Annotated in this window: 54 protein-coding genes (1 of these 54 only partly in view); 31 read left to right on the top strand and 23 right to left on the bottom strand. The window is 61.1% G+C overall.

What is annotated here, in order from left to right; translation table 11 throughout:
- The 3 genes from KGB07_RS24895 to KGB07_RS24905 form a co-directional block, all read left to right on the top strand.
- On the top strand, positions 1-438 hold the 3' portion of the coding sequence (locus KGB07_RS24895; protein ID WP_223466810.1) for an acyl-CoA dehydrogenase family protein. 1,218 nt of this gene lie to the left of the window's left edge; the window shows 438 of its 1,656 coding nt (coding positions 1,219-1,656); its start codon lies beyond the left edge, outside the window; it ends in the stop codon at positions 436-438.
- Between the two features lie 175 nt (positions 439-613).
- A complete protein-coding gene (gene amn / locus KGB07_RS24900; RefSeq protein ID WP_185754805.1) occupies positions 614-2,113 on the top strand; it encodes an AMP nucleosidase in 1,500 nt (499 codons plus the stop codon).
- Positions 2,114-2,184: 71 nt separating this feature from the next.
- Positions 2,185-2,820 (top strand): pseudouridine synthase, encoded by a 636-nt coding sequence (locus KGB07_RS24905; RefSeq protein WP_046041705.1) that lies wholly within the window; start codon positions 2,185-2,187, stop codon positions 2,818-2,820.
- On the opposite strand, the gene KGB07_RS24910 is transcribed toward KGB07_RS24905, so the two are convergent.
- Both KGB07_RS24910 and KGB07_RS24915 read right to left on the bottom strand, forming a co-directional pair.
- A complete protein-coding gene (locus KGB07_RS24910) occupies positions 2,815-3,024 on the bottom strand; it encodes a DUF2788 domain-containing protein (protein WP_007937369.1) in 210 nt (69 codons plus the stop codon). The two genes, KGB07_RS24905 and KGB07_RS24910, sit on opposite strands and share 6 nt — an antisense overlap.
- A 254-nt stretch (positions 3,025-3,278) precedes the next feature.
- Entirely contained in the window at positions 3,279-3,758 is a 480-nt protein-coding gene (locus KGB07_RS24915; RefSeq protein ID WP_007937367.1) for an Lrp/AsnC family transcriptional regulator, read from the bottom strand.
- Between the two features lie 437 nt (positions 3,759-4,195).
- Between KGB07_RS24915 and KGB07_RS24920 the strand changes: the two genes are divergently transcribed.
- A complete protein-coding gene (locus KGB07_RS24920; protein WP_046041707.1) occupies positions 4,196-5,242 on the top strand; it encodes a DUF6515 family protein in 1,047 nt (348 codons plus the stop codon).
- 60 nt (positions 5,243-5,302) lie between these two features.
- On the opposite strand, the gene KGB07_RS24925 is transcribed toward KGB07_RS24920, so the two are convergent.
- Positions 5,303-6,196 (bottom strand): cation diffusion facilitator family transporter, encoded by an 894-nt coding sequence (locus tag KGB07_RS24925; protein WP_046041708.1) that lies wholly within the window; start codon positions 6,194-6,196, stop codon positions 5,303-5,305.
- 41 nt (positions 6,197-6,237) lie between these two features.
- Complete coding sequence (locus tag KGB07_RS24930) at positions 6,238-6,657, bottom strand: hypothetical protein (RefSeq protein ID WP_046041709.1); 420 nt, start codon at positions 6,655-6,657, stop codon at positions 6,238-6,240.
- Between the two features lie 109 nt (positions 6,658-6,766).
- Here KGB07_RS24930 and hrpB point away from each other — a divergent pair, with 109 nt between their 5' ends.
- Positions 6,767-9,283, top strand: coding sequence for an ATP-dependent helicase HrpB (gene hrpB, locus KGB07_RS24935; RefSeq protein WP_223466812.1), 2,517 nt, complete (start codon positions 6,767-6,769; stop codon positions 9,281-9,283).
- Positions 9,284-9,415: 132 nt separating this feature from the next.
- On the opposite strand, the gene KGB07_RS24940 is transcribed toward hrpB, so the two are convergent.
- A complete protein-coding gene (locus KGB07_RS24940) occupies positions 9,416-10,336 on the bottom strand; it encodes a LysR family transcriptional regulator (protein ID WP_223466814.1) in 921 nt (306 codons plus the stop codon).
- A gap of 226 nt (positions 10,337-10,562) precedes the next feature.
- On the opposite strand from KGB07_RS24940, the gene KGB07_RS24945 reads away from it, so the two are divergent.
- The 5 genes from KGB07_RS24945 (at position 10,563) to KGB07_RS24965 (ending at position 16,460) form a co-directional block, all read left to right on the top strand.
- A complete protein-coding gene (locus tag KGB07_RS24945; protein WP_223466816.1) occupies positions 10,563-12,053 on the top strand; it encodes an aldehyde dehydrogenase in 1,491 nt (496 codons plus the stop codon).
- A 21-nt stretch (positions 12,054-12,074) separates the two neighbouring features.
- Positions 12,075-13,445 (top strand): aspartate aminotransferase family protein, encoded by a 1,371-nt coding sequence (locus KGB07_RS24950; protein WP_223466818.1) that lies wholly within the window; start codon positions 12,075-12,077, stop codon positions 13,443-13,445.
- 395 nt (positions 13,446-13,840) lie between these two features.
- Entirely contained in the window at positions 13,841-14,827 is a 987-nt protein-coding gene (locus KGB07_RS24955; protein WP_223466820.1) for an ABC transporter substrate-binding protein, read from the top strand.
- An 8-nt stretch (positions 14,828-14,835) separates the two neighbouring features.
- On the top strand, positions 14,836-15,639 hold the full coding sequence (locus tag KGB07_RS24960; protein WP_007990681.1) for an ABC transporter permease: 804 nt from the start codon (positions 14,836-14,838) through the stop codon (positions 15,637-15,639).
- Positions 15,627-16,460, top strand: a complete 834-nt coding sequence (locus KGB07_RS24965) for an ABC transporter ATP-binding protein (RefSeq protein ID WP_046041715.1) — start codon at positions 15,627-15,629, stop codon at positions 16,458-16,460. The genes KGB07_RS24960 and KGB07_RS24965 overlap by 13 nt, the downstream gene beginning before the upstream one ends.
- Positions 16,461-16,504: 44 nt before the next feature.
- On the opposite strand, the gene KGB07_RS24970 is transcribed toward KGB07_RS24965, so the two are convergent.
- Both KGB07_RS24970 and KGB07_RS24975 read right to left on the bottom strand, forming a co-directional pair.
- Positions 16,505-17,584, bottom strand: coding sequence for an endonuclease/exonuclease/phosphatase family protein (locus KGB07_RS24970; RefSeq protein WP_223466822.1), 1,080 nt, complete (start codon positions 17,582-17,584; stop codon positions 16,505-16,507).
- Positions 17,585-17,650: 66 nt separating this feature from the next.
- Positions 17,651-18,325: a YciC family protein gene (locus KGB07_RS24975; protein WP_046041717.1), complete on the bottom strand. Its 675-nt coding sequence runs from the start codon at positions 18,323-18,325 to the stop codon at positions 17,651-17,653.
- Positions 18,326-18,503: 178 nt separating this feature from the next.
- Here KGB07_RS24975 and KGB07_RS24980 point away from each other — a divergent pair, with 178 nt between their 5' ends.
- The 3 genes from KGB07_RS24980 (at position 18,504) to KGB07_RS24990 (ending at position 20,518) form a co-directional block, all read left to right on the top strand.
- Positions 18,504-19,286, top strand: a complete 783-nt coding sequence (locus tag KGB07_RS24980) for a DUF2076 domain-containing protein (protein ID WP_223466824.1) — start codon at positions 18,504-18,506, stop codon at positions 19,284-19,286.
- A gap of 124 nt (positions 19,287-19,410) precedes the next feature.
- Positions 19,411-19,890, top strand: coding sequence for an NYN domain-containing protein (locus KGB07_RS24985; protein ID WP_007990686.1), 480 nt, complete (start codon positions 19,411-19,413; stop codon positions 19,888-19,890).
- 22 nt (positions 19,891-19,912) lie between these two features.
- Positions 19,913-20,518 carry a PolC-type DNA polymerase III gene (locus KGB07_RS24990; RefSeq protein ID WP_046041719.1) on the top strand — a complete coding sequence of 202 codons (606 nt, stop codon included), beginning with the start codon at positions 19,913-19,915 and terminating at the stop codon, positions 20,516-20,518.
- Between the two features lie 133 nt (positions 20,519-20,651).
- On the opposite strand, the gene KGB07_RS24995 is transcribed toward KGB07_RS24990, so the two are convergent.
- Complete coding sequence (locus KGB07_RS24995) at positions 20,652-21,104, bottom strand: Lrp/AsnC family transcriptional regulator (protein ID WP_046041720.1); 453 nt, start codon at positions 21,102-21,104, stop codon at positions 20,652-20,654.
- Between the two features lie 164 nt (positions 21,105-21,268).
- Between KGB07_RS24995 and yedA the strand changes: the two genes are divergently transcribed.
- On the top strand, positions 21,269-22,201 hold the full coding sequence (yedA, locus tag KGB07_RS25000) for a drug/metabolite exporter YedA (protein ID WP_046041721.1): 933 nt from the start codon (positions 21,269-21,271) through the stop codon (positions 22,199-22,201).
- Between the two features lie 78 nt (positions 22,202-22,279).
- Positions 22,280-23,620, top strand: coding sequence for a DEAD/DEAH box helicase (locus KGB07_RS25005; RefSeq protein WP_046041722.1), 1,341 nt, complete (start codon positions 22,280-22,282; stop codon positions 23,618-23,620).
- Positions 23,621-23,737: 117 nt separating this feature from the next.
- Here the strand turns inward: KGB07_RS25005 and KGB07_RS25010 are convergent, their stop codons facing one another.
- Both KGB07_RS25010 and KGB07_RS25015 read right to left on the bottom strand, forming a co-directional pair.
- Entirely contained in the window at positions 23,738-24,979 is a 1,242-nt protein-coding gene (locus tag KGB07_RS25010) for a TIGR03862 family flavoprotein (RefSeq protein WP_223466825.1), read from the bottom strand.
- Between the two features lie 280 nt (positions 24,980-25,259).
- On the bottom strand, positions 25,260-26,180 hold the full coding sequence (locus KGB07_RS25015) for a histone deacetylase (RefSeq protein WP_223466826.1): 921 nt from the start codon (positions 26,178-26,180) through the stop codon (positions 25,260-25,262).
- 79 nt (positions 26,181-26,259) lie between these two features.
- On the opposite strand from KGB07_RS25015, the gene KGB07_RS25020 reads away from it, so the two are divergent.
- From KGB07_RS25020 to KGB07_RS25030, 3 genes are all read left to right on the top strand, one after another.
- Positions 26,260-26,829 carry a GNAT family N-acetyltransferase gene (locus KGB07_RS25020; RefSeq protein ID WP_046041725.1) on the top strand — a complete coding sequence of 190 codons (570 nt, stop codon included), beginning with the start codon at positions 26,260-26,262 and terminating at the stop codon, positions 26,827-26,829.
- 104 nt (positions 26,830-26,933) lie between these two features.
- Positions 26,934-27,803, top strand: a complete 870-nt coding sequence (tesB, locus tag KGB07_RS25025) for an acyl-CoA thioesterase II (RefSeq protein ID WP_046041726.1) — start codon at positions 26,934-26,936, stop codon at positions 27,801-27,803.
- Positions 27,800-28,393: an HAD family hydrolase gene (locus KGB07_RS25030; protein WP_046041727.1), complete on the top strand. Its 594-nt coding sequence runs from the start codon at positions 27,800-27,802 to the stop codon at positions 28,391-28,393. Before tesB ends, KGB07_RS25030 begins: the two co-directional genes overlap by 4 nt.
- 142 nt (positions 28,394-28,535) lie before the next feature.
- Here the strand turns inward: KGB07_RS25030 and KGB07_RS25035 are convergent, their stop codons facing one another.
- The 4 genes from KGB07_RS25035 to KGB07_RS25050 form a co-directional block, all read right to left on the bottom strand.
- Positions 28,536-29,495: an alpha/beta hydrolase gene (locus KGB07_RS25035; RefSeq protein WP_046041728.1), complete on the bottom strand. Its 960-nt coding sequence runs from the start codon at positions 29,493-29,495 to the stop codon at positions 28,536-28,538.
- Complete coding sequence (locus tag KGB07_RS25040) at positions 29,496-30,389, bottom strand: neutral zinc metallopeptidase (protein ID WP_223466827.1); 894 nt, start codon at positions 30,387-30,389, stop codon at positions 29,496-29,498.
- Between the two features lie 226 nt (positions 30,390-30,615).
- The gene (locus KGB07_RS25045; protein ID WP_223466829.1) at positions 30,616-31,449 is read right to left on the bottom strand and encodes an aldo/keto reductase; all 834 of its coding nucleotides are present in this window, start codon (positions 31,447-31,449) and stop codon (positions 30,616-30,618) included.
- Entirely contained in the window at positions 31,433-33,181 is a 1,749-nt protein-coding gene (locus KGB07_RS25050) for an FAD-dependent oxidoreductase (protein WP_046041731.1), read from the bottom strand. Before KGB07_RS25050 ends, KGB07_RS25045 begins: the two co-directional genes overlap by 17 nt.
- 175 nt (positions 33,182-33,356) lie before the next feature.
- On the opposite strand from KGB07_RS25050, the gene KGB07_RS25055 reads away from it, so the two are divergent.
- The 4 genes from KGB07_RS25055 (at position 33,357) to KGB07_RS25070 (ending at position 37,156) form a co-directional block, all read left to right on the top strand.
- Positions 33,357-34,133 carry an IclR family transcriptional regulator gene (locus tag KGB07_RS25055; protein ID WP_046041732.1) on the top strand — a complete coding sequence of 259 codons (777 nt, stop codon included), beginning with the start codon at positions 33,357-33,359 and terminating at the stop codon, positions 34,131-34,133.
- A gap of 161 nt (positions 34,134-34,294) precedes the next feature.
- Positions 34,295-35,350, top strand: a complete 1,056-nt coding sequence (locus tag KGB07_RS25060) for a Gfo/Idh/MocA family protein (RefSeq protein ID WP_223466830.1) — start codon at positions 34,295-34,297, stop codon at positions 35,348-35,350.
- 2 nt (positions 35,351-35,352) lie between these two features.
- Complete coding sequence (locus tag KGB07_RS25065; RefSeq protein WP_223466831.1) at positions 35,353-36,168, top strand: sugar phosphate isomerase/epimerase family protein; 816 nt, start codon at positions 35,353-35,355, stop codon at positions 36,166-36,168.
- 109 nt (positions 36,169-36,277) lie between these two features.
- Positions 36,278-37,156, top strand: coding sequence for a DMT family transporter (locus tag KGB07_RS25070; protein ID WP_046041735.1), 879 nt, complete (start codon positions 36,278-36,280; stop codon positions 37,154-37,156).
- A gap of 63 nt (positions 37,157-37,219) precedes the next feature.
- On the opposite strand, the gene KGB07_RS25075 is transcribed toward KGB07_RS25070, so the two are convergent.
- Positions 37,220-38,557 (bottom strand): MFS transporter, encoded by a 1,338-nt coding sequence (locus KGB07_RS25075; RefSeq protein ID WP_046041736.1) that lies wholly within the window; start codon positions 38,555-38,557, stop codon positions 37,220-37,222.
- Positions 38,558-38,827: 270 nt separating this feature from the next.
- On the opposite strand from KGB07_RS25075, the gene quiC reads away from it, so the two are divergent.
- Together quiC and KGB07_RS25085 are read left to right on the top strand one after the other, a co-directional pair.
- The gene (gene quiC, locus KGB07_RS25080; protein ID WP_223466833.1) at positions 38,828-40,729 is read left to right on the top strand and encodes a 3-dehydroshikimate dehydratase QuiC; all 1,902 of its coding nucleotides are present in this window, start codon (positions 38,828-38,830) and stop codon (positions 40,727-40,729) included.
- 102 nt (positions 40,730-40,831) lie between these two features.
- Positions 40,832-41,509, top strand: coding sequence for a TetR family transcriptional regulator (locus KGB07_RS25085; protein ID WP_046041738.1), 678 nt, complete (start codon positions 40,832-40,834; stop codon positions 41,507-41,509).
- Between the two features lie 36 nt (positions 41,510-41,545).
- Here the strand turns inward: KGB07_RS25085 and KGB07_RS25090 are convergent, their stop codons facing one another.
- From KGB07_RS25090 to KGB07_RS25100, 3 genes are all read right to left on the bottom strand, one after another.
- A complete protein-coding gene (locus KGB07_RS25090) occupies positions 41,546-42,400 on the bottom strand; it encodes a shikimate dehydrogenase (protein WP_046041835.1) in 855 nt (284 codons plus the stop codon).
- Positions 42,397-42,846 (bottom strand): type II 3-dehydroquinate dehydratase, encoded by a 450-nt coding sequence (gene aroQ / locus KGB07_RS25095; RefSeq protein ID WP_046041739.1) that lies wholly within the window; start codon positions 42,844-42,846, stop codon positions 42,397-42,399. The genes KGB07_RS25090 and aroQ overlap by 4 nt, the downstream gene beginning before the upstream one ends.
- A gap of 140 nt (positions 42,847-42,986) precedes the next feature.
- Complete coding sequence (locus KGB07_RS25100) at positions 42,987-43,898, bottom strand: LysR family transcriptional regulator (protein ID WP_046041740.1); 912 nt, start codon at positions 43,896-43,898, stop codon at positions 42,987-42,989.
- A gap of 226 nt (positions 43,899-44,124) precedes the next feature.
- Here KGB07_RS25100 and KGB07_RS25105 point away from each other — a divergent pair, with 226 nt between their 5' ends.
- Together KGB07_RS25105 and KGB07_RS25110 are read left to right on the top strand one after the other, a co-directional pair.
- The gene (locus KGB07_RS25105; RefSeq protein WP_046041741.1) at positions 44,125-44,553 is read left to right on the top strand and encodes a hypothetical protein; all 429 of its coding nucleotides are present in this window, start codon (positions 44,125-44,127) and stop codon (positions 44,551-44,553) included.
- Positions 44,550-44,996 (top strand): DUF2442 domain-containing protein, encoded by a 447-nt coding sequence (locus tag KGB07_RS25110; protein ID WP_046041742.1) that lies wholly within the window; start codon positions 44,550-44,552, stop codon positions 44,994-44,996. The genes KGB07_RS25105 and KGB07_RS25110 overlap by 4 nt, the downstream gene beginning before the upstream one ends.
- A 54-nt stretch (positions 44,997-45,050) precedes the next feature.
- Here the strand turns inward: KGB07_RS25110 and trmA are convergent, their stop codons facing one another.
- Complete coding sequence (gene trmA / locus KGB07_RS25115) at positions 45,051-46,130, bottom strand: tRNA (uridine(54)-C5)-methyltransferase TrmA (RefSeq protein WP_046041743.1); 1,080 nt, start codon at positions 46,128-46,130, stop codon at positions 45,051-45,053.
- Positions 46,127-47,422 carry an NCS2 family permease gene (locus KGB07_RS25120; protein ID WP_046041744.1) on the bottom strand — a complete coding sequence of 432 codons (1,296 nt, stop codon included), beginning with the start codon at positions 47,420-47,422 and terminating at the stop codon, positions 46,127-46,129. The genes trmA and KGB07_RS25120 overlap by 4 nt, the downstream gene beginning before the upstream one ends.
- A 222-nt stretch (positions 47,423-47,644) precedes the next feature.
- Here KGB07_RS25120 and KGB07_RS25125 point away from each other — a divergent pair, with 222 nt between their 5' ends.
- Both KGB07_RS25125 and KGB07_RS25130 read left to right on the top strand, forming a co-directional pair.
- Positions 47,645-48,091, top strand: a complete 447-nt coding sequence (locus tag KGB07_RS25125) for a DUF4879 domain-containing protein (protein ID WP_223466835.1) — start codon at positions 47,645-47,647, stop codon at positions 48,089-48,091.
- A 68-nt stretch (positions 48,092-48,159) separates the two neighbouring features.
- Positions 48,160-48,711, top strand: coding sequence for a DJ-1 family glyoxalase III (locus KGB07_RS25130; RefSeq protein ID WP_223466836.1), 552 nt, complete (start codon positions 48,160-48,162; stop codon positions 48,709-48,711).
- A gap of 12 nt (positions 48,712-48,723) precedes the next feature.
- Here KGB07_RS25130 and KGB07_RS25135 read toward each other — a convergent pair whose 3' ends face one another.
- Positions 48,724-49,974 (bottom strand): MFS transporter, encoded by a 1,251-nt coding sequence (locus tag KGB07_RS25135; protein ID WP_223466837.1) that lies wholly within the window; start codon positions 49,972-49,974, stop codon positions 48,724-48,726.
- A gap of 566 nt (positions 49,975-50,540) precedes the next feature.
- Between KGB07_RS25135 and KGB07_RS25140 the strand changes: the two genes are divergently transcribed.
- From KGB07_RS25140 to KGB07_RS25150, 3 genes are all read left to right on the top strand, one after another.
- A complete protein-coding gene (locus KGB07_RS25140) occupies positions 50,541-51,977 on the top strand; it encodes a cytochrome ubiquinol oxidase subunit I (protein ID WP_223466838.1) in 1,437 nt (478 codons plus the stop codon).
- Between the two features lie 3 nt (positions 51,978-51,980).
- On the top strand, positions 51,981-52,988 hold the full coding sequence (gene cydB, locus KGB07_RS25145; RefSeq protein ID WP_046041748.1) for a cytochrome d ubiquinol oxidase subunit II: 1,008 nt from the start codon (positions 51,981-51,983) through the stop codon (positions 52,986-52,988).
- Positions 52,989-53,076: 88 nt separating this feature from the next.
- A complete protein-coding gene (locus KGB07_RS25150; RefSeq protein ID WP_080925332.1) occupies positions 53,077-53,244 on the top strand; it encodes a DUF2474 domain-containing protein in 168 nt (55 codons plus the stop codon).
- A gap of 64 nt (positions 53,245-53,308) precedes the next feature.
- Here KGB07_RS25150 and KGB07_RS25155 read toward each other — a convergent pair whose 3' ends face one another.
- Positions 53,309-54,433, bottom strand: a complete 1,125-nt coding sequence (locus KGB07_RS25155) for a methyltransferase (protein WP_046041749.1) — start codon at positions 54,431-54,433, stop codon at positions 53,309-53,311.
- 175 nt (positions 54,434-54,608) lie between these two features.
- Positions 54,609-55,322 (bottom strand): helix-turn-helix transcriptional regulator, encoded by a 714-nt coding sequence (locus KGB07_RS25160; protein ID WP_046041750.1) that lies wholly within the window; start codon positions 55,320-55,322, stop codon positions 54,609-54,611.
- Positions 55,323-55,601: the final 279 nt, after the last annotated feature.

Below are 55,601 nucleotides of genomic sequence, written 5' to 3' on the forward strand. Positions count from 1 at the left end.
GGTGCGGGTTATGTCGAAGACAGCATCCTGCCGCGGCTTTACCGTGAGGCGCCGGTGAATTCTACGTGGGAAGGTTCCGGTAACGTGCAGTGCCTCGATGTGCTGCGTGCCCTGTCGAAAGAACCGGGTGTGCTCGATGCGCTGTTCAGCGAGTTGGGCGATGGCCATGGCCATGGCGACAAGCGTCTGGCGGCGCACATCAGCCAGTTACAGGCGGCCTTCAAGGACACCAGCGATATTCAGTATCGCGCGCGGCAATTGACCGAAGGCATTGCCCTGGGGTTGCAGGCGAAGTTGTTGCTGGAAGCCGGGAATGCGGTGGTCAGTGATGCGTTTATTGCCAGTCGTCTGGATGGCTGCGGCCGAGTGTACGGCGCATTGCCACGCGGCCTGGATGTGGAAGCGATTGTCGCCCGCTCGACTCCACAAGGCTTCTGATCACGAGTGACCCGGCACCGCAAACCCCTGTGGGAGCGAGCTTGCTCGCGATGACGGATTAACATTCAACAGTGATGTTGACTGATACGCCGCTATCGCGAGCAAGCTCGCTCCCACAGTTGTTCTCTGTACATAGTCAAAGCCACTGTTCCCGTGAAGCGACGATGCAGGCAAGATGAAGGTCTGCAAGTCAGAACACAGGATGCTGATCGTGACCGAAGCTTTTATTGTCGTTCAAACCGCCGAGCAAGCCGTGGATCGGCTTGCACTCTTGCACAATCGTGCAACCACCGCGCTGAGCCAGGCGCTCAAGCGTTACCTCAAGGATCGCGTCGAGCCCGATGCCGAACAGCGCGCGATGTTCCGCTATCCCGAATTGCGCCTGACCTACCGCTGCCAGGGCGAAGTCCCGCAGACCACTCGCGCTTACGCCAAGGTTCAGTTGCCGGGCACCTACAGTGTCACCGTTACCCATCCGTCGGCTTTCCGTAAATACCTGCTGGAACAGCTCGTTCCGTTGATGCACGACTTCACCGTGACCGTGGAAGTCGGTGTCAGCCAGCAGAACATCCCGTACCCGTATGTGGTCGAGCAGGGAGATGAGCTGGCGGGTTCCGGCGTCACCGCCGCGGTGCTGGCGCGGGTGTTCCCGAGCACTGACCTGTCGGCGGCGACCGACGGCATTGCCGACGGTTTGTACGATTGGGAAAACACCGATCCGCTGCCACTGGCGCTGTTCGATGCTGCCCGGGTGGATTTCTCCCTGCGCCGACTGGTGCATTACACCGGCAGCGACTGGCGACATGTGCAGCCGTGGATTCTGCTGACCAACTATCACCGCTACGTCGACCAGTTCATCGTCCATGGCCTGGAACAACTGCGCAAAGACCCGCGTTTCGTGCGCATGGTGCTGCCGGGCAATGTGATCATCGACAAGAGCATGGACCACGGCGAAGCCTCGGCGATTGCTGCCGGTGTGGTCTGGCACCGCTACCAGATGCCGGCCTATCACCTGATCGCCAGTGACGGCCACGGCGTGACTCTGGTCAACATCGGTGTCGGCCCGTCCAACGCCAAGAACATCACCGACCACTTGGCCGTGCTGCGTCCGCACTGCTGGCTGATGATCGGTCACTGCGGTGGCCTGCGTCAGTCGCAGACCATTGGCGATTACGTGCTGGCCCACGCCTACATGCGTCGCGACGGGATTCTCGACCGGGTGGTGCCGCCGAACATTCCGATTCCGGCGTTGGCCGAAGTGCAACTCGCGCTTCAGCAAGCGGCGGCCAACGTCACCGGCGAGAAGGGCGACGAACTGAAGAAACGCCTGCGTACCGGCACCGTGCTGACCTACGACGACCGTAACTGGGAGCTGCGTTGGGCGCAGGAACGGCCACTGATCAACCTGTCCCGTGCCGTGGCTGTGGACATGGAAAGCGGCACCATCGCCGCCCAGGGGTATCGCTTGCGGGTGCCGTACGGCACGTTGCTGTGCGTCTCGGACAAGCCGCTGCACAGCGAAATCAAGCTGCCGGGCTCGGCCAACGCTTTCTATGAGCGCGCGGTCAGCCAGCACCTGAAGATCGGTATCGAGGCGGTGGACCTATTGCGCACCGAACTCAACTCGTTGCACTCGCGCAAACTGCGCAGTTTCGACGAGCCGCCGTTCCGCTAACAGTTGTCATGGTCATTTGGCGGTCAGGGCACTAGCATTAGCAGCCCTGATCGCTAGATGCTCACGTCGCCATGTCCCGTCCTCAACGCCCCGTTTCCCGCCGCCCTGGCGCGAAACCCTCTCCTGCAGCCCCGCGTCGTGTCGCCAAGGCACCGCCGTCCGAGCCGAAACTGATCCTGTTCAACAAACCTTTCGATGTGCTGACGCAATTCAGCGACGGGGAAGGGCGTGCAACGCTCAAGGATTACATCGATGTACCGGGAATCTATCCGGCCGGACGGCTGGACCGCGACAGCGAAGGCTTGTTGCTGCTGACCAACGACGGTCAGCTTCAGGCGCGGATCGCCGACCCGAAACACAAGCTGGCCAAGACCTATTGGGTACAGGTCGAGGGCGAGCCGGACGCCGAGCAGTTGCAGCGCTTGCGTGATGGCGTCGAGTTGAATGACGGCATGACCTTGCCCGCCGAGGCGCGGCAACTGGACGAGCCCGAACTGTGGCCGCGCAATCCGCCGGTGCGCTTTCGCAAAAGCGTGCCGACCAGCTGGCTGGAGTTGGTGATTCGCGAAGGGCGCAACCGGCAGGTGCGACGCATGACCGCGGCGGTCGGGTTGCCGACCTTGCGTCTGGTGCGAGTCAGGATCGGTGACTGGACGATCGAAGGGCTCGATCAGGGCCAGTGGAAGGAAGTGCCGGCGCGCTTATAACGTGCCGGATTCGATCAGGCCGATCACCACGCTCTTGATCACGAACGCCGCCACGCCAAGGCCCAGCACGAAGAACAGAATGAATGAGCCAAAGCGCCCGGCCTTGGACTTCTTCGCCAGATCCCAGACGATGAAACCCATGAAAATGATCAGGATGCTGACCAGACCGGTCATCATCCACTCTTCGAAAACGGCAGGATCCATCGAACATCTCCAGCGCGGGCTTGGCTAAAAGGGCGCGGGGAGTATACGCCTGCGCGGGTTCGCGCTGTATTGACCTGCGTCGGTGTGTCGCACCTGTGGCGAGGGGGCTTGCCCCCGTTCGGCTGCGAAGCAGTCGCAAACGCAGAAAATACGGTGTGTCAGATACAACCTGCATGCTGATTTCAGGGCTGCTTCGCACCCCAACGGGGGCAAGCCCCCTCGCCACAAAAACAGTTGGTGCCCCGCAATCTCGATCAGCTACGCAGATGAGTCAACGGCAACTCAGTGCTGTTGAGCACCTGATTCAGCACAAAACTCGACCGTACGCTGGTCACGCCTTCAATCCGCGTCAGATGCCCCAGCAGCAGTTTCTGGTAGTGGTCCATGTCCGGCACCACGACCTTGAGTTGATAGTCGGCATCCATCCCGGTCACCAGGCTGCATTCGAGCACTTGGGGCAGGGTGCGGATGGCCGCTTCGAAATTCTCGAAACGCTCCGGCGTGTGGCGGTCCATGCCGATCAGCACGTAAGCGGTCAGGCTCAGGCCGAGCATCTTGCGGTCGAGCAGGGCGACTTGGCGGGAAATGTAGCCGTCGTCTTCCAGTTGCTTCACCCGCCGCGAGCACGGCGAAGGCGACAGGCCGATGCGCTCGGCCAGCTCCTGGTTGGAGATGCGTGCGTCGCGCTGCAGTTCCGCCAGAATACTCAGGTCGTAACGGTCGAGTTTGCTCATCAAACGGTCCTTTGTCGTAACTATTGCGAAGGATTATGTATCCGGGGTTAAAAATTGCGCAAGTGATGTTTAATTCGGCAATCTTCGCAATCCTCTGCCGGCGCTCCCGGCCTATTCTTATCACCAGAATCACTGCTCGGACAAACAGTCCAGTGCGGCTCGCCGAATCAGGCCCGCCGCGGTCGCCACCCCCACCGGGGATGTGCCGACCCCCGAGCTACACACTGTCCAGAAGACGGCGTGAGGTGAGCCGACGCCACAAGTGTCGAGCCAGGACGAAGTTCTCTAAGGGGAGGCCGACGGGTCTCCCCTTTTTCTTGTGCGGAATTTGCCCCCCGACCCTCAATAAATAAGTTGCGTGACTGATAACCTGTCGCAGAACCGGCCACTGCTTTCTCAGTCTTACGTACAGGCCCTTATCCGTAATGAGGAAAAGCATGAAATCGCGCATCTGGCGTTTGGCCGGTGTTGGTTTGCTGTGTGTCAGTGTCACTGCGCAAACGATGGCCGATGAGCCGCAAAACCGTGGTCATGATGGCGAGCAACACGGCCAGGGTGGGCATCAGGGCGATAACCAGGGCCATGGTGGCAGCAATCAGCCGCATCCGCAAAACGGCCAGCAGCAGAATCAGCCCCGGGCGCAGAGCAACGACAATCGCCAGTACGATCACAACGGCCAGAATCAGCATCAGGACAATGGCCAGTGGCAGAACCGTCCAGCGCCGGATTTCAACAGCCGGGTGCGCTCGCCGCCACCGCCGCCGCAGATGCCGGCCACTGACATGCCAATCCAGCCCCGGCCCGACACCGTGCGCCAGACCCAGCAGCCGCAGCGTGGCTACTATCAGGATCAGCCGCGTCGCAACGATTACAACCAGCACTGGAATGGCTACATAGGCGCACCGTCCTATGACAATCATGGGCAGGGGCGCCCGAATGGCCATGGTAGCGGCTGGGGGCCAGGCCCCAGGTATCGCCCCGGCCAGGTGATCGACCGCTTCCCCGAGCGCAACTTCCGCGTGCCTTACCGTGGCATGGATTACTACTATTCCGGTGGCTACTGGTATCGCCCGCTGGGCCCCCGTTATGAGGTGGTAGAGCCACCGCGCGGGATTCGCGTCAGATACCTGCCCGATTACGCCCAGCAAGTGTGGATCGGCGGGGCATTGCTGTTCCTCGCTGCCGGTTCGTATTACGCCTATCAGGAAAACACTCAGGACTACGTTGTGGTCGAGCCGCCGGTTGGCCAGTCGCAACCGCAACCACCCGCCGGCAGCAATGGTTATGACGTGGAGGCCTATCCAGCCAACGGTCAGTCGCCGGAGCAGGTCAGTCGGGACGGTTACGAGTGTTATCAATACGCGGTGCAGCAGAGTGGTTTCGATCCACGAACCGCCACCTACCAGCCAGACCCGTCGGTGGTGCAAGCCTACCGACAGGCCCAGGGCAACTGCCTGAGCAGTCGCGGTTATCAGGTTCAGTAGCAGCTACAAGCTACAAGCTACAAGCTACAAGCTACAAGCGGCAAGCTTCAAACTTGCAGCTTAAAGCTTGGAGCTTGAAGCTGCTTTTACAGGATCGGCGTGCACCAGCACTTCGGCTCGCGGGTAGGCGGTGTGAATGGCTGCTGCGGCCTGATCGCTGATGCCATGGGCAACGGATAACGTCAGCTCCCCCGGCAGCTCCAGATGCAACTGCACAAACCACTGGTTGCCGGAGATCCGCGTGCGCAGGTCATGGGCACCCAGCACGCCGGGGACGCTGCACGCCAATTCCAGCATGTGCTGGCTGACCTCCGGCGGCAGTTCTTCATCCATCAACACCGCAAAGCTCTCACGGGCGATCTGCACTGCGCTCCACAGAATGTAGGCGGCGATTCCCAGACCAAACCAGGCGTCGACCTGAAACCAGCCAAACCCGGCCAGTACCAGCGCCAGCAGAATGCTGCCGTTGAGCAGCAGGTCCGAACGGTAGTGCAGCGAGTCGGCACGCACGGCGTTGGAACCCGTGGCCTTGATCACCCGATGTTGCAGCGACAGCAAGGCCAAGGTCAGGACGAGGGAGAAGACAATCACGCCGATACTGATCCACGGCGCGCCGATCGGTTCGGGATGTTTGAGCCGTTCAAAGGCCTGCAACGCGATCAGTACCGCACTGCCGCCAATGAACAGCGCCTGGGCCATGCCCGCCAATGACTCGGCCTTGCCGTGCCCGTAGCGATGATCATTGTCGGCGGGGCGCAGGGCGTAATGCACCGCCAGCAGGTTGAGCAATGACGTGACGCCGTCGAGTGTCGAGTCGGTGAGCCCGGCGAGCATGCTCACCGAGCCGCTCAGCCACCAGGCGATGGCTTTGGCGACGATCAGGATGCACGCCACCGCCACCGAGGCACGGGTCGCCAGCCGCAGCAGGCGGGCGTGTTCGGAGCTGGAGGTCATGGAGGCCATCGTTCCTTGAAGAGTCCTTTAGCGCGCAGGGATTATGCGGCGGGTTGCAGGCCGAACATCGCCAGTTGCTGGGCACTGCCTTTGCTTTGGATCAGGCGTGGATCGTCCAGCGGGAAGCTGCGGCCCAGTTCACTTTCCAGAATAGTCTGCAACTTGTGGTTATCGACCTTGCCGTCGGGACCGATGGCGTCCTTGAGTTTTTGCGGGTCGACCTGGGCGGTCTTGCCCGGCTCGAAGTAAATCGCGCCGGTGGCGAAGTCCACGGCAAACGCAATCAGGCCGGGGATGATGTAGAACAGCAGGCCCACGGCGTCGAGCGCGGCGATGGCCGGGTCGATCTTGCCTTCGATCTGGCCACGGCGATCCGGGTAGAAGATCGAACCGCAGGCGGTCACTTGAGTCAGCAAGGTTGCGACCAGAACACCGCCAATCAGGCGAAAGGGAACATGCATATGAAATCTCCTGGGTAATCTCGAAACGAAACGTCGTCGGTATGAATTAGGACCGTGATTAACGCCACGCAGTTCGCCGTTATACTCGCCGCTCTGTTTTGGAGCCAGCATGATTTCTTTGCCGATCGATGAAGTTTTACCCGCCCTGCGTGAAGCCCTCGCTACGCGCCACGAAGCCGTGCTCGAAGCGCCGCCCGGCGCGGGTAAAACCACCCGGGTGCCTTTGGCCTTGCTCAACGAGCCGTGGCTGGCCGGGCAGACCATCCTGATGCTCGAACCCCGCCGGTTGGCCGCACGCGCAGCAGCGGAACGGCTGGCCAGTGAGCTGGGGGAGAAGGTGGGCGAAACCGTGGGCTATCGCATTCGGCTCGACAGCAAGGTCGGTCCCAACACCCGCATCGAAGTGGTCACCGAAGGCATCCTCACCCGGCGTTTGCAGGGTGACCCTGCGCTCGAGGGCGTGGGCCTGCTGATCTTCGATGAATTTCACGAACGCAGCCTCGACGCTGATCTGGCCTTGGCCCTGAGCCTTAATGGCAGGGAGCTGTTCCGGGACGATCAGCCGCTGAAAATCCTCTTGATGTCCGCCACGCTGGAAGGCGAACGCTTGGCCGGGCTGCTCGACGACGCGCCGATCCTGCGCAGCGAAGGGCGCATGTTCCCGGTGGTGATGCGCTGGGGCCGGCCGTTCCAGGCCGGAGAATTCATCGAGCCGCGTCTGGTGCAGACCATCCTCGAAGCCTTGAACGACGAGACCGGCAGCGTGCTGGTGTTCCTGCCGGGGCAGGCAGAAATCCGCCGCGTGCATCAGCAACTGGCCGAAGCCTTGGGCGAAAGCACTCAGGTTCTACTGTGCCCGTTGCACGGTGAACTGGACCTGGCCGCGCAACGTGCGGCCATCGATCCGGCTCCTGCGGGCAAACGCAAAGTGGTGCTGGCCACCAACATCGCCGAAACCAGTTTGACCATCAACGGAGTGCGGGTGGTGATCGATGCCGGGCTGGCGCGGGTACCGCGTTTCGACCCCGGCAGCGGCATGACCCGCCTCGACACCCAACGCATCTCCAAGGCCAGCGCCACCCAGCGCACGGGCCGGGCCGGGCGACTGGAACCGGGCGTGTGTTATCGCTTGTGGTCCCAGGACCAACACGAGCAACTGGCGGCCTATGGCAGTGCGGAAATCCTCTCGGCGGACCTCGCCGGGCTGGCCTTGCAGCTGGGACGTTGGGGCGTGACGCCCGGACAACTGGTGTGGCTCGACGTGCCGCCGGCCGCCGCTTATGCACAGGCTCAGGACCTGCTCGAACGCCTGGGGGCGCTGGAGGGTGAGGCACTGACCCGTCACGGCCAGGCCATGGCCGAACTGCCGGCGCATCCGCGCATCGCGCATTTGCTGTTGCGCGGCCAGGCGCTGGGTCTGGCGGACATGGCCTGTGATGTCGCGGCACTGCTCGGCGAGCGCGATATCTTGCGCGGCGCCGGGGCGGATCTGCACAGCCGACTAGTGCTGCTGTCTGGCGAAGAGCGCGCCGCACGCGGTGCCCAGGGCGGTGTGCAGCGCGCACGGCAACTGGCGCGGCAGTATCGTGGATACCTGCGCGGCAAAGCCTCGGAGCCGGTCAGCGATCCGGATCACCCGCGCTGGCTCGGTGCGTTGCTGGCACTGGCCTATCCCGACCGCGTCGCCCAGCAACGGCGGGCCGGTGGTGCGGAGTATCGCCTGGCCAACGGACGTGCCGCACTGTTTGCCGAGGCCGACAGCCTCATGAAGCAAGCGTGGCTGGTGATCGCTGATCTGGGCAGTCGCCAGGGCCAGCGTGAGGAGCGGATTTATCTGGCGACGGACTTCGATCCGGCGCTCTTCGACTCCGTGCTGGCCGAGCAGGTGCGCTGCGTCGACCAACTGGATTGGGATGAACGTGAAGGCGTGCTGCGGGCCGAGCGTCAGCGCAAGGTTGGCGAACTGATCCTCAGCCGCGAGCCACTGACCGGTCTCGACGAAACCGCCCGCAGCCAGGCGCTGGTGAACCTGGTGCGGCGCAAAGGCCTGGAACTGTTGCCGTGGACTCCGGAGCTGCGTCAGTGGCAGGCGCGGGTCGCCTTGTTGCGGCTACTGGATCTCGCCGGCAAGGGCGAGAGTGAGTGGCCGGATGTCAGCGACACGGCATTGCTCAAGAGTCTGGAGCACTGGCTGATGCCGTATCTGGGCAAGGTTTCGCGGCTCAGTCACTTTGCCAACCTGGACCTGTCGAGCATCGTCCATAACCTGCTGCCGTGGCCGCTGCCGCAGCGGCTGGACGAGCTGGCGCCGCATCATTTGAGCGTACCGTCGGGCTCTTCGATTCGTCTGGACTACAGCGAACAGCCGCCGATTCTGGCGGTGCGATTGCAGGAGTTGTTCGGTCTGGCCGAGACTCCGCGCATTGCCGGGGGCCGGCAGGTGGTCAAGCTGCATCTGTTGTCCCCGGCGCGCCGGCCGGTGCAGGTAACTCAGGACCTGGCCAACTTCTGGCGCAGCACCTATGCCGAGGTGAAGAAGGATTTGAAGGGGCGTTATCCGAAGCATTACTGGCCGGATGATCCTCTGGTGGCGGAGGCGACTGCGCGGATCAAACCGCGTAAATAATCGCCAAGGCAACACCCAACCTGTGGCGAGGGAGCTTGCTCCCGCTGGACTGCGTAGCAGGCCCTGCTTTTCAGGTGAAGAGTTGGGGCCGCTCCGCGACCCAGCGGGAGCAAGCTCCCTCGCCACAGGGGATCAGTGTGAGCTTTCGGATTTCGCCGTGAGTTGTTCGCGGCAGTAATCAGCAAACAACTGCGCCGGTTTGGTCAGCTGCCCACGCTTGAGCCATGCGGCCACCAACCCTGAACCGGTGACGTTTTCGGCGATGTCCACGCACACCACTTTCTGCCCGTCGTAGGTGCACTCCGAATGCGGCTTGGTCACCAGGATCGAGAACCCGAATCCCTGGCCGACCATGCCGCGCACCATCTCGATGGATGGCGAGCTGAAGGCGATGCGTGGGGTCAGGCCCAGCTCCTCGAACAGGCTGACGAAGTAGGTGCGGCTCGGCTGCACGTCCAGAAGAATCATAGGCTCCAGGCACAAATCCCGTAGCGACACCTGCGCCTGCTGGGCAAAGCGGTGATCCGCCGGCAGCAGCGCGTAAGGTCGTTGCGCCGGCATCAGCGGTTCGGTTTCGATGGTGCCGTCCAGATCGTGCTCGTAAAGGATCGCCAGATCGAAAGCGCCGGAGGTCAGGCCCTGCACCAGCTCTTGTTGCTCGCCGTCGCGGATGCGGATTTCCACTCCCGGGTACAGCGCCGAAAAACCGGCAATCAATTGCGGCAGGTACAGCGGCGCGACGGTTTCGAAACAGCCGATATCGATCTGCCCGGACACCACATCGTTGTCGGCCAGGGCGTTCTGTTCGAACTCCTTGGCCATGCGCAGCAGTTCCTGGGCCTTGCGGTAGAAGCGTGCACCGCTGGGGGTCAATGACACGCCCTGTGCATGGTGACGAATCAGCAGTTGCACGCCGAAACTGTCTTCCAGCCCTTTGATGGCCGTGGAGATCGAAGGCTGGGCGATGTATAGCTTGCGCGAGGCCTCGGCAACGCTGCCGCACTCGACGGTGGTGATGAAGTATTTCAGTTGACGCAGATTGTAGGCAGCCACAGCAAACCTCGGGGGAGAACGGATCAGGCATCCTGGCAATTTGCGCGCCACCCCTATCCGCTCGGGTAGCGATTTGTTGTGTTTGAACAATAACCACATGCTGCGCCAGAAGGGAGATTGGCTACGTAGTTTTTTCTTGGCCTGCGAACACATTTTTACTGGTTTTCCACCGCTCGGGCCTGAGCGACTATCCAATACACAAGAATGTCCTCTGGAGCATCTGAACGTGTTCGAGCTTGAGTATTGGCAACGCAAGGCCGCTTCCCTGCGGTTTCCCGACCAGGCCGTGATCGACGGCCAGCGCCGCGCGGCGCAATCGGGGCAGACTTTCGCCGCGATCAACCCTGCCACCGGGCAATGCCTGGCCAACGTTGCCGCCTGCGGCGAAGAAGATGTGAACGCGGCGGTGCACAATGCGCGGCAGGTCTTCGAGGCTGGCACCTGGGCTGCACGCTCGCCGACCGAACGCAAGCAAGTGCTGTTGCGCCTGGCCGACCTGATCCTCGAAAACCGTGAAGAGCTGGCGCTGCTCGATTCGCTGAACATGGGCAAGCCCGTCACCGATGCCTACAACATCGACGTGCCGGGTGCCGCTGGCGTGTTCCGCTGGTACGCCGAAAGCCTCGACAAACTCTACGATCAGGTCGCGCCGAGTGCGCAGAACGTGCTGGCAACCATTACTCGCGAAGCCTTGGGCGTAGTGGCTGCCGTGGTGCCGTGGAATTTCCCTCTGGACATGGCTGCGTGGAAACTCGCCCCGGCCCTGGCCGCCGGTAACTCGGTAATCCTCAAGCCGGCCGAGCAGTCGCCGTTTTCTGCCCTGCGACTGGCTGAGCTGGCGCTGGAGGCGGGGATTCCGCCAGGCGTACTCAACGTACTGCCGGGCCTCGGCGAGCAGACAGGCAAGGCTCTGGGCCTGCACCCGGACGTCGATTGCCTGGTGTTCACCGGCTCCACTGAAGTCGGCAAATATTTCATGCAGTACTCGGCCCAGTCGAACCTCAAGCAGGTGTGGCTGGAGTGCGGCGGCAAGAGCGCCAACCTGGTGTTTGCCGATTGTCAGGATCTGGATCTGGCGGCCGAGAAAGCCGCATTCGGCATCTTCTTCAATCAGGGCGAAGTTTGCTCGGCGAATTCGCGGTTACTGGTGCAGCGCTCGATTCATGACGAGTTCGTCGAACGCCTCAAGGCCCAGGCCGAACGCTGGTTGCCGGGCGATCCGCTGGACCCGTCGAGCGCCGCCGGGGCCATCGTCGACAGCCGTCAGACCGCGCGCATCATGAAGTTCATCCAGCAGGCCGAACTGCAAGGTGCGACCAAGGTTTGTGGCGGTCGGCAGTCGATCTTCAACGGCTCGGACAACTTCATCCAGCCGACGATTTTCACCGGCGTGACGCCGGACATGCCGCTGTTTCGCGATGAAGTGTTCGGCCCGGTGTTGGCGATCACGCCATTCGACGACGAGGCCCACGCCTTGCAACTGGCCAACGACAGCGTCTACGGTCTGGCGGCTTCGCTGTGGACCGACGACCTCAATCGCGCCCACCGTGTGGCGCGACAATTGCGGGCCGGTACGGTGTCGGTCAACTGCGTCGATGCGCTGGACGTGACCGTTCCTTTCGGCGGTGGCAAGCAGTCGGGTTTCGGCCGCGACCTGTCCCTGCATTCATTCGATAAATACACCCAGTTGAAGACCACCTGGTTTCAATTGCGCTGATAACAAAACGGAGAACTGGCGATGACCACATCACGTGACACCCGCGACTACCAGGCCGCCGACGCTGCGCACCACATCCATGCGTTCGTCGATCAGAAAGCCCTCAACGAAGAGGGGCCACGGGTGATGGTCCGTGGCGAACGCCTGCACCTGTGGGACAACGATGGCCGGCGTTACCTCGACGGCATGTCCGGGCTGTGGTGCACCAACCTCGGTTACGGGCGCAAGGACCTGGCCGCCGCGGCAAGCCAGCAGCTGGAACAGTTGCCGTACTACAACATGTTTTTCCACACCACCCACCCGCAGGTGATCGAGCTGTCCGAGCTGCTCTTCAGCCTGCTGCCGGCTCACTACAGCCACGCGATCTACACCAACTCCGGCTCCGAAGCCAACGAGGTGTTGATCCGCACGGTGCGTCGTTACTGGCAGGTGCTCGGCAAGCCCGAGAAGAAAATCATGATCGGCCGCTGGAACGGTTACCACGGTTCGACCCTGGCCGCGACGGCGCTGGGCGGCATGAAATTCATGCACGAAATGGGCGGCATGATTCCGGACATCGAGCACATCGACGAGCCGTACTTCTTCGCCCACGAAGGCAACCTGACACCGGCCGAATTCGGTCTGCGCGCGGCCCAGCAACTGGAAGCGAAGATCCTCGAACTGGGTGCCGACAAGGTCGCGGGCTTTATCGCCGAACCGTTCCAGGGTGCCGGCGGCATGATCTTTCCGCCGGAAAGCTACTGGCCGGAAATCCAGCGCATCTGCCGCAAGTACGATGTGCTGCTGTGCGCCGATGAAGTGATCGGCGGCTTCGGTCGTACCGGCGAATGGTTCGCCCACGAATACTTCGGGTTCGAGCCGGACACCCTGTCCATCGCCAAGGGCCTGACTTCGGGCTACATCCCCATGGGCGGCTTGATCCTGTCGAAAAAAATGGCCTCGGTGCTGGTAGAGCAGGGCGGTGTATTCGCCCACGGCCTGACCTACTCCGGGCACCCGGTGGCGGCGGCGGTGGCCATCGCCAACCTCAAGGCGCTGCGTGACGAAGGCGTGGTGACGCGGGTCAAGGACGACATCGGTCCGTACCTGCAACAGTGCCTGCGCGAAGTGTTCGGCAAGCACCCGCTGGTGGGTGATATCCAGGGCACCGGCATGGTCGCGGCGCTACAACTGGCCGAAGACAAATCCACTCGCAAGCGTTTTGCCAACGAGAACGACATCGCCTGGCGCTGCCGCACGATTGGTTTCGAGGAGGGGGTGATCATTCGCTCGACCTTGGGCCGGATGATCATGGCGCCGGCGTTGATTGCCAGCCGTGAAGAGATTGATGAGCTGATCAGCAAGACCCTGAAAGCGATGGATCGTACGGCGCAGGAATACGGCCGGCTCTGATCTTGCTGGAAGGTCCTGCGGACCTTATCGCGAGCAGGCTCGCTCCTACATTGGATTTGTGTCGATCATCGGAAACGAGGGCGGCATAGACCCCCTGTAGGAGCGAGCCTGCTCGCGATTGCTTTTGTCGAATCAAACTACTTCTCAAGTCTTGCACCCACCTCGGGCATCCCTGCCCGTAGCGCCCTTTCACAGTGCGCGCTAACCAGTTTTTTCATCACTCGCATCCACATATTTCCTCATTTTCCTAATCCCGCCCTTGGGCCAACATCGATCTCGCCAGCCCGCCGAATGCTGCCCACCGAAGGGTCCCCGAGAGACCACAGGTTGCAGCCGATTCAGGGCTCGCCGTACTGCCCATGACAAAACTAAATCAACAGCTTTGGGAGTGCTCCATGATCAAGTCCTTGCTTACCCGCGTTGCCCATCCACTGGCGGTCACCGCCATCGCCGCGACGGTCGCTACCAGCGCCCAGGCCGGCATCCTGTCCATCGGTCATACCACCTGGGTCGGCTACGGCACCCTGTACCTGGCCCAGGACCTTGGCTACTTCAAGGAAAACGGTTTGACCGTCGAGTTGCCGGTGGTCGAAGAAGCGGCGATGTACATGGCCGCACAAGCGTCCGGCGAGTTGTCCGGCTCGGCGTCGACCATCGACGAGGTGCTCAAGTACCGTCCGCAATTCTGCTTCAAGGCCGTGGCCGCGCTGGACGACAGCCATGGTGGCGACGGCGTGCTGGTAGGCAAGGACGTCAAGAGCCTGCAAGAGCTCAAAGGCCAGGCCGTGGCGGTGAATGAAGGTTCGACCTCGCAGTTCTGGTTGTCGTATCTGCTGAAAAAGAACGGCATGAAAATGAGCGACATCACCGTGCAGAACATGACGGCCGACGACGCAGCCACCGCATTCATCGCCGGTCGAGTACCGGCTGCCGTGACCTGGGAACCGCACCTGTCGATGGTTCGTGACAAGAAGCAAGGCAAGGTGCTGGTTGACAGCAGCAGCACACCGGGGGTGATCGTCGATGTGGTCGCACTGAACTGCACCGTGATCGAAAAGCAGCCGGAGGACGTCAAGGCGCTGGTGGCCGGTTTGTACAAAGCCGTGCAGTACACCAAGGATCATCCACAGGAAGCCTACAAAATCATGGCCAAGGGTGTCGGCGGTTACCTGGCCGATCCGAAGGAACTGGAAGCCGCAGCGCAAGGCGTGCGTTTCTACGATCAGGCCATGAGCGAAAAACTCCTGGGCGCGCCGGGTAAACCGGGTGACAGCGCACCGCTGATCAAACTGGCCAACGAGACCGCCAGTGAGCTGCAAGGCAAGCCCTACAACGTCAGCAATGACGACCTGATCGACAACCGCTTCGTCACCCCGCTCTAGGAGGCTGCATGTTCAAGCGCAATTCATGGCTGAGCCGCTGCATCACGCCCAAGACCGGTTTGCCAGTCTCGGTGATCTGGAGCGCGAGCGGCCTGGCCTGGGTGCTGTTGGTCGGCCTATGGGCCGGCTTGTCCTACGGTGGCGTGGTGCCGGGCATGTTCCTGCCGACGCCGGGCGCGGTGGTCGAGGCCGCCGTGCGCCTGGGGCGCGATGGCACACTCGGCCAGCATGTATGGGCCAGCGTCGAAGTGGTGATGGTCGGTTTCATCGTGTCGTCCCTGGTGGCGGTGCCGCTGGGACTGCTGATGGGCAGCTTCCGCATCGTCCAGGCGTTCCTTGAGCCACTGGTGAATTTCATTCGCTACCTGCCGGTGACCTCGTTCGTGCCGCTGTTCATCCTGTGGATCGGCATCGGTCTGGAGCAGCGGGTGTCGGTGATCATCTTCGGCGTGTTCTTCCAGCAACTGGTGATGATCGCGGACGTGTCCAAAGGCATCTCCAAGGACCTGATCAACGCCTCTTACACCTTAGGTTCGAACCGCCGCGATGCGGTGCTGCATGTGATCGCTCCGGCTTCCCTGCCAGGTGTGCTCGACACCCTGCGCGTGACCATGGGCTGGGCCTGGACTTACCTGGTGGTGGCTGAACTGGTCGCCGCTTCCAGTGGCCTGGGTTACCTGAGCCTCAAGGCAATGCGTGGCTTCCAGGTGGATGTGATTTTCCTCGCCATCGCGATCATCGGCCTGCTGGGCCTGGTCACCGATCAACTGTTCCGTTTCCTACGTCTGAGGATCACCGCATGGGCTCAGTAACCGCCGCCACTCATCGTTTTACCGCCCCTCATGCTGCCCCGGTGAACGCGCCTCGGCTGAAGGTGGACAAGGTCAGCCTGAGTTACAAGAAACCCGATGGCGGTACCTTTACCGCGTTGGAGGAAGTGTCGTTCGAGGTGCCGGACCAGCAATTCGCCGTACTGGTCGGACCTTCGGGTTGCGGCAAGTCGAGCCTGCTGTACCTCACCGCCGGCCTGGCCGAACCGACCTCTGGCGAGATCTACGTCGGCGGCCAGCAGGTGGAAGGCCCCGGTGCGGATCGCGGCATGGTGTTCCAGAGCTACACGCTCTTCCCGTGGCTGACGGTGCGGCAGAACGTCGAATTCGGCCTCAAGCGGCGCGGTATGCCGGCGGCGCAACGCAAGGACATCGTCGATTACTACGTCAACGAAGTGGGCCTGAGCGGCTTTGCCGACAACTACGCCAAGCAGTTGTCCGGCGGCATGATGCAGCGCGTCGCCATCGCTAGGGCACTGGCCAATGACCCGCAGATCCTGTTGATGGACGAACCCTTCGGCGCCCTCGACAGCCAGACGCGCCTGCAAATGCAGCAGTTGTTGCTGCGGGTGTGGGGCAACAGCAAGAAGACGGTGTTGTTCGTGACTCACGACATCGACGAGGCGATCCTGCTCGGCGACCGGGTCTACGTCATGGGTGCCAGACCGGGGCGAATCAAGCAGATTCTGGATGTGCCGATCGAACGTCCACGCAACCTGGACATGGTCATGGAGCGCTCGTTCATCGAGATGAAACGCGAGATCTTCGGGCTGCTGCATGATGATCTGGAGGAGGTGCATTAAGTCAGGTTTGCACAGACCCTGTGGGAGCGGGCTTGAGTGAGGTGCTACGGCGCAGCCGGCAACAGGAACCGCGCAATCACCGGCAGGTGATCGGAGATACGCAACGTATCATCCTGCCGCACCATGGCCTCGACCCGTTTGATCCGCGGACTGTAGAACAGGTAGTCGACGGTCCGGTCCGGGCCTTTCAGCCCGGGATCGTTCGGGTAGTGGGTCAGCCAGCGCTCGCGGTCGATACCACTGGCTTCGTTGTTGCTCGGGATCATCGGGTACTTGTCCCACAGCAGGTGCAACGGGCTGTCGGCGGAGTAGGGCGCGCGTTGCGCATCGGACAGGCGTCGATACTGGCCCAGCGGCAACAGGTTGAAATCCCCACCGATCAGCCACGGCGTGCCACGGCTTTCAAATTTATCGAGGGCCTTGGCCACGGCGTTCACCTGGTTCTGCAAGGTGTTGTCGGCTCGATTGGCGCGGTCCAGATGGGTATTGAGCACCGCTATTTGCCCACCGTCACTCAATGGCAAATAACTCACCAGCAAGGCGTCTTTGGGTTTGAATTGGCGGCTGAGCGGATTGCCCGAGGTGATGGGCAGTTGCAGCCGTTCGGCATGTTCGATCTGGTAACGGCTCAGGGTCGCCAGTTGCCGGCCGACACTGCCGAAAATGTGCGGGTTCGGCACGAAGTCGGCCTTCCAGTCGAACGCGCTGGTGCCACACGGATACAAGTCGGCGAGCCGTTCTTGCAGCAGTTTGAACTGGTGCTGGTAATCGCTGGCCTTGGCGCCGTCGTCCAGTTCCTGCAACAGCACGATGTCCGGCTGTTCGTCGCGAATCACCCGCGCCACTTCGTCGAGGCTGAAAGCCATGTCTTCCGCTGTGGGGCGTTCGTCGGTGCCGGCGGCCAGGTCATTCCAGAATACGTAGCGTTTGCCGGCCAGGTACTGGACGTTCCAGGTCATCACCTTCAACGCCTGCCCGGGGACCAGGGAGGGGGCCTGGGCACTGCAACTGACAGGCAACACTTCTTTGGCATCGGGGTGCCAGGTCAGGCTGTAGATCATCGCGGTGATCAGGCCGATCACGATCAGCAGGCCCAGCAGGGTGTAGCGCAGTAGACGGGTCATGGCTCGGCTTATTAGCGTTACAAAATTGTTCCCGAGCATACCCGAGAGCGATGGTCGCGCCCAAGGTCAGAGCAGTGAGTCATTTTTCTCAGGCAACGGGTTGATCAGCATGAACAGACGGAACAGCACCACGCTGGTAAACAGCTGCAGGAAGCTGTGGGCGCTGTCGATCAGCACTGAAACCACCGGGTTCTGAGGTTCCGGGTACACCGCCAGGGTGGCCCCTTTGAGCAGCCACAGTGGCCCCATCACACACAGAATGCACAGCAGGATGCGCAGGAAGTGACCTTTAGTCATGCGCAGGCTTTCCTTCATGGCCGCCAGCGGCGCCAGGCCGCGCAACACCAGCAGGTATTCGCCAAACGCCAGGGTCACCATCAGGTAGATACCCGGCAGGAAATACAGCGACAGGCCCAGCAGAATCAACACGGTATTGAGCGCCGTCAGCAAGGCGAAGCGCGGCCAAAGGCTCGCCGCCATCGCCAGCAGGTCGCGGTTGCGCGGCGACTCGCCCCGGCTGCGGGCGTCGAGAAACAGGATCAGCGCGGCGGTATACAACGGGTACACCAGCAAACCTACAATCACGCTGATGCCGGGGAAACTGTCCGGCTCCGTGGAGTGGTCGACCACTTGTTGCAACAGTGCCTCAAGCATTATCAGCGGCAGGCACAGCTGCGCGATCTGGCCCAGATTGCGCTTGAAGAAATACAGGGAGTCACGCAGAACATCTAACGGATTCATCAGTTGGTATCGCAGGTTGGAAGCAGTGGCTCACTTTAACCGATCAAGCGCTCGGGAACGCAAACGTAAACGTTCGGTAAAGGACATTGAAACATCTTGTTTCAGCCTCCATTAAGGTTGAGCACCTTATTCTCATTGGATAAAGGCAACGATTTTCCCGGCAATCTACGAGGTCGCCATGAACAGCGAAGAACAAACCCTGATCGATGGACTGTTTTCCCGGCTGCAACAGGCCGAAACGGACTCAGCCCCGCGCGACGCCCAGGCAGAGGCGCGGATCAAGGAGCACCTGACGCACCAGCCCGCGGCAGGTTATTTCATGACCCAGGCGATTCTGGTGCAAGAGGCGGCGATCAAGAGCCTCGATGAACAGAACAGGCAATTGACCCAGCAAGTCCAGCAGTTGCAGGCCGAACTGCAACAGGCCAAGGCCCAGGCGACCCCGGCTCCTGCGCCGGGTAGTGGTGGCTTTTTGTCGAGCATCTTTGGCGGCAGCTCTCGTGAGCCGCAGCCCGCGCCAACCCAGAGCGCACCGCCATCGAGCGGTGGCTGGCGTGAGCCGGGACGCTCGTCGTTCGGTGCGCAACCGCCACAGCAGAACTTCGGCGCGCCGCCGCAGAACTTTCCACAGCAGGGCTATGCACCCCAGCAACAGGCTCCGGCAGCGGCCGGCAGCAGTTTCCTCGGTGGTGCACTGAAAACCGCCGCCGGCGTGGCGGGTGGCGTAATGCTGGCACAAGGCATCAGCAGCCTGTTCCATCACAATCAGCAACCGGAAGTCGTCGAAGTCATCAAGGAAGAGCCCGCCCAGGTCAACGACCAGGGCAACAATGGCTGGGGCGATGACCAGCGCATGGCCGGTAACGATTCCTACAGCAACGATCAGGGCGGGTTCAGCGACGCTGATTACAGCGATGACAACTCATCGTTCTTCGGTGGCGACGACGATTCCTTCGTCTGACACGTCAGTGGCAAGGGAGCTTGCTCCCTTGCCACATAGCTGATTATTCGCGGAACAATCCTTTGGGCTGGCATACTGGGCAACTTTTCGGGCCTGGTGCCTGATTCAGCCTTGAGGAAAGCCGGTGAAAAAAATCGCAGTGTTCGCCGATGTCCAGAACCTCTACTACACCGTGCGTCAGGCCTATGGTTGCCACTTCAACTACGCCGCACTGTGGGCTGACATCAGCAAACAGGGCGAAATCGTCGAAGCCTACGCCTACGCCATTGACCGTGGCGACAGCAAGCAGCAGCAGTTCCAGCAGATCCTGCGCAACCTTGGTTTCACCGTGAAGCTCAAGCCGTACATCCAGCGCAGCGATGGTTCGGCCAAGGGCGACTGGGACGTGGGCATTACCCTCGACATCATGGATGCCGCCGACCATGTCGATGAAATCGTCCTGGCTTCCGGCGACGGTGATTTCGACATGCTGCTGGAACGCATCATCAGCAAGCACGGGGTGCAAGCTGTAGCCTACGGCGTGCCGGGCCTGACCGCCAACTCGCTGATCCGCGCCGCCAGCCGTTACGTGCCGATCGAAGGCGCGTTGCTGCTCAAGAATTGATTTTTACGGAGTTGAACCAGGTTTGGAACGCATAGCAGTCATCGACTTTGAAACCACCGGGATCTCCCCGAGCAGCAGCTGCCGGGCCACGGAAATCGCCGTGGTGATCCTTGAACAGGGGCGCATCGTCGAGCGTTACCAAAGCCTGATGAACGCCGGCGTGCGCGTCCCGGCCTTCATCGAGCAACTCACCGGCATCAGCAACGCCATGCTGCGCACCGCGCCGTCGGCGGAGCAGGTGATGAACGAAGTGAATGAATTCGTCGGCTGCACCCCGTTACTCGCGCACAACGCCGCGTTCGACCAGAAGTTCTGGGACTTCGAACTCGGGCGAATCAAACGCACCCGCTTGCAGAACTTTGCCTGCTCGCTGCTGCTGGCCCGCCGCCTGATGCCCGCCGCGCCGAACCACAAACTCGGCACCCTCACAACCTTCGCCAACCTGCCCCACACCGGCAAGGCCCACCGGGCCATGGCCGATGCCGAGATGGCGGCCAACCTGACCGCGCACCTGGCTGAAGAGTTGCGCCAGAAGCATGGCTTGCGCGAGCTGTCCCATGACTTGCTGTGCAAGTTGCAGAAGGTCCCGGCGGCGAAAGTGGGCGAACACCTCAAACGCTATCGCTGATCCCGCAAACACCGCAAATCCCTGTAGGAGCGAGCCTGCTCGCGATGGCGGAGTGTCAGTCAACACGCCTGTGAATTCTAATCCGCTATCGCGAGCAGGCTCGCTCCTACAGGGGGGCTGCTGTGTCCTTGGGTTACTTGCCATTCCCCTCGATATGCCCCAACGGCACCCGCTTCTCTATCGCACTCGACAACACAATCGACGTCTTGCTGAATCCGAACGTGGCGATCCGGTTGATCAGGTCCTCCAGCTCCGGCATCGAGCCCACCGCCGCTTGCATGATCACGCACGGGTCACCGGTCACCCGATGGCACTCGGTCAATTGCGGGATTTTGATCAGGTCGTCGTAGGCTTTCTGGTTGCCGTGCTGGTTCAGGCGCAGTTCGATCACGCACTGGATCGGCAGGCCGAGCTTGGCCATGTCGACTTTCGCCTGATAGCCGGTGATCACGCCGCTGGCTTCGAGCTTGGCCACGCGCTCGGCTACGGCCGGGGCAGACAGGTTGACCTTGCGCGCCAGGTCCGCGTAGGACGCGCGACCGTTTTCCAGCAGGGCGCTGAGCAGCATGCGGTCGTACTTATCCATCGGGGAAACTCCTGAAAATGGCCGACTTTCGAAAACACGGTTTATAGCGCTGAACTCCGTGTTTTGAAAAGTGTACCGGCGCTTTAAACAGGTTTTGTAACTTATTTTCCGGCGCTGGCCTTTCTAGAATAGCCGTTCACTTGTCCTTGCCTGTGAGCTGCCCCATGTCCGGCCTTCGTCGCTTTCCCTTACCCTTGATCGCTGCCTTCTTCGCCTTGTATGTGATTTGGGGCTCGACCTACCTGGTGATACGCATCGGCGTGGAATATTGGCCTCCACTGTTGCTCGCCGGCATCCGCTTCGTCATCGCCGGGACCTTGATGTACGCCTTCCTGCGCTGGCGCGGGGCGCCAGCGCCGACCTGGACGCAATGGAAAGCCGCCGGAATCATCGGGATTTTGCTGCTGGCGTGCGGCAACGGCGCGGTGAGCGTGGCCGAGCATACGGGCGTGGCCTCCGGGGTGGCGGCTTTGGCGGTGGCGACTGTGCCGCTGTTTACCTTGCTGTGCGGATATTTCTGGGGCGCGCGCAATACCCGTCTCGAATGGGCCGGGATTGTGCTCGGCTTGATCGGCATCGCCATGCTCAACCTGGGTTCCAACCTGCAATCGAGCCCGTTGGGCGCGGCGTTGCTGATATTCGCGGCGGCGACCTGGGCCTTTGGCTCGGTGTGGAGCAAACATTTGCCGTTGCCTCAAGGCGCAATGGCCAGTGCCGTGGAAATGCTGGTGGGCGGCGTCGTGTTGCTGATCGCCAGCGCGGTCAGCGGTGAACACCTGGAAAAGGTGCCGCCGATCGAAGGTTGGGCCGCGCTGGCCTACCTGACCGTGTTCGGTTCGATCATCGCTTTCAACGCCTACATGTACCTGTTGAAGCACGTGCGTCCGGCCGCGGCCACCAGTTATGCCTACGTCAACCCGGCGGTGGCGGTGTTGCTGGGGATCGTGTTCGTCGGCGAAACCATCGGTATCGAAGAAGCCCTGGCGATGGCGGTGATCATCAGCGCCGTGGTGTTGATCGGCTTGCCACAATGGCGTCGCACGCCAGAGCGGCCAGTGGTGGCGACGGCAGTACCGACAGAATCCCGTGTGAATTAGGGTAAACTGCGCGCCATTGCATCTTGTTTTGCACACTTGTTTTGAAAAACCCGCGCTGAATTTTCCTACGGTACTCCCATGACTTTCGCCACCCTTGGCCTGATCGAACCCTTGCTGCGCTCCCTCGAGACGCTCGGCTACCAGACTCCGACGCCGGTTCAGGCGCAAGCCATTCCGGCGGTGCTGGCCGGTCGCGACCTGATGGCCGCCGCCCAGACCGGCACCGGCAAGACCGCCGGTTTCGCTCTGCCGCTGTTGCAACTGCTGGCCATGGAAGGGCCGAAAGTCACCGCCAACTCGGTCCGTGCGCTGATCCTGGTGCCGACCCGCGAACTGGCCGAGCAGGTTCACGAAGCCGTGCGCCAGTACGCCGAAAACCTGCCGCTGCGCACCTACGCGGTATACGGCGGCGTCAGCATCAACCCGCAGATGATGAAGCTGCGCAGCGGTGTCGACCTGTTGGTGGCGACCCCGGGCCGTTTGCTCGACCTGTTCCGCCAGAACGCGCTGAAGTTCAACCAGCTGCAAACCCTGGTGCTGGACGAAGCCGACCGCATGCTCGACCTGGGCTTTTCCGAGGAGCTGGCGAACATTTACCGCGCGCTGCCGAAGAAACGTCAGACGTTGCTGTTCTCCGCGACCTTCTCCGACGACATCCGCCTGCTGGCCGGGCAGATGCTCAACGACCCGCTGAGCATTGAAGTCAGCCCGCGCAACGTTGCGGCCAATACGGTCAAGCAATGGATCGTGACGGTGGACAAGAAGCGCAAGCCGGAGCTGTTCGTGCACCTGATGCGCAAGGGCAAGTGGAAGCAGGTACTGGTGTTCGCCAAGACCCGCAACGGCGTGGATGCGCTGGTGGATAAACTCCAGGGCCTGGGCATCAATGCCGACGGCATCCACGGCGACAAACCCCAGGCGACTCGTCAGCGCGCACTGGACCGCTTCAAGGCGAGCGAAGTGCAGATTCTGGTCGCTACCGATGTGGCGGCCCGTGGCCTGGATATCGAAGACTTGCCGTTGGTGGTCAACTTCGACTTGCCGATCGTCGCTGAAGACTACATCCACCGCATCGGTCGTACCGGCCGCGCAGGTTCGACCGGTGAGGCGATTTCCCTGGTGTGTGCTGATGAAGTGAATCTGCTGTCGGCCATCGAGATGCTGACCCGCCAGACCTTGAAGCGGCAGAACGAGCCTGACTTTGAGCCTGAGCACCGCGTACCGGACACCGATGCCAGCGGCCAGGTCGTCAAGAAACCGAAAAAACCGAAGAAGCCCAAGGCTTCCGGTGGCGGTGGTGGTAAACGCAATCTGGGTCGGTGGGTTGATAGCGGAGAGGTTGCGCCGGCGGAGCCTTCGATCAAGCCTGTGCGCAAGGTGCCGGTGTTCAATACCGGGCCGCGTAAGCGTAAGCCTTGATTAACTGCGGCGTCTGTTAAGCCGCCATCGCGAGCAGGCTCGCTCCTACAGGGGATTTGTGAACAACGCAGACCCCCTGTAGGAGCGAGCCTGCTCGCGATGGCGGCACCTCGGTTTTCAGCCCTTACGCTGCAACCACTCAATCATTCCAAGTCCGGCCGCTCGCCCACTGGCGAAACACGCGGTCAGCAGATAGCCGCCGGTCGGCGCTTCCCAATCGAGCATTTCCCCGGCGCAGAACACGCCGGGTAGTTGCTTGAGCATCAATCGCTCATCCATCGCCTCGAACAACACACCGCCAGCGCTGCTGATGGCCTCGTCCAGTGGGCGGGTTTTCACCAGCGTCAGTGGCAATGCCTTGATCGATTTGGCCAGCAGGCTCGGGTCGGTAAACGCTTCGGCAGGCGTCAGTTCGCGTAACAGCGCCGCTTTCACCCCATCGATGCCCAACTGGCTGTGCAGGTGCTTGGCCATGGAGCGCGATCCCCGGGGTTTGCTCAACGCCGCCATAACTTTATCCACAGGCCGGCCCGGTAACAGGTCCAGATGAATCGTTGCCGAACCGTGCCGGTTGATCGCTTCGCGGATCGCTGCCGACAGGGCGTAGATCAAACTGCCCTCGATCCCGGTGGCGGTAATCACGCATTCGCCGAGCCGCGGAACGTCATCGTTAAGGCCGATGGCGATGTTTTTCAGCGGCGCGCCGGCGAATTTGCTGACCATCAACTCGCTCCAGGCCTGCACCTCGAAGCCGCAATTACTGGGTTGCAACGGCGCCAGTCCTACGCCGTGTTGCTCCAGTGCCAGCATCCACGCGCCGTCCGAGCCCAACCGCGACCAACTGCCGCCACCGAGGGCGAGCAGGGTGGCATCGGCTTGCACGGTTTTTTCGCCTTCCGGGCTGTCGATGCGCAATCCGCCACGCTGGTCCCAGCCGAGCCAGCGGTGGCGGGTGTGGATAACTACGCCGCTGTCGCGCAGGCGCTTGAGCCAGGCGCGCAGCAGCGGTGCGGCCTTCATGTCGGTGGGGAATACCCGGCCGGAGCTGCCGACGAAGGTGTCGATGCCCAGGTCATGAATCCACTGGCACAACGCTTCGGCGCCGAAGCCGCGCAGCAGCGGGGCGATCTGCGGGGCGCGTTCGGCGTAGCGCGATAGAAATGCCGGGTAGGCTTCGGAGTGAGTGATGTTCATGCCGCCGACGCCGGCCAGGAGGAATTTTCGCCCGACCGAGGGCATGCCGTCGTACAGGTCGACCTTGATCCCGGCCTGGCTCAACACTTCGGCCGCCATCAGACCGGCGGGGCCGCCGCCGATGATGGCGACGTGAGGGGGGAGGGCTGACGAGGATTGGGTCATGGGATGCGCTGCGGTCTGACGGGATAAGCCGGGCATTCTATCAGCCCCGCCCCCTGTAGGAGCGAGCCTGCTCGCGATGGCGACGGTACATTCAACATCTGTGGGCCTGACAGACCGCTATCGCGAGCAGGCTCACTCCTACAGGGTTTAGAGGTGTCTTTGAAGGGTGGTTAAAAAACGACCACATCACTGTAGCCTATACACCGTGTGGGCTGCAGGCCCTTTCACTCAGGTTATCCACAGGCAGTTCCACAGGCATTGTGGGTAAAGCATCCACAGCTCAATGACAACCTGATGACTGCCAGACCCGCTGCGCGCTGTGATGGAGGATGCCGTGACGGCGGGCCAGGGCCTGGCGGTCCTTGCTGTAGCCGCCACCGATTACCCCGACCAGCGGAATGTCGCGGCCCAGGCAATGGCGCATCACGCTTTCATCGCGGGCGGCGACGCCTTCGTCTGTCAGCTTCAGATAGCCCAGGGCGTCGTCCTTGTGCACATCGACCCCGGCGTCATACAGCACCAGGTCCGGTTGGTAGAGCGGCAGTAGGTAGTTGAGTGCATCGTCCACCACCTTCAGGTAGTCGGCATCGCCCATGCCGTTGGGCAGCGGAATGTCCCAATTACTTTCGGCCTTGCGTGCGGGAAAGTTCTTCTCGCAGTGCAGGGAAACGGTCACCGCCTCCGGAGTGTTGTGCAGTATTCGTGCGGTCCCGTCGCCCTGATGCACATCGCAATCGAAGATCAGCACCCGATTCACCCGACCACTTTCCAGCAGGTAATGGCTGATCACCGCCAGGTCGTTGAAGATGCAGAACCCGGCCGGGTAGTCGTAGTGTGCATGGTGGGTGCCACCCGCCAGGTGGCAGGCCAGACCATGCTCCAGCGCCTGCTCGGCCGCCAGCAACGAACCGCCGACCGCCCGCACCGTACGCCGGGCCAGGGCTTCGTTCCAGGGCAGGCCGAGGCGGCGCTGGTCTTCGCGGGATAATTCGCCACTCATGTAGCGTTCGATATACGAAGGGTCATGGGCGAGGGCGAGAATCTCTGCCGGACACAGTTCCGGGCGCAACAGGTCGGCGTCGCGGGTCAGGCCGCTGTCCACCAGGTGATCGCGCAACAGGCGGAACTTGTCCATGGGGAAGCGGTGGTCCGCCGGAAACTCGGGACTGTAGTCTTCGTGATAAATCAGCGGCAGTGGCATGGTCATTTCATGTAGGAATGAGAGAAGGATCCTACCAGCGTTGTAGACTGGCGACATTGAAATGGAGGGGCGGGGCACGATGGAGCCAATACTGGAACTTGAAAGCGCTCGGCTGCTGTTGCGCCAGTGGCGCGACGAAGATTTAGCGGACTTTGCGGCGATGTGTGCCGATCCGCAGGTGATGCGCTATTTCCCGGCAACCTTGAGCCGGCTGGAAAGCGCATCATTGATCGGGCGAATCCGTGGTCATTTCGCCGAGCACGGTTATGGTCTCTGGGCCTTGCAGCGAAAGGACTCTGGCCAGTTCATCGGGTTTACCGGGCTCAACGTGGTCGGATTCGACGCGCCTTTTACCCCCGCCACGGAAATCGGCTGGCGCCTGGCCCGCGAGCACTGGGGCCTCGGTTACGCCAGTGAAGCGGCGTGGACCGCTCTGCGCTGCGGGTTCGACCGCTTGCCGCTGAAAGAGGTCGTGGCCTTCACGACGCAAACCAATCTGCCGTCAGAGAAAGTCATGCAGGCCATCGGCATGCACCATGATCCGGAAAATGACTTCGATCACCCGCGACTCGAAGCCGATCATCCGTTGCGGCGGCATGTGCTGTATCGCATCAGCCGCGAGCAATGGCTGCAAACCTTGCATGGATAACCTGACACGGACGTTTACAATGGCCCTCGTGGGCAGAGTCCAGAAACTGAATCGAGCGTTGCAGCCAAGGCTGCGCGACAATGTTTTGCGTGAGGAGCATCTGAATGAGCCAAGTGTTGGATGATCTGGTCGACCTGCTGACCCTGGAGCCGATCGAAGAAAACCTGTTCCGTGGCCGTAGCCAGGACCTGGGTTTTCGTCAGTTGTTCGGTGGTCAGGTGCTCGGTCAGTCGCTGTCGGCGGCCAGTCAGACGGTTGAAGAGGCGCGCCATGTGCATTCGATGCACGGCTATTTCCTGCGTCCGGGCGATGCCGGGTTGCCGGTGGTGTATCAGGTTGACCGGGTGCGTGACGGTGGCAGTTTCAGCACGCGTCGGGTGACGGCGATCCAGAAGGGCCACCCGATCTTCACATGCAGTGCGTCGTTCCAGTACGACGAAGAAGGCTTCCAGCACCAGACCGAAATGCCGCAAGTGGTCGGCCCGGAAAACCTGCCATCGGAGCTGGAGATCACTCAGCAGCGCGCACACCTGATCCCCGAAAAAATGCGCGAAAAACTGCTGTGCCCGAAGCCGATCGAATTTCGCCCGGTGACCGAGAAAGATCCCTACAACCCGCTGCCCTCCGACCCGGTCAAGTACGTCTGGTTCCGCGCCGATGGGGCTTTGGCCGATTCGCCGGCGCTGCATAAATACCTGCTGGCCTATGCATCGGACTTCGGTCTGCTGGTCACCTCGATGCAACCCCACGGCAAATCGGTCTGGCACAAGGACATGCAGGTCGCCAGCCTTGATCACGCGTTGTGGTTCCATCAGGATCTGCGCGCCGATGACTGGTTGCTCTACGCGATGGACAGTCCGTGGGCCGGCAACTCCCGTGGATTCTCCCGTGGCAGCGTGTTCAACCGCGCCGGACAACTGGTGGCCTCGGTCACCCAGGAAGGCTTGATCCGTCACCGCAAGGATTGGGCATGAGCCTGGCCGACGTGCGTCACTGGGTGTTCGACATGGACGGTACCCTGACGGTGGCCGTGCACGACTTCGCGGCGATTCGCGTGGCGTTGGCGATCCCTGCCGAACACGACATCCTGACCCACCTCGCCGCACTGCCGGCCGAGGAGGCTGCGGCCAAACATGCGTGGCTGCTGGAGCATGAGCGGGACCTGGCCCTCGGTTCGCAACCGGCACCGGGCGCGGTGGAGCTGGTGCGCGAACTGGCCGGGCGCGGTTATCGCCTGGGCATTCTCACGCGCAATGCCCGGGAGCTGGCACATGTCACACTGGAGGCCATTGGCCTGGCCGACTGCTTTGCGCTGGAGGATGTGTTGGGTCGTGATGATGCGCCGCCCAAGCCGCATCCGGGCGGGCTATTGAAACTGGCCGAAGCGTGGAAGGTGCCGGCGAGCGAGATGGTGATGGTGGGTGACTACCGCTTCGATCTCGATTGCGGGCGAGCGGCGGGTGCACGCACGGTGCTGGTGAATCTGCCGGATAATCCATGGCCGGAATTGACCGATTGGCATGCGGCGGATTGTGTTGAGTTGCGGCAGATGCTGTTGGCTTGAAGAATAGGCTGTCTGATCCGACGCCTTCGCGAGCAAGCCCGCTCCCACAATAGGTCTGTGTGGACTCGATATCGAATATCACTAGAGAACCACTGTGAGAGCGAGCTTGCTCGCGATGGCGTCAGATCAGGCACTGCATAACCTACTGCCCAAACAACGCCTTCTGCCCCTCCGGCGATGTAAACATCCCATCCCCGTCATGCCCGACCCCGGGTACTTCAATCAGTTGCTGCTTCAACCCTTGCGGTTGCAGCCGCTTCAGATAATCAAAGTAGTAACGCCCGCGGGCCAATCGATACGGCCCTTGCGCCCTGGCCTCACAGCTCTTGTCCAGCGCCGGATGATTCGGATCGATGTCCTGCTGCCCCAGCAGATAAACAACTTCACGCTTGAGGTAACTTTCCTGCAACTGCGCGGCGGTTTGTCCTTCGGCGTAGGCCGGTAAATCCGTCAGCCCGTACTTCCAGCGATTGAAATTCGGGCAACCGGCGTGGCTGAACGCCACGGGCCGACGCTCATCGAAATAAGCATAGGAGGACGGATTGGCGATTACGTAGCGCACCTGCACGCCGGCCGCATCGAGCTCGGATTGCGCGTGACCGAGCAACGCATAGCGCTGAACCACCTGCGCGCCGCCGGAGTGCCCGGCGATGACGATTTTCTTCACATCCGGAAACTGCTGGCGGTCACCAAGGCGGGCGATGATTTCGTCGAGCGCCGCGTAGGAACTCAGCCGAAACGGTGCCGTGGATTCGCCGCCGGCCATCCATTCATTGCCTTGCCAGCGCAAAACGGAGTCGGCCACCGGATGGACAGCAACATCGGTTTCATTGAGGAATTGCGGGGCGATCACCAGGGTCGTAGCGCTTTGCCCGGCCAGTTCGGCCGCGTGCTCACCGCTCTGCAGATAGGTTTGCGCGTTGCGCAAGCGACCGTGGAGGATGATCAGCACCCGTTCGATTTTTGCCGGGGCGGGGCTGATGCCCACCGCGATTTCACCTGATTTCAACAACAGGCGCCCTGAGCTGAGGTCTTTGACCCCATGCTCGGCGGCCTGGGACGTTGCGCAAGTAAACAGAACAACCAACAACCACTTCTTCATTTACAGATTTTTCGCCGCAAAGGTATCGCACTGGCCAACCTGGCCTTGGGCGAAACCGGTTTTGAACCAGCGCACCCGTTGCGCCGACGTACCGTGGGTGAACGAGTCCGGGACTACACGGCCCTGTCCCCGCTGTTGCAAACGATCGTCACCGATGGCGTTCGCTGCGTTCAGTGCTTCTTCGATGTCGCCCGGTTCCAGCCAGTTCAGGCGCTTCTGCGCATTGTTGGCCCAGACGCCGGCCAGGCAATCGGCCTGCAGTTCCTGGCGAACCAGCAAACCGCCGTCGCCTTCCATTTGCCGGCCTTGTTGGCGCGCTGCCTGAATTTTCGCGGAAACCCCGAGCAAGGTCTGCACGTGGTGTCCGACTTCGTGAGCGATCACGTAGGCCTGGGCGAAGTCGCCCGCGGCGGAAAAGCGTTGGGACATTTCCTGGAAGAACGCCATGTCCAGGTAGACCTTCTGGTCGGCCGGGCAATAGAAGGGGCCGGTCGCCGAGGTGGCCAGACCGCAGGCCGAATTCACGCGGTTGCTGAACAACACCAGGGTCGGGTCCTTATATTGACGGCCGGCCTGCTGGAATATCGCGCCCCAGGTGTCTTCGGTGTCGCCGAGGATCGAACGCACAAATTCCGCGCTCTCATCGTTGGCCGGCGGTGCCTGGCGACTCTGGTTGGTGGCGGGCGCCGATTGCTGCTCCATTTGCCCGGTCAGTTGTCCGAGGATCTGCAGCGGATCCTGGCCGGTGATCCAGCCGATGCCGACAATCAGGAGGATCGCCGTCAGGCTCAAGCCCTTGCCACCGCCAAAACGCATGCCGCCGCCACCGCCGCCGACATCATCGCCACGGGCGTCGACCACGTTGTCGCTGCGTCGGCCTTTTTTCCATAGCATGTGGGAATCCTCTTCTGTTCCGGGTAAAGCTCCGTGCGATGAGTGTTGCTGCCAAGTGGGAGCGGCGCCAGTCCGGTCGTCCGTCTTTTTCTTGCGCACAGGCTGATTCCCGGCACCCCGCGAGGGGCTGCCGAGAACATTGCAGGTTTGTATTGAACACGGATATCCCGTCGAATTCCGTCGTGCGATGGGTTTTTATCGTGAGGGCGATCGCCGGTCCTGCGGATTAGTCGTCGAATGCATCCCATACCGGCGCAAAGTCAGGGCTGACCTGACGCTCGCGTTTGGACAGGTTGGCGATCAAGGCACGGTCTTCATCATCCAGTCGCACATCCAGCGCCGCGAGGTTGGCCAATTGATTGGACTCGCTGCTGGCCTTCGGGATCGCGGCCACGTTGGGTTGATCGAGCAGCCATTTGAGCGCGACCTGGGTCGGTAGTACGCCGTGTTTCGCGGCGATTTGCTGGATGGCCGGAATCTGCGACACCTTGTTGCGCGCCAGTGGCGTGTAGGCTGTCAGCGCAAGATCTTGTTGACGGGCGTAGTTGAGCAGGGCGTTTTGTCCGAGCAGCACGTGGTACTCGACCTGGATCGCCGACAGCGGCGCCCCCAGCTCTTCGACGACTTTGCGTAGCAAGGGCAGTGGAAAATTCGCCACGCCAATGTTGCGCGCCAGGCCTTGCTCCCTGAACGATACCAGGGTTTCTATGGTGCGCGGCAAGTCCCAATCGGTGGTTGGCCAATGGAGCATGAACAGGTCGACGTATTCGCTGCGCAGGGCTTTGAGGCTACGGTCCATGGAGTGGCGCATGGCGTCGGGTTGCAGTTGGTCCCACCAGACTTTGGTCGTGACATGGATCTGCTCGCGGGGTGTCGGACTGTTCGCCAGCGCCTGTCCGACAGCGTCTTCGTTGTTGTAGGCCGAAGCCGTGTCGATGTGCCGGTAACCCAGGGCCAGAGCCTGCTCCACGGCACGGGTGCATTCTTCGCCGAGCATTGGCCAGGTGCCGAGGCCGAGTTTCGGCATGTTCAAACCCTGTGGGTTAACGATGTGCTGCATGGTCGATCTCCTTTTCATACGCAGTGACGCCTGCGATATGGCGCGCAGCGATGTAGCCGAAGGTCAGCGCCGGGCCGAGGTTGATGCCGCCAGCGGGGTAGTGGCCGCCCATGATGCTGGCCATGTCGCCGCCCGCCGCGTACAGGCCGGCGATGGGTTGCGCCGCGTCATCCAGGACCTGGGAGTGTTGGTTCACCTTGAGTCCGGCGAAGGTGCCGAAGCAGCCCGGCTGGACTTTCACGGCATAGAAGGGGCCTTGTTCGATCGGCGCGACGCATGGGTTGGGTTGTTGCCGTGCGTCACCCTGCTTGCGGTTGTAGGGCGTGGAGCCACGACCGAACTGCGGGTCCTCGCCGTTGCGCGCGTGGCGGTTGTAGTTCGACACGGTGGTGCGCAAGCCAACCGGGTCGATGCCGCAGGCGGCAGCCAATTCCTCAAGGGTGTTGCCGGTTTTCAGATAGCCGCTGCGGATGAAGGATGACAGCGGCACCGGAAATGGCCGAGAGATGCCCAGGCCATATCGACGCTGAAAGCCATGGGTGCAGATCAGCCACGACGCCACTTCTTCACCCGGCGGGGCGGCGGCGACCATGGCCGTGACGTAGTCGTAGTAGCCGTTGGCTTCATTGACAAAACGCTGGCCGTTGCTCAGCACACCGATGATGCCGGGTTTGCCCCGCTCGATGATGTGCGGGAAGTGTCCCGTGCTGCCGTCGCTGTGCGGCACCTGCGACACCGGCGCCCAGGCGACGGCGGACGCCATGTCGCTATTGACCCGGGCACCGGCACTTTCCCCCAGGCGCAGGCCATCGCCGCAAACGCCGAGGGGCGGCAAGGCCAAATGCTCATGCCCGGTCGGTGTGCGGGGGAACAGTGCCTTGCGGCGTTCTATGTCATTGGCGAAACCACCCGCGGCGAGCACCACGGCCTTGCGTGCATGGATGCGCACCGAGCCTTTGGTGGTGATGACCACGGCACCTCGTACCTGATCATTCTCGCGCAGCAATCGGCTCACCGGCGCGGATTCCCAGAGCAACACGCCGAGGTCTTCGGCGGATTTCGCCAGGCGTGCCACCAAGGCCACGCCGTTGACCAGTTGCATCGCCCGGCCATGCATGGCGAGGTCAAACAGGTGACGGCTGAAACGCCGCGTAACATGCCAGGCCGCCGACAGCGAACGGGTCAGGTTGAGGAATGCCGTGAGGTCCGCTCCCGCCATGATCGGCATGCCCATGAACGATGTTTCCCGCATGGTTTTGCGCAGGCGCTTGAGCAGTGTGCCGACTTTTCGTGCGTCGTAAGGGGCAGCGATCACCGAGCGTCCACCGGTACCGGCCCCGGGCGTGTCGCCATGAATGTCGGCAATGGCGTTGCCATCGGAAAACTGCAGCGAGGTGTGCTGCTCGAAGAACGACACCATCCGCGGGCCGGCCTCCAGGAAAGCGTCGATCAACGCCGGGTCAAAACGCTCGCCCAGTTCGTGTTTCAGGTAAGTGCGCGGCAGTTCAACGTCTTCGACGATGCCCGCGCGCCGGGCCAGCGGGTTGCAGGGCACCCAGGCCCAGCCACCGGACCAGGCCGTGGCACCGCCGAACACGGGGTCCTTTTCCACCACTATGACTTTCAGCCCGTGCCACGCGGCGGTCACGGCCGCCGACAGTCCCGCCGCACCGGAGCCAACGATCAGCACATCGCAGTCGATGTCGGGAAGAAAGTGCGCTTCGGCAGGCATTGTTTGAACTCCGGTGTTTTATTGTTTTGGAATCTGGTTCCAAAAAATATAAGAATCAGGTGAGAGCGAACAAGTCTGGAGGGCGTAAAGCGGGCGGTTATCGAACGGTCAGTTCCAGATTTCGCATTCGTGCGGTTGTCTTTTAGAATCGAGCAAATTTTGCGTGGAAGCGACCATGGCCGGCAGTCAGATCGAACGTGTTTTCAGTGTGCTCGAAAGCCTCACCAGCGATCCCCGTGGTCTGCCGATGCAGACCCTGGCGGAGCAACTGGACATCCCCAAGAGCGCGACCCATCGCCTGCTGGCCGAGCTGATCCGCCTCGGTTATGTGCGGCAGAATCCGGATAATTTGCGTTATCACCTCTCGACCAAACTGGTGGCGATGGGCTTCCGTTACCTGTCGAGCAGCGGTGCCGACATCGTGCAGCCGGTGCTTGACCGCCTGGCGCAGGAAACCGGCGAACTGGTACGTCTCGGGGTGATCGACGGTGAGCGTCAGACCTGGATTGCCAAGTCCCAGGGCGCGCGTTCCGGTCTGCGTTACGACCCGGATATGGGCCGCGATGCGCCGTTGTTCTACACAGCCTCGGGGCATGCGTGGCTGGCGTGCATGAGCGATGCCGAGGCCTTGTCGCTGGTGGAACGGCAGGGCGCGCAGGTGCCGGAACATGTGGGACCGAACGCGCCGCGCTCGAACATCGAATTGCTCGAACGCCTGCGTCTGGCGCGGGAGCAGGGTTACGCCTGGGTCGAGGAGAGCTCGGCGGTCGGCACTTCGGCGATTGCGGCAGTGGTGCGCCATCTCGCCGATGGACGGGTGATCGGCGTGCTCAGCATCGCCGGACCGAGTGCACGGATGCCGGGGGCGCGGCTGCATGAGCTGGCGCCGTTGTTGCTGGCATATACCGAGGAGTTGTCGGCGGCAAGTTTGGCGTCGGAGTTGTTTGCTTAAGACCCTCGCAAAAAAACCTCTGTAGGAGCGAGCTCTATGTACAGCTTGAGAAGCTGTGCGCTGTTCGAACACTTTCAGGACAGGTCTGTGTAAGAATCTGGAACCAGGTTCTAAATTATTGGAGTTCATCGCTCCAATAACACTCACAAGAGGACCGTATCTTGAATTCGCCACTTCGCATCGCCCTGATCGGTGCTGGCAACATGGGCCAGCAGCACTACCAACATCTGCAATCCCTGACTGAAGCGACGTTGTGCGCCGTGGCCGATCCCGGACCGCAGGCGACCAGTCTTGCGGCGCAATGGGGCGTAGCCTGTTTCGCCGATCATCGTCAGATGCTGGAGCAGGCGAAGCCAGACGCTGTCATTGTCGCCAACCCGAACACGCAGCACGTCAGCACGGCCCTCGATTGCCTCGCGGCCGGCGTGCCGGTACTGCTGGAAAAACCGGTTGGCGTGCACCTGGATGAAGCCAGGGAGCTGGTGGCTGCCTCGAAGGCCAGTGGCGTTCCGGTACTGGTCGGACATCACCGTCGGCACAACCCGCTGATCGCCCGCGCCCACGAACTTGTCCACAGCGGCGCACTGGGTCGGTTGACCACGGTCACAGCGCTCTGGCAGTTGCGCAAGCCCGACAGCTATTTCGAAACACCCTGGCGCCGCGAGGCCGGTGCGGGGATGTTGTTGACCAACCTGATCCACGACCTCGATCTGCTGCGGCACTTATGCGGTGAAGTGCGTCAGGTGCAGGCCATCACCAGCAATGCCATTCGCGGGTTTGCCAATGAGGATTGCGCGGCGGTGTTGCTGCAATTCGACAACGGCACACTGGGCAGCCTGACCGGCTCCGATGCGGTGGCCGCGCCCTGGAGCTGGGAGCTGGATTCGGGGGAGAACCCGGTGTATCCGCGCCATCCTGATCAACCGTGTTACTTGCTGGCCGGAACGGGTGGGGCGCTGAGCATTCCGCAGCTTAAACGCTGGCACTACAACGAAGTCGATGGCGGCTGGCATCAACCGTTGCTGGCAACCCAGGAAAGCTTCAGTGCCGATGAAGCCCTGCGTTTGCAGTTGCAGCACTTCGTGCGCGTTGCGCGCCGGGAGGTCGAGCCGCTGGTGAGTGCCGCCGATGCCGCGCGTACGTTAGCGCTGATCGAAGCCATCCGCGAAGCTGCCGAAACCGGGCGTGCCTGCGCGCCATCCTTGATCGAGGGTTGAGCATGAGCGAGCGTATCTTCTCCCTGGCCAGCCTGACCGTGCTGGAGTTGTCACCACCTGACATGGTCGAGGTCGCCGCGCGGGCCGGTTACAGCCATGTCGGCTTGCGTCTGGTGCCGGCGACCCCGGAGGAGCACCATTTTGCCCTGGTGGCCGACCACGAATTGCGGCGCCAGACCCTGGCGCGTCTGCGCGATACCGGTATTCGGGTGCTGGACGTCGAAATCCTGCGGCTCAAGCCGGAAACCGTCGTAGCCGAGTTCGAAAAGATCCTCGCGGTGGGTGCCGAGTTCGGCGCCAGTGAGTTGCTGGTGGCCGGCAACGATCCGGACGAACAGCGGCTGACGCAGCGTTTTGCCGAGCTCTGTGATCTGGCGGCAGCCTATGGGCTGCACCCGCACCTGGAGTTCATGCCTTGGACCGATGCGCGCAATCTTCAACAAGCCACGCGTATCGTGGAAAACGCCGGGCGTGCAAACGGCGGCGTATTGGTCGACGCCTTTCACTTCGACCGCTCTGGATCGCGGCTGGAAGATCTGGCCAAAGTTGCCCCCTCACGGTTACGGTATGCACAGTTGTGTGACGTCGCAGGACCTCGGCCGGCCAATATGGCGGAGATCTTGCGCCAGGCGCGTAACGAACGGCGTTTCCCCGGCGATGGCGATTGTGACCTGCCGGGGTTGTTGCGCGGTTTGCCGGCTGACATTCCGTTGAGCCTGGAGATTCCCACCGTGCAGTTGCTGGAGCAGGGCGTGAGTGGACTGGATCGGGCGCAGATGGCGCTGGATAAAACCCGGGAGTTGTTGGCGCGGCTGTAATCGGTGCGGCGCACCTGTCTCGGGCAAGCCATGCTCCCACAGGTTCTATGCTGGCTGAGTGGAAGCGTGGTTTGCCCGTGATGCTTTTGATTTCAAGTAAGGAAACCCAATGACCGTCAGCACCCCGCTTTCCGGCGTCAATCAGCCCTTCAAAGGGATCCTGCTGATCGTTGTCGCAACCTTCCTGTTTTCCAGCCACGACGCCTTTTCCAAATACCTCTCCGGTTTCTATCCCATTGTCATGGTGGTCTGGGCGCGCTACGTGGTTCACACCTTGTTGATGGCCGGGATTTTCCTGCCGCAGTCCGGGCTGCGGGTGCTGCGTACCAAACGGCCATTGCTGCAGGTGATCCGGGCGCTGTGCCTGTTGGGCACCAGTCTGTTTTTCACCACGGGGCTGATGTACATCCCGCTGGCCGAGGCCACGTCGGTCAACTTCCTCGCTCCGGTACTGGTCACCGCGCTGTCGGTACCGCTGCTGGGCGAGCGGGTGACGCGGGGGCAATGGCTGGCAGTGATTTTCGGTTTTAGCGGGGTGCTGATCATCGTTCACCCCGGGGGTGATCTGTTTACCCCGGCGGTGTTGCTGCCGTTCTGCTCGGCGCTGTTTTTCTGCTTCTATCAACTGCTGACGCGCAAGCTCAGCGAGATTGACAGCCCGACCACCAGCAACTTTTTCGCAGGCTTGTGCAACACGCTGGTGATGAGTGCGCTGGTGCCGTTCTTCTGGCAGACGCCGAACCTGGTGCATGGCGCGATGATGCTGGCGCTGGGGGCCTGCGGGATGACGGCTCACCTATTCCTGACCCAGGCGTTCCGCCTCGCGGCACCGGCACTGCTGGCGCCGTTCAGCTATTGCCAGATCATCTTCGCCGGTCTCTTGGGCTGGCTGCTGTTTTCCCACACGCCGACACTGACCACCGTGCTCGGCATTGCCGTGATCTGCTGCAGCGGGTTGGTGGCCGCGTGGCAACAAAGCCGCCGCTAAGCTGCGGTAAAACGCAGGCAAAAAAAAGCGCAGACCCGAGATCGGGCCTGCGTCGAGGGAACATCAGTCTTCTATTTTCGGAATCTTGCGCGGTGCCATGAAGTACATCCAGGTCAGCGCAATGAAGTACATCGCCGGAATCATGGTGAACAGCACGGTGTAGTTGTTGTTGGTGACGGTCAGGATGTGGCCGACCAACTGGGTCATGAACATCCCGCCAATCGCCGCACACATGCCGCCGAAACCGAACACCGTACTCATCATGTGCTTGGGCGTGTAGTCCATTACCAGGCTCCAGATGTTCGCGGTCCAGGCCTGGTGCGCACCGATGGCCAGGGAGATGGCGGCCACCGCGACCCACAGGTTGCTGGAGCCGGCCGCCATGATCACGCCGATGATGCAGCAGGCGAACAGGAACATGGACATCAGTCGCGCCTTGATCGGGTTGACGCCGCGACCGATCAGGAACGAGGAAAGGATGCCGCCACCAACGCTACCGAAGTCGGCAGTGAGGTAGATGATGATCAGCGGGATACCCATCTGGGTGACGTTGATGCCCAGGTTGTATTGCTGGTTGAGGAACGGCGGCAGCCAGTACAGGTAGAACCAGAACACAGGCGCCGTCATCGAGTAGGCGAGGGCGAAGGCCCAGGTGCCGCGCATGCGCAGGATTTTCGAGAACGGCACGCGGGTTTGTTCCGGTTCGACTTCGTTCTGGATGTAGTCCAGTTCCGACTGTTTGACGCTCGGGTGGTCTTCCGGATTGAAGTACTTCAGGCCCCAGAACAGCAACCAGATCCCGCCCAGTGCCGACATGCACAGGAACGCGGCCTGCCAGCCCCAGACGTGCAGGATCAGTGGCAGTAGCATGGGGGTGAACATCGCACCAACGTTGGTGCCGGCGTTGAAAATGCCGGTGGCCACGGCGCGCTCGCCGGCCGGGAACCACAGGCGGGTGGTTTTCACGCAAGCCGGATAGTTCGCTGCTTCGGTGAGGCCGAGGATGAAGCGGCAAACCATGAAACCGACCGCCGAAGTGGCCAGGCCGTGGGCACCGGTCGCCAGGCTCCAGAGCAGCACCGCGCAGAAGAACACGCGCTTGACGCCGACCCGGTCGATCAAGCGGCCTTGCAGCACGAAGCCGATGGCGTAGCCGACCTGGAACCAGAAGTTGATGTTGGCGTAGTCCATCGCCGTCCAGCTCATCTCCTTGGCCAGGATAGGCTGCATCACGCCCAGGGCGGCGCGGTCGATGTAGTTAAGGGTAGTGGCGAAAAACACCAGTGCCAGCATGCCCCAACGGGTTTTGCCGACTGCCATGGCGCCGCGGATTTTGTTGCCGATGCCACCGGCAGTGACGTTCATGGCCGGAGCCATGCGTGAGCTTTGGGAAGGAATCATGTGTACCACCCGTTTTTTTGAATTTGTTATTTGGTGTTTTGGACATCGCGGCCGGTGCTGCGTGTCCGGACTTAATGTGAGGACGATGTTGGGCAGTGGACAAAAAATCGTCAATTCGCCAATCACCATTTTGTTCGATAATCGAACACAAAACTAACTGGGTAGTACACTTTAAATTGCTCAATGCATCGCCCAGCTCAATAATCCGCTCACTCTTTTAAAAGCGGCGCAAATTCCCTGTAGCCGAAGCCTCCACCGGGAGCCGAAAACATGCAGCGTTCCATTGCCACCGTATCCTTGAGCGGTACCCTGCCGGAAAAGCTCGAAGCCATTGCCGCCGCCGGGTTCGACGGCGTCGAGATTTTCGAGAACGACCTTCTCTACTACGACGGTAGTCCGCGGGAAATTAAACAGATGTGCGCCGATCTCGGGATCGCCATCACCCTGTTTCAACCGTTCCGCGATTTCGAAGGTTGCCGCCGCGATCGCCTGTCGCGCAACCTGGAACGTGCCGAGCGCAAGTTCGACCTGATGCAGGAGCTGGGCACTGACCTGGTGCTGGTGTGCAGCAATGCATCGGCCGAGTCCATCGGTGATGAACAGATTCTGGTCGACGACTTGCGACTGCTGGCTGAGCACGCCGGGGGACGCGGCCTGCGCATCGGTTACGAAGCGCTGGCCTGGGGCCGGCATGTGAACACCTGGCAACAGGTGTGGAACATCGTGCGTCAGGCCGATCACCCAAGCCTCGGCGTGTTGCTGGACAGCTTTCACACCTTGTCGCTCAAGGGCGATCCAAGCGCTATCGCCGAGATTCCAGGCGACAAGATTTTCTTCGTGCAAATGGCTGACGCGCCGATCCTGGCCATGGACGTGCTGGAGTGGAGCCGGCATTTTCGCTGCTTCCCGGGCCAGGGTGAATTCGACTTGCCGGGGTTCCTCGCGCCGATCATCAAGAGCGGCTACACCGGGCCGCTGTCGCTGGAGATCTTCAACGACGGTTTCCGCGCCGCACCGCCACGGGCCAACGCCGCCGACGGCTTACGTTCGTTGCTGTACCTGGAAGAGAAAACCCGCGAGCGTCTGGCGCAGGAGGCCACGCCTGCGGCCAACTCCGAGATTCTGTTCGAAACGCCCAAGGCCAGTGAGTACAACGGCATCGAGTTCCTGGAGTTTGCCGTGGACGAAAGCCTCGGCGCCAAGCTCGCCCATTGGCTGGAGCGGCTGGGCTTCGTCAAGGCCGGGCAGCATCGTTCCAAGAGCGTCAGTCTGATGCGCCAAGGCGATATCAACCTGATCCTCAACTCCGAGCCTTACTCGTTCGGCCACAGCTTTTTCGAAGCCCACGGCCCATCGTTGTGCGCTACCGCCGTGCGGGTCAAGGACAGCGCCAGCGCGCTGGCCCGCGCCGTGGCCTACAAGGGCCAGCCCTATCGCGGGCTGGTGGGCCCCAATGAACTGGAACTGGCGGCGGTGCGTGCGCCGGATGGCAGCCTGATCTATCTGGTGGACCAGGATGCCGACGTCTACGGCACCGACTTCAATCTGCTGGCGGATGCGCCGGTCAGCGGTGGCCTCAAGCGCATCGACCACATGGCCATGGCGCTGCCGGCCGACAGCCTCGACAGTTGGGTACTGTTCTATAAGAGCCTGCTGGATTTCGAGGCGGACGATGAAGTCGTGCTGCCGGATCCTTATGGCCTGGTGAAGAGCCGTGCCTTGCGCAGTCGCGACAGTTCGATCCGCCTGCCACTGAACATTTCCGAGAACCGCAACACCGCGATCTCACATGCGCTGTCGAGTTATCGCGGTTCCGGTGTGCATCACATCGCGTTTGATTGTGATGACATCTTTGCCCAGGTCAGCCGTGCAAAAGAGGCGGGCGTGCCGCTGTTGGATATCCCGCTCAACTACTACGATGACCTGGCGGCGCGGTTCGATTTCGACGACGAGTTCCTCAGCGAACTGGCCTACTACAATGTGTTGTACGACCGCGATGCTCAGGGCGGTGAGCTGTTTCATGTGTACACCGAGCCGTTCGAGGGGCGATTCTTCTTCGAGATCATCCAGCGTAAAAACGGTTATGCCGGCTACGGCGCGGCCAACGTCGCGGTGCGCCTGGCGGCCATGGCCAAATCCCGTAGCGGCGCATTGCGCCAGGCGAAGTTGTAGGAAATTCGTAAACGCGGGATTAAACGTGGGCCGCGCGGCTTCCTTCACCGTGCCGCGCAGCCCATAATCGCCAGCCTGTGCAGTGATGGCCGTGAGCCCGCAATGACAATGACTTCAGAACTCCCCGCAGCCTCCGTAGAACCTGGTATCGAGCCGCGCAAGAGTCGCAAGAACAACCCGGAAAAGACCCGCGAAAACATCCTGCAGGAGGCGATCGTCGAGTTCGTCCAACAGGGGCTTTCCGGGGCGCGCGTCGATGCCATCGCCGAGCGCATCCACACCTCCAAGCGCATGATCTATTACTACTTCGGCAGTAAGGAGCAGCTCTACGTCGAGGTGCTGGAGAAACTCTACGGCGATATCCGCAACACCGAAAATCGCCTGCACCTGGCGGAACTGGCGCCGGTCGAAGCCATTCGGCGGCTGGTGGAGTTCACCTTCGATCACCATGATCGCAACGTGGATTTTGTGCGCATCGTCAGTATCGAGAACATTCACAACGCCGAGTACGTGAAGCGCTCCGATGCGATCAAGGCGATGAACAACACTATCCTCGATTCACTGGGCGAGATTCTGCGCCGCGGCGCCGAGCAAGGGCTGTTCCGTACCGGTCTTGATCCGCTGGATGTGCATCTGCTGATCAGTTCGTTCTGCTTCTATCGCGTCTCGAACCGCCACACCTTTGGTGAGATTTTTCAGATCGACCTGCCGGATGAATGCATCAAGCAGCGTCATCGGGAGATGATTTGCGAGTCGGTTCTGCGGTACCTGCAAGCCTGAGGCGTGGTGAGGGGGTTGCCCCCTCACCTCAGTCATTCAGTCATTCATGCTCTGGAAATGTTCAAGCATCCGCTGGGCATCCGGCACCACGCCGCTGAACAACTCGAACGCCTTCACCGCCTGAAACACCGCCATGTTGCCGCCGTCCAGCGTCCGGCAACCGAGGGCGCGGGCGTTGCGCAGCAGTTCGGTTTCCAGCGGGAAGTAGACGATCTCCGCTACCCACAGTTCGGCCCGCAGCAGCTCCACCGGCACTGGCATGCCTGGCAGCTTTTTCATACCCATCGGCGTGGTGTTCACCAGGCCGTCAGCTTGGGCCATGGCGTTGGGCAGGTCATACCCGGCCACCGCTCGAGCGACGCCGAAATGCTGATTGAGATTGTCAGCCAGATCCTGGGCGCGGCGGATGTCCACGTCAAAAATGCTTAGCTGTTGTACGCCTTCGCTCAACAACGCGTGGGCCACCGCTGCACCTGCGCCGCCGGCGCCCATTTGTACGACACGTTCAACGGCAACGCCCTTCAAGCCCCGGCGAAAACCCTCGGCAAAGCCCAGGCAATCGGTGTTGTGGCCGATGCGTTTGCCATCCTTGAGCACCACCGTGTTGACCGCACCAATACCGCGGGCCTCCGGCGAGAGTTCGTCGAGCAGCGGGATGATCGCTTGCTTGCATGGAAAGGTGATGTTCAGCCCGGTGTAGTTCATGCGCTCGGCAGCCATCAACAGGTCGGGCAGGGCGTTGCTGTCGAGCTTCAACTGATCAAGATCGATCAGGCGATAGAGGTAGCGCAGTCCCTGGGCATCGCCTTCATGCTCGTGCATGGCTGGTGTGCGGGAAGCCTGGATGCCGGCGCCAATCAGCCCGGCCAGTATCACGTGGGTCTGAGTCACGGCGAGCACCCCTTCAAACGATGACTGAAGTGTTCCAGCGCCAGGCGATAGCCATGACTGCCAAAACCGGCCATCACCGCCGTTGCAATGGCGGATACGAACGAGTGGTGGCGGAAGGGCTCGCGGGCGTGCACGTTGGACAGGTGGACTTCGATCACCGGCAGTTCGCTGGCGACCAGGGCGTCGCGGATGGCGACCGAGGTGTGAGTCCACGCGGCAGGATTGATGACGATCCCGGCGCAGCGACCGCGGGCGGCGTGAATCCAGTCGAGCAATTCGCCTTCATGGTTGGTCTGGCGAAACTCCACTGCCAGGCCAAATTCTTCGGCGCTACGTGCGCACAGGGTCGAAATGTCTGCCAGGGTTTCGTGGCCGTAAGTCGCCGGTTCACGGGTGCCGAGCAGGTTCAGGTTCGGGCCGTTGAGCACCAGAACGATAGGGGACATCGGAATCTCTCCACTTATTATTTTTGGAATCGGCCGAGGATCCCGGCCTGTGGAGATAAATTGTACTAACTAGTTAATTTGGTCAATTGGAGTGAAGGCACGCTGACGGGTTGTGGGCGGTGATCGGACACTTTCGGTGTTCAGCGCGGCAAATGCTCCACCAGAAAATCAATGAACGCCCTCAAGCGTAGCGGTACATGGCGACTTTGCGGGTACAGCAAGGTAAACGGCCGGGAGCGCCCGCCATAGGGCTTGAGCACTTCCACCAGCGAGCCGTCGGCCAGTTCCTTTTCCACGATAAAACGATAGGTCTGAAACAACCCCGCCCCGTGTTTGGCCAAGGTGACACCGCCCAGTACATCGTCGGAACAACTGAGGCTGCCCTCGGCGAGAATTTCCCGGGGTACGCCTTCATCGTTGAACAACCAGGCAATACGCCGGCCGCTGCTGGGCAATTCGTACTGAATGCACTCGTGGTTTTCGAGGTCGTCGAGGGTTTGCGGAGTGCCGGCCCGTTTCAGGTAGTCGGGGCTGGCGATCATCACCAGGGCAGCATCTTCCAACGGGCGGGCGATCAGGCCGGAATCCGGGATGGCTCGCACGCGAATCGCCATGTCGTAGCCTTCGCCGACGAAATCGATGTTGCGATTGCTGATGTGCGACTCGACCTTCACCGCCGGATAGCGCGCCCGAAATTCGGGCAACAAAGGCAGGATTCGATGATGCGCGTAGGTGGTCGGAATACTGATGCGCAAGGTGCCGGACGGCACTTGCTGCTGGCCCATCACCTCGCGCTGGGCCTCGATCAGTTGCGCCAGGGCCAGGCGGCACTCCTCGTAATAGCGACGACCACTGTCGGTCAGCTTCACGCTGCGGGTGGTGCGCGCAAACAGACGCACGCCCAGGCGCTCCTCCATGCGCGACACCGAACGGCTCACGGCAGCTGGGGTGACACCCGCCACCAGCGCCGCGGCAGTAAAACTGCCGGCCTCGGCGGCCAGGCAAAACAGCTCAATGCTGCCCAACTGAAGATCTTCGAATTGTCGCTGCATGATTGATTACACCGGGGATCAGATGAAGTACCTGGATTAGTATTTATCAGGTGCCAGCGCCGTAATGAAAGGATTTCTTACCATTGCGCGCGGTGTTCCGCAGGGCTGGGTAACGGCAGGACACTAGTCTGAGGACGGAAGAAGTGATTCGACGGCCATTGCCAACGGTCGGATTTTCCAGAGAATGTCGAATCCTCGGATTCATTAACCTAACGGATGGGTTAGCATGAAGGTATGCAATTACAAAGGACTGTCGGTAGTGATCATGTTGCGAGACGAGCATTGTCCGCCTCATGCGCATGTGGAGGCCGGTACGTGGAGTGCGAGATTCAGGTTCTGCTTTTGGCACAACGGTGTCGAGCTCTGGGATGTAGTTCCGCTTTCGCGTCGGCCACCGTTGGCGGTGCTTGAGGGATTGCGCCAATCGCTCCAGCAACCTGCCCATTTGCGGCGCGCCCGGGGCATCTGGTGGCGAAAGTTACAAACGGCCTGTCTTGATAATCAATTGTGGGACTGGCAAAGCAACGAAGTCGTTGTGGTGAAAAGGGTTGTCAGTACCACCAACATGATTGGATCGGCTTGCTACGAACCCGAATCGAACAAGACGTTGCTGTCCCTGATAGGCACACAGGAAGGTGTGGAGATCGAGTTATGAAAACGATAAAAGCCAAGGTTCAGGCCGATAATCCCGTAACGGAAAGTAGCCTGGACAAAGCCATTGAACGTGGCGAATTACGTAGAAAAAATAGCCTGCAGGCGACAGCGGTTACCTACCAGCCCCCCTGCCTGGCTGTCAGCTTCGAAGACGGCAGCGGCGTATTGTTGCCCGTGGCCAACTATCCGGAGTTCGATGATTTTGAGGGCGGGGACTTCGCCAGTCTGACTGTCGGCTATGCGGGTACTGCCCTATGCCATGAAGGCAAGGACCTGCATGTATCCATCGCCGGGATGATTTCTGCGAGCAAGTCGCTGATGGCCATGGCGGCCTCGGTCGTCGCTTCGCGCAATGGTCGTCAGAGCAGCGCCGCAAAGTCTGAAGCCGCGCGGGCCAACGGCAGGAAAGGCGGGCGCCCGCGCAAGGTCGATGTTGTCTTGTAAACGCCCACAAAAAAGCCGTCGTGAAGACGGCTTTTTTGTGCCTGGCAGGCGCCATCAACGCCGGGTCAGCATCACCCCGGATTCCATGTGATGGGTCCACGGGAACTGGTCGAACATTGCGCATCGGGAGATGCGGTGGGTGTCGTGCAGTTGGGCGATGTTGGCCGCCAGGGTCTCCGGGTTGCAGGAGATGTACAGGATGTTGTCGAAGCGCCGGGTCAGCTCGCAGGTGTCCGGGTCCATGCCGGCACGGGGCGGGTCAACGAACACGCTACCGAACTCGTAGCTCTTGAGGTCGATGCCATGCAGGCGCCGGAACGGGCGCACTTCATTCAGGGCTTCGGTCAGCTCTTCAGCGGACAAACGCACCAGGGTGACGTTATCCACAGCGTTTTCGCTGAGGTTGCTCAAGGCCGCGTTGACCGAAGTCTTGCTGATTTCGGTGGCCAGCACCTTGCGCACGCGGGTGGCGAGCGGCAGGGTGAAGTTGCCGTTGCCGCAATACAGCTCCAGCAAATCATCGGAGCGATCGCCAAGCGCATCGTATGCCCAGTTGAGCATCTTCTGGTTCACCGTGCCGTTGGGCTGGGTGAACGCGCCTTCGGGCTGGCGATAGCTGAAGGTGCGGCCGCCGACTTCCAGCTTCTCGACCACGTAATCGTGACCGATGACTTCGCGTTTGCCCTTGGAGCGGCCGATGATGCTGACGTTCAAGTCGGCCGCGAGTTTCGACGCCGCCGCATGCCAGTGCTCGTCCAGCGGGCGGTGATAGCACAGGGTGATCATCGCATCGCCGGCCAGAGTGGTCAGGAACTCCACCTGGAACAGCTTGTGGCTCAGGGGCGCACTCGCTTGCCAGGCTGCCTTCAGCTGCGGCATCAACTGATTGATGCGCAGGCTGGCAATCGGGAATTCTTCGATCAGGATTGGCGTGCGTTTGTCTTCCTGGGAAAACATCGCGTAGTGACGCTCGCCGGCCTCGCGCCACAGGCGGAACTCGGCGCGCAGGCGGAAGTTTTTCAGCGGCGAATCGAAAACGGCTGGCTCCGATGCATCGAACGGGGCCAGCAGGTCACGCAGACGCGTGACCTTTTCTTCGAGCTGAACGGCATAGGCCTGGGAATCAAAAGTCATGCGTTGAACCAACCCAGCTTGATCACGAACAGAATCGACAGGATCACCAGCGCCGGGTTCAGCTCACGGCCGCGACCGGACATCAGCTTGATGGCGGTCCAGGAAATGAAACCGAAGGCGATGCCATTGGCGATGGAGTAAGTGAACGGCATTGCCAGCGCGGTGATCACCACAGGCGCGGCGACGGTAATGTCGTCCCAGTCTATTTCGGCCAGGCCGGATGTCATCAGCACGGCGACGAACAGCAGTGCCGGTGCAGTGGCGAAGGCCGGAACGCTGGCGGCCAGTGGCGAGAAGAACAGCGCCAGCAAGAACAGGATCGCCACCACGACGGCGGTCAGGCCGGTGCGGCCGCCGGCACTCACGCCGGCGGCAGATTCGATGTAGCTGGTGGTGGTCGAGGTGCCCAGCAGGGAACCGGCCATGGCGGCGGTGCTGTCGGCGATCAGCGCGCGGCCCATTTTCGGCATATGGCCGTCTTTGCCCATCAGGCCGGCGCGCTTGGCCACACCGATCAGAGTGCCGGAGTTGTCGAACAGGTCGACGAACAGGAAGGCGAAGATCACGCTGACCAGACCGATGTCCAGCGCACCCTTGATGTCCAGTTGCAGGAAGGTCGGGGCGAGGGACGGCGGCATCGACATCACGCCGCCGAACGGGGTGAAGCCCATGACGATCGAAACGATGGTCACCACCAGAATGCCGATCAGCACCGCGCCGCGCACGGCAAGGGCTTCGAGGGCGACGATCAGGGCAAAACCGAGGGTGGCGAGGATCGGAGCCGGTTGTTTCAGGTCACCGAGGCCGACCATGGTCGCCGGGTTGCTGACCACGATACCGGCGTTGTGCAGGGCGATCAGTGCCAGGAACAAGCCGATGCCGGCGGCAATCGCCGAGCGCAGCGGCAGCGGGATGCTGTTGATGATCCATTCACGGATGCGGAAGATCGACAGCAGGAAGAAGCACACTGCGGAGATGAACACCGCCCCCAGCGCCACTTGCCAGGTATGGCCCATGTGCAGGACCACGGTGTAGGTGAAGAAGGCGTTCAGGCCCATGCCCGGTGCGAGGGCGATCGGGTAGTTGGCGATCAGGCCCATGGTCGTCGAGCCGATGGCGGCGGCCAGGCAGGTGGCGACGAACACCGCGCCCTTGTCCATGCCGGTCTCGCCGAGGATGCTCGGGTTGACGAACAGAATGTAGGCCATGGCCAAAAAGGTCGTGACACCCGCCAGAATCTCGGTCCGCACGTTGGTGTTGTGTGCCTTGAGTTGAAACAGCCTTTCCAGCATGTCTGCTCCCCGTGGCGCGCCGGGCGCCGTGAATGTATCGACCTCAACAGCAAAGCACAGGCAGCAGAACGCGCCTGGAAATTACTGTGGGCCGGAAAAAGCCGCGCATCATACCAGTAGCTTGGGAATATGGCTGCTTTGGCGGTGATCGTCGTCGATGTTTTGCGACAAAGCCAAGTGCGCCATACTGCGCGCTGGTTTTCTGGGGTGGGTGGGTCCTGCATGAAAAAGCGTCTGGTTGCCGTCTTCGGAGTATGGATGGCGTTGTTTCTCGGGGCTCAAGTGGCCGTGGCGGCCTCTGCTGCGCCGCTGACGCAATTGAAAGTGCTCAAGGTCGCGTCGCCGTCCTGTGGTGTCGAAAACATCGACGAAGGGCAAACCCGGACGCGCTGCGATCACAATGGCCCGAACATCATGGTGTACGTGCTGGAAGTGGGTTACGGGCGTGAGGCCCATGTTGCCCTCGACGGTTTCGAAGTGAACGGCACACGGACACCGGTTTGCGCGTTCAAGAACGGCAACCTGACCAGTTGCACCCCCGGGGAAAAAACCGTCGGCTATTTGTATGCCCTCGATCTGGCGGGCAAACAGGAAGGCACGCTGACCTTCAGCAATACCTCGATCAACGCTCCCGGTAACACGATGTCGATGCAGCTTTACATCAAGTAACCACAGGTCTCGAACAAGGGTCGGGAAAGCTGACTACGCTTAAAAGATCATTCCGTGGACAGTCCCTGATGACCTTTAGAGCCTTGATTGCCCTCGCCGAGGGCACCGATGACCTGCAAACCGTCACCCTGATCGACGTACTGCGTCGCGCCAAAGTAGAAGTGGTGGTGGCCAGTATCGAAGGGAGACGCATGCTCACCTGCGCTCGCGGCACTCGCCTGACGTCCGATGCGATGCTGGTGGACTTGCTGGCGCAACCCTTCGACCTGATTGCCTTGCCCGGTGGTGCGGTGGGTTCGCAGCACCTGGCAGCCCACCAACCCCTGCAACAATTGATCAAGGATCAGGCAGCGGCCGGTCGCCTGTTCGCCGGTATTGCCGAAGCGCCCGCCGTGGCGCTGCAGGCCTTTGGCGTATTGCGTCAAAGGCGCATGACCTGCCTGCCCTCGGCCAGCCATCAACTGTCGGGCTGTACTTTTGTCGATCAACCGGTGGTGGTCGATGGCAACTGCATCACGGCCCAAGGCTCAGGCGCGGCTTTGGCGTTTGCCCTGGCGCTGGTGGAGCAACTCTGCGGTAAAGCCACTCGCATGGCAGTGGCGGGGGAGTTGCTCGTTTAGGTTTAGAGAGTGTCAGATTTTCGCCTCTTCCTTCTCGTCATCTTTAGCCACGTGCATACGATCGCGGCTGGCCAGAGTCGGGAACAGTTTGACCCACACCCCGGTCACCACCAGCGTGCCGATCCCGCCCATGACCACGGCGGGCACGGTGCCGAACCAGTGGGCAGTCAGGCCCGATTCGAATTCGCCCAACTGATTCGAAGCACCGATGAACAGACCATTCACGGCGCTGACCCGGCCACGCATTTCGTCCGGGGTTTCCAGTTGTACGAAAGATGCGCGAATCACCATGCTGATCATGTCTGCCGCGCCCAACACCACCAACACCGCCAGGGAAAACCAGAACGAGGTCGACAGGCCGAAGGCGATGGTTGCCACGCCGAAGATGCCTACGGCGGTGAACATCACCCGCCCGACGTTGCGCTCCACGGCAAAGCGCGCCAGGAACAGCGACATCAGTAGCGCGCCCACCGCCGGTGCCGAGCGCAGCAGGCCCAGCCCCCACGGGCCGGTCAGCAGAATGTCCTTGGCGAACACCGGCAGCAGCGCCGTGGCGCCACCCAATAGCACCGCGAACAGATCGAGGGAGATCGCCCCGAGAATGTCCGGACGACTGCGGATGAAGCGAATGCCCGCCAGCAGCGAATCCAGAGTGGCCTTGCCCTTGTTCAACGGGGTTTGCCGGGCCGGTAGGTTGAGCATCAGCGAACAGGCGATGACATACAAAAGCACCGTCGGGCCATACACCCAGACGCTGCCGAAGGCGTAGAGCAAACCACCGAGGGCCGGGGCGACGATGGTTGCCGATTGCTGGGCCGATTGCGCGGCGGCCACTGCGCGGGGAAACAACGCGCTCGGCACGATACTGGGCAGCAGGGCCTGGGTGGTGGGCATTTCAAAGGAGCGAGCGGCACCGAGCAGGAAGGCCAGGATAAAGATCAATTCCCGGGTGACATGGTCGGTGGCGCTGCCGATGGCCAGCGACAGGGCGATCAATGCCTGCAGGGACTGGCAGATCGCAGCGACCTTGCGCCGGTCATAGCGGTCGGCGACGTGCCCGGTGTGCAGCATGAACAGCACGCGCGGGGCGAACTCGACCAGGCCGACCAGCCCCAGGTCGAGCACGTTGCCGGTCAGTTGGTACAGGTTCCAACCGATGGCCACGGTGAGCATCTGGAAGCCGCTGGCGGTAAATACCCGGGCCAGCCAGAACGCGAGAAAAGGGCGATGGTGACGTAACAGCAAGGGCTCTTGGCTGGGCATCTGCGGGAAAATCTGGGGAGAGGGGAACGACGAGATTATCACCAACCTGTAACAGAAAGTTGCCATGACAAAAGATTTAGTTAGCCAGGCATCGATTTTTCAAACGCCGAAAACCTTGTGGCGAGGGAGCTTGCTGTGGCGAGGGGGCTTGCCCCCGTTCGGCTGCGCAGCAGCCGTAAAAACGATCGATCAGGGGGTAACTGCCAAAACGAATTTTTGCCGGGGGCTGAGGTCGCTTCGCAACCTGACGGGGGCAAGCCCCCTCACCACATCGATATTGCTTCATCCAAAATCTGTTTCAGGCCATTTCGCCAACTGTGAGGCAACTTGTCACGCGGCAAAAGACCACGCGGTTCCTCCCCGAAATTGGGACTACTCTTTCAACGTTGATTGATCCAGATCAAAACCCACAAAAGGAATTGATCCGGCGGCCGCAAGGCCAGACTCCCTGCGTTGTGATGCGTGCAAAAAAAAGAACAAACAGAGATTCGCCACACTCCATATCCGTGGGGGCCGTGGGTGCAGGCTTTAAGCCGGCAGCCGTACTACCTGACAGAGGAAGACTTATGTTCGGTTTAGAGGCACTTGATCTCGCCCGAATTCAGTTCGCGTTCACCATCTCGTTCCACATCCTGTTTCCGGCCATCACCATCGGCCTGGCGAGTTACCTGGCGGTACTCGAAGGCCTGTGGCTGAAAACCCATAACGACACCTACCGTGACCTCTACCATTTCTGGTCGAAGATCTTTGCGGTCAACTTCGGCATGGGGGTGGTTTCCGGCCTGGTAATGGCCTATCAGTTCGGCACCAACTGGAGCCGTTTCTCGGACTTCGCCGGCTCCGTGACCGGGCCGTTGCTGACCTATGAAGTGCTCACGGCATTCTTCCTCGAAGCCGGGTTCCTGGGCGTCATGCTGTTTGGCTGGAACAAGGTCGGGCGTGGCCTGCACTTCTTTGCCACCGTGATGGTGGCCATCGGTACGTTGATCTCCACGTTCTGGATTCTCGCTTCCAATAGCTGGATGCAGACCCCGCAGGGCTTCGAAATCGTCAACGGTCAGGTCATACCCACCGACTGGCTGGCGGTTATCTTCAACCCGTCGTTCCCGTATCGCCTGATGCACATGGCCACGGCGGCGTTCGTCGCCACGGCCTTCTTCGTCGGTTCCTCTGCGGCCTGGCATTTGCTGCGGGGCAAGGACAACCCGGCGATCCGCAAAATGCTCTCGATGGCCATGTGGATGGCATTGATCGTTGCGCCGATCCAGGCTGTCATCGGTGACTTCCACGGTCTCAATACGCTTGAGCATCAGCCGGCAAAAATCGCCGCAATCGAGGGTCACTGGGAAAACAAGGGCGACGAGGCGACCCCGCTGATCCTGTTCGGCTGGCCGGACATGAAGGAGGAAAAAACCAAATTCGCCGTCGAGATCCCGTACCTGGGCAGCCTGATCCTCACGCACTCCCTGGACAAACAGGTGCCGGCACTCAAGGAGTTCCCGCCCGAAGATCGGCCGAATTCGACCATCGTGTTCTGGTCGTTCCGCATCATGGTGGGCCTTGGCTTCCTGATGATCTTCACCGGTTTGTGGAGCCTGTGGCTGCGCAAGCGCGACACCCTCTACACGTCGCGGCCGTTCCTGTACCTGGCGCTATGGATGGGGCCGTCTGGCCTGATCGCGATCCTCGCCGGCTGGTTCACCACGGAAATCGGCCGTCAGCCATGGGTGGTCTATGGCCTGATGCGTACGGCGGATGCGTCGTCCAACCATAGCTTCATGCAGATGAGCATCACCCTGATCCTGTTTGTCGTGGTTTATTTCGCGCTGTTTGGCGCCGGTCTTGGCTACATGATGCGCCTGGTGCGCAAGGGGCCGAAGATCGACGAAGGCAAGGAAACCAACGACGGTGGCCCCGGCCAGAAACGCACACCGGCCCGTCCGCTGTCCGCAGCCGACGACGATCACACCGATACCGGCCACAGCCTGACCAAGGAGATTTGAATCATGGGTATTGATCTTCCGCTGATCTGGGCCGTGATCATCATCTTCGGCGTCATGATGTACGTGGTCATGGACGGTTTTGACCTTGGCATCGGCATTCTCTTCCCGTTCATTCCGGGCAAGACGGATCGCGATGTGATGATGAACACCGTCGCCCCTGTCTGGGACGGCAACGAGACCTGGCTGGTGTTGGGTGGCGCGGCGTTGTTCGGCGCGTTTCCACTGGCCTATTCAGTGGTGCTCTCGGCGTTGTACCTGCCGCTGATACTGATGTTGATCGGGTTGATCTTCCGCGGTGTGGCCTTCGAGTTCCGCTTCAAGGCCAGGGACGACAAGCGCCATCTGTGGGACAAGGCGTTCATCGGTGGCTCGGTCACTGCGACGTTCTTCCAGGGCGTCGCGCTTGGCGCGTTCATCGATGGGCTGCCAGTGGTCAACCGGCAGTTCGCCGGTGGTTCACTGGACTGGCTGACACCGTTCACGATGTTCTGTGGTGCGGCGCTGGTGGTGGCGTATGCGTTGCTCGGTTGCACCTGGCTGATCATGAAGACCGAAGGCAAGTTGCAGGAGCAGATGCATGACCTGGCACGGCCATTGGCCTTCGTGCTGTTGGCGGTGATCGGCATCGTCAGCATCTGGACCCCGTTGGCCCACACGGAAATCGCCGCACGCTGGTTCACCATGCCGAATCTGTTCTGGTTCATGCCGGTGCCGATACTGGTGCTGGTGACGATGTACGGCCTGATCCGCGCCGTGGCCCGCAACGCGCACTACACGCCGTTCCTGCTGACCCTGGTGCTGATCTTCCTCGGTTACAGCGGGTTGGGCATCAGCCTGTGGCCGAACATCATCCCGCCGTCGATCTCGATCTGGGACGCCGCCGCGCCGCCGCAAAGCCAGGGCTTCATGCTGGTGGGCACGCTGTTCATCATCCCGTTCATCCTGGGCTACACCTTCTGGAGCTACTACGTGTTCCGCGGCAAGGTCACCCATGAAGACGGCTACCACTAGCCCTGTGCACCGCGAACCTTTGTAGGAGCGAGCTTGCTCGCGATGGCGTCCTCACAGACGCCATCCACCTTAAATGGAGTAATGAGCCATGCCTGGCAAACACACCCTGCACGACATTGAAGAAGCCGAAAAAAAGCCGCTGTGGCAGCGGCTCGGCTGGTTGGCCCTGATCTGGGTCGGCAGCGTGGGCGCCTTGTTCATCGTCGCCAGCCTGATGCGTCTGTTCATGAACGCGGCCGGCCTGACCACGCACTGACATCTCTCCCGTGGCCTCAGGGCACGGTTTTACGACCCTCCGACCGGAGGGTTTTTTTTGCCTGTTACTTGCGCGCCTTGAGGATCACGAACTTTGGATTGGCCGCCACTTGCTCGACACCACGGAACAATCGCGCCAGCTTGCTGTGGTAACCCAAGTGACGATTGCCGACGATGTACAGTGCGCCGCCCACGACCAGCGCTTCGCGGGCCTGCTGGAACATCCTCCAGGCCAGGAAGTCGCCCACCACCTGTTGCTGGTGAAAGGGTGGATTGCACAGCACGACGTCAAGCGATTGCGGTTCCTGGCCGGCCAGGCCATCACCGGCGCGCACGATCACTTCCCGTTCACCCAGCGCTGCGCGCCAGTTGTCGGCGGCCGATTGCACGGCCATGAACGACTCGTCCACCAGCGTGTAGTGGGCCTCGGGGTTTTGCAAGGCGCTGGCGATGGCCAGAACGCCGTTGCCACAACCGAGATCGGCGACCCGCGCCGAGCCAAGGCTTTTTGGCAGGTGTGGCAAAAATGCCCGGGTACCGATGTCCAGGCCTTCGCGGCAAAACACATTGGCGTGGTTGAGCAGTTCGATGGCCGGTTCGTCGAGTCTGTATCGCGTTGGGTAAGGCGACACCGCTGGCGTTTTGTCCTGAGCCGTGGCAATCAATAGCCGCGCCTTCTTCACCGCCAACGAGGCTTGCACGGGACCGATGTAACGCTCCAGCAAGTCGCCCGCCGCCCGGGGCAGATGCTTGATCATGGCTGCGGCAACCACTTGGGCGCCAGGTGCCAGTTGGCCTTGCAGGCGGATCAGTTGTTCTTCCAGCAGGGCCAGGGTTTTCGGTACACGGATCAGCACGCAGTCGAACGGCCCGGCTGGGGTTTCGCTGGCGGGTACGCTCGGCACCGCATCAAAGGCCAGGCCGTTGCGCACCAGGTTCTTTTCCAGACCCTGCAAGGCCAGGAACGAATCACCGCTGCTGACCACCTGCACCTTGCCCGCCAGGCTGGCCGCCAGCGCGCCGAAACTGTCATTGAGCACCAATACCCGGGTGTCCGACGCCGGCTGCTGTTCGGCCAGATGATTGAGCAGGTATTCATCGGCCGCATCGAAAGCTTGCAGCGGTTCGTTCTGCTGTTCGGGCTGGCGGATCAGGTCGAGGCTGGCGAAGGGTGTTTCGAGCAAAGGCATGGGGCGGGGCTCTGGGTAATCAACGGATGTCCCGCTGCCCGAAGGCGTTGGAGCGGGCGGAGCCGTCCGAGTGTAATGCGTCGTGAAGGTCTACACGCCATCACTCAGGAAGGACCGCAAATGGTACGTTTTTTTTGCCTGGATTACCCGCAGGTTTTCCCGCAGTCGGGCGCTTTCAGATGGCTCCGGACCGGGCCGCGGCGATGACTGCCGCAATCTTGTTATTGACGCCGAACTTCTCGATAGCCCTGTGCACATGAAAATTGACCGTGCGTTCACTCAAACTGAGGATCCTGGCAATTTCATAGGCCGTCTTGCCATCGGCTGACAGTTTCAATACCTCGAGTTCCCGCCGTGACAAGGGGGGAGCCTGGGGGCGAGCCGGTTTTCTCGGTTGCATTGCGATCGCCAGAGCGTGCAAATGGCGGCTGATGAACACCGAGAATCCAAGATGCTCGTACAGCTCATAGGCTGAAATCGGGCAATGGCTTCTGGCCAGGCTGAGAATACTGCGCAGACCGCTTTCCTCATCGTGGATCGCCTGGGACCAGCCATGCTGCAAACCTTGTTGCTGTAGCAACTGCCATAGCCATGGCGTCCTGGAAAAAAGCTCTTCGCTCCAGAGAACCGGCAACGTTGAGTGATTGCAATGCGCTATTACCGGATCTATTTGCGTGGCGTTGTTTTTTTCATATTGATCGTTCCACTCATGGGGAAAATTGTTCAGGTTCACCGTATTGGCGTCGGCCGCGACTGAGTTCGAAGTAATTGAAAAACCACAAAATTTATATCCAAGGTTTCTAGCAAAGTTGAGCGCGATTCGATAGGCCGTATTGATCTCTTGCGTGTGCGCCAAATGATTGAGCTGTGACTCCTTCCAGATCTCCATAGGGTGATCTCCATGTTTTTTGTTCAGATACAAGATTGGATCCGAAATGCGGCACGTCATGCAGTGTAGGACAGTTCTTACGGCAATGGTTCGACAATTTTGCTCTTTTGACTGTTGTAAACGTGTGTTTCAGGTTCTTAGGCAATATATGAGTTATGAAATGCCATATGTCATTTTACAATCATGGTTGTATGTCACGTTTAATATTTGATCAGTAGTGCTCGTTAATGCCACTACAAATTGTCGGTGGTTACGCTGCTTTCTTTGCGGGACACTGGG

The sequence above is a fragment of the Pseudomonas sp. GL-RE-26 genome (assembly GCF_019956275.1).
Taxonomy (GTDB): domain Bacteria; phylum Pseudomonadota; class Gammaproteobacteria; order Pseudomonadales; family Pseudomonadaceae; genus Aquipseudomonas; species Aquipseudomonas grandcourensis.

What these genes read in the sequence shown, in the direction of transcription:
- amn (WP_185754805.1), top strand. Translation starts at nt 614, where the DNA reads ATGAAGGTCTGCAAGTCAGAACACAGGATGCTGATCGTGACCGAAGCT.
- KGB07_RS24905 (WP_046041705.1), top strand. Translation starts at nt 2,185, where the DNA reads ATGTCCCGTCCTCAACGCCCCGTTTCCCGCCGCCCTGGCGCGAAACCC.
- KGB07_RS24910 (WP_007937369.1), bottom strand. Translation starts at nt 3,024, where the DNA reads ATGGATCCTGCCGTTTTCGAAGAGTGGATGATGACCGGTCTGGTCAGC.
- KGB07_RS24915 (WP_007937367.1), bottom strand. Translation starts at nt 3,758, where the DNA reads ATGAGCAAACTCGACCGTTACGACCTGAGTATTCTGGCGGAACTGCAG.
- KGB07_RS24920 (WP_046041707.1), top strand. Translation starts at nt 4,196, where the DNA reads ATGAAATCGCGCATCTGGCGTTTGGCCGGTGTTGGTTTGCTGTGTGTC.
- KGB07_RS24925 (WP_046041708.1), bottom strand. Translation starts at nt 6,196, where the DNA reads ATGACCTCCAGCTCCGAACACGCCCGCCTGCTGCGGCTGGCGACCCGT.
- KGB07_RS24930 (WP_046041709.1), bottom strand. Translation starts at nt 6,657, where the DNA reads ATGCATGTTCCCTTTCGCCTGATTGGCGGTGTTCTGGTCGCAACCTTG.
- hrpB (WP_223466812.1), top strand. Translation starts at nt 6,767, where the DNA reads ATGATTTCTTTGCCGATCGATGAAGTTTTACCCGCCCTGCGTGAAGCC.
- KGB07_RS24950 (WP_223466818.1), top strand. Translation starts at nt 12,075, where the DNA reads ATGACCACATCACGTGACACCCGCGACTACCAGGCCGCCGACGCTGCG.
- KGB07_RS24955 (WP_223466820.1), top strand. Translation starts at nt 13,841, where the DNA reads ATGATCAAGTCCTTGCTTACCCGCGTTGCCCATCCACTGGCGGTCACC.
- KGB07_RS24960 (WP_007990681.1), top strand. Translation starts at nt 14,836, where the DNA reads ATGTTCAAGCGCAATTCATGGCTGAGCCGCTGCATCACGCCCAAGACC.
- KGB07_RS24965 (WP_046041715.1), top strand. Translation starts at nt 15,627, where the DNA reads ATGGGCTCAGTAACCGCCGCCACTCATCGTTTTACCGCCCCTCATGCT.
- KGB07_RS24970 (WP_223466822.1), bottom strand. Translation starts at nt 17,584, where the DNA reads ATGACCCGTCTACTGCGCTACACCCTGCTGGGCCTGCTGATCGTGATC.
- KGB07_RS24975 (WP_046041717.1), bottom strand. Translation starts at nt 18,325, where the DNA reads ATGAATCCGTTAGATGTTCTGCGTGACTCCCTGTATTTCTTCAAGCGC.
- KGB07_RS24980 (WP_223466824.1), top strand. Translation starts at nt 18,504, where the DNA reads ATGAACAGCGAAGAACAAACCCTGATCGATGGACTGTTTTCCCGGCTG.
- KGB07_RS24995 (WP_046041720.1), bottom strand. Translation starts at nt 21,104, where the DNA reads ATGGATAAGTACGACCGCATGCTGCTCAGCGCCCTGCTGGAAAACGGT.
- yedA (WP_046041721.1), top strand. Translation starts at nt 21,269, where the DNA reads ATGTCCGGCCTTCGTCGCTTTCCCTTACCCTTGATCGCTGCCTTCTTC.
- KGB07_RS25005 (WP_046041722.1), top strand. Translation starts at nt 22,280, where the DNA reads ATGACTTTCGCCACCCTTGGCCTGATCGAACCCTTGCTGCGCTCCCTC.
- KGB07_RS25010 (WP_223466825.1), bottom strand. Translation starts at nt 24,979, where the DNA reads ATGACCCAATCCTCGTCAGCCCTCCCCCCTCACGTCGCCATCATCGGC.
- KGB07_RS25015 (WP_223466826.1), bottom strand. Translation starts at nt 26,180, where the DNA reads ATGCCACTGCCGCTGATTTATCACGAAGACTACAGTCCCGAGTTTCCG.
- KGB07_RS25020 (WP_046041725.1), top strand. Translation starts at nt 26,260, where the DNA reads ATGGAGCCAATACTGGAACTTGAAAGCGCTCGGCTGCTGTTGCGCCAG.
- tesB (WP_046041726.1), top strand. Translation starts at nt 26,934, where the DNA reads ATGAGCCAAGTGTTGGATGATCTGGTCGACCTGCTGACCCTGGAGCCG.
- KGB07_RS25030 (WP_046041727.1), top strand. Translation starts at nt 27,800, where the DNA reads ATGAGCCTGGCCGACGTGCGTCACTGGGTGTTCGACATGGACGGTACC.
- KGB07_RS25035 (WP_046041728.1), bottom strand. Translation starts at nt 29,495, where the DNA reads ATGAAGAAGTGGTTGTTGGTTGTTCTGTTTACTTGCGCAACGTCCCAG.
- KGB07_RS25040 (WP_223466827.1), bottom strand. Translation starts at nt 30,389, where the DNA reads ATGCTATGGAAAAAAGGCCGACGCAGCGACAACGTGGTCGACGCCCGT.
- KGB07_RS25045 (WP_223466829.1), bottom strand. Translation starts at nt 31,449, where the DNA reads ATGCAGCACATCGTTAACCCACAGGGTTTGAACATGCCGAAACTCGGC.
- KGB07_RS25050 (WP_046041731.1), bottom strand. Translation starts at nt 33,181, where the DNA reads ATGCCTGCCGAAGCGCACTTTCTTCCCGACATCGACTGCGATGTGCTG.
- KGB07_RS25055 (WP_046041732.1), top strand. Translation starts at nt 33,357, where the DNA reads ATGGCCGGCAGTCAGATCGAACGTGTTTTCAGTGTGCTCGAAAGCCTC.
- KGB07_RS25065 (WP_223466831.1), top strand. Translation starts at nt 35,353, where the DNA reads ATGAGCGAGCGTATCTTCTCCCTGGCCAGCCTGACCGTGCTGGAGTTG.
- KGB07_RS25070 (WP_046041735.1), top strand. Translation starts at nt 36,278, where the DNA reads ATGACCGTCAGCACCCCGCTTTCCGGCGTCAATCAGCCCTTCAAAGGG.
- KGB07_RS25075 (WP_046041736.1), bottom strand. Translation starts at nt 38,557, where the DNA reads ATGATTCCTTCCCAAAGCTCACGCATGGCTCCGGCCATGAACGTCACT.
- quiC (WP_223466833.1), top strand. Translation starts at nt 38,828, where the DNA reads ATGCAGCGTTCCATTGCCACCGTATCCTTGAGCGGTACCCTGCCGGAA.
- KGB07_RS25085 (WP_046041738.1), top strand. Translation starts at nt 40,832, where the DNA reads ATGACAATGACTTCAGAACTCCCCGCAGCCTCCGTAGAACCTGGTATC.
- aroQ (WP_046041739.1), bottom strand. Translation starts at nt 42,846, where the DNA reads ATGTCCCCTATCGTTCTGGTGCTCAACGGCCCGAACCTGAACCTGCTC.
- KGB07_RS25100 (WP_046041740.1), bottom strand. Translation starts at nt 43,898, where the DNA reads ATGCAGCGACAATTCGAAGATCTTCAGTTGGGCAGCATTGAGCTGTTT.
- KGB07_RS25105 (WP_046041741.1), top strand. Translation starts at nt 44,125, where the DNA reads ATGAAGGTATGCAATTACAAAGGACTGTCGGTAGTGATCATGTTGCGA.
- KGB07_RS25110 (WP_046041742.1), top strand. Translation starts at nt 44,550, where the DNA reads ATGAAAACGATAAAAGCCAAGGTTCAGGCCGATAATCCCGTAACGGAA.
- trmA (WP_046041743.1), bottom strand. Translation starts at nt 46,130, where the DNA reads ATGACTTTTGATTCCCAGGCCTATGCCGTTCAGCTCGAAGAAAAGGTC.
- KGB07_RS25120 (WP_046041744.1), bottom strand. Translation starts at nt 47,422, where the DNA reads ATGCTGGAAAGGCTGTTTCAACTCAAGGCACACAACACCAACGTGCGG.
- KGB07_RS25125 (WP_223466835.1), top strand. Translation starts at nt 47,645, where the DNA reads ATGAAAAAGCGTCTGGTTGCCGTCTTCGGAGTATGGATGGCGTTGTTT.
- KGB07_RS25130 (WP_223466836.1), top strand. Translation starts at nt 48,160, where the DNA reads ATGACCTTTAGAGCCTTGATTGCCCTCGCCGAGGGCACCGATGACCTG.
- KGB07_RS25135 (WP_223466837.1), bottom strand. Translation starts at nt 49,974, where the DNA reads ATGCCCAGCCAAGAGCCCTTGCTGTTACGTCACCATCGCCCTTTTCTC.
- KGB07_RS25140 (WP_223466838.1), top strand. Translation starts at nt 50,541, where the DNA reads ATGTTCGGTTTAGAGGCACTTGATCTCGCCCGAATTCAGTTCGCGTTC.
- cydB (WP_046041748.1), top strand. Translation starts at nt 51,981, where the DNA reads ATGGGTATTGATCTTCCGCTGATCTGGGCCGTGATCATCATCTTCGGC.
- KGB07_RS25150 (WP_080925332.1), top strand. Translation starts at nt 53,077, where the DNA reads ATGCCTGGCAAACACACCCTGCACGACATTGAAGAAGCCGAAAAAAAG.
- KGB07_RS25155 (WP_046041749.1), bottom strand. Translation starts at nt 54,433, where the DNA reads ATGCCTTTGCTCGAAACACCCTTCGCCAGCCTCGACCTGATCCGCCAG.
- KGB07_RS25160 (WP_046041750.1), bottom strand. Translation starts at nt 55,322, where the DNA reads ATGGAGATCTGGAAGGAGTCACAGCTCAATCATTTGGCGCACACGCAA.